Source organism: Streptomyces sp. 1331.2 (genome assembly GCF_900199205.1).
Classification (GTDB): domain Bacteria; phylum Actinomycetota; class Actinomycetes; order Streptomycetales; family Streptomycetaceae; genus Kitasatospora.
In genome coordinates this window covers 282,139-339,809 of sequence record NZ_OBMJ01000002.1, presented here as the reverse complement: position 1 = coordinate 339,809, position 57,671 = coordinate 282,139, and the positions used below count along the sequence as shown (strand labels likewise).

At 71.2% G+C, this 57,671-nt stretch carries 45 protein-coding genes and 2 pseudogenes (2 of these 47 only partly in view); 17 read left to right on the top strand and 30 right to left on the bottom strand.

The window, feature by feature from the left end; all coding sequences use genetic code 11:
• Positions 1–318, bottom strand: partial view of a beta-L-arabinofuranosidase domain-containing protein gene (locus tag CRP52_RS34570; RefSeq protein ID WP_097240788.1) — the beginning only. It extends 2,406 nt beyond the left edge of the window; 318 of the gene's 2,724 nt are visible here — the first part of the coding sequence; its start codon is at positions 316–318; its stop codon lies off the left edge, out of view.
• A 544-nt stretch (positions 319–862) separates the two neighbouring features.
• Between CRP52_RS34570 and CRP52_RS34565 the strand changes: the two genes are divergently transcribed.
• The 6 genes and pseudogenes from CRP52_RS34565 (at position 863) to rbsD (ending at position 7,765) form a co-directional block, all read left to right on the top strand.
• Positions 863–1,633: a hypothetical protein gene (locus CRP52_RS34565; protein ID WP_097240787.1), complete on the top strand. Its 771-nt coding sequence runs from the start codon at positions 863–865 to the stop codon at positions 1,631–1,633.
• A gap of 214 nt (positions 1,634–1,847) precedes the next feature.
• Positions 1,848–2,882 (top strand): LacI family DNA-binding transcriptional regulator, encoded by a 1,035-nt coding sequence (locus CRP52_RS34560; protein ID WP_097240786.1) that lies wholly within the window; start codon positions 1,848–1,850, stop codon positions 2,880–2,882.
• Positions 2,879–4,399 carry a sugar ABC transporter ATP-binding protein gene (locus CRP52_RS34555; protein WP_097240785.1) on the top strand — a complete coding sequence of 507 codons (1,521 nt, stop codon included), beginning with the start codon at positions 2,879–2,881 and terminating at the stop codon, positions 4,397–4,399. Before CRP52_RS34560 ends, CRP52_RS34555 begins: the two co-directional genes overlap by 4 nt.
• Positions 4,389–6,335, top strand: coding sequence for an ABC transporter permease/substrate-binding protein (locus CRP52_RS34550; protein ID WP_097240784.1), 1,947 nt, complete (start codon positions 4,389–4,391; stop codon positions 6,333–6,335). The genes CRP52_RS34555 and CRP52_RS34550 overlap by 11 nt, the downstream gene beginning before the upstream one ends.
• A gap of 97 nt (positions 6,336–6,432) precedes the next feature.
• A pseudogene (locus CRP52_RS34545) lies at positions 6,433–7,379 on the top strand (ribokinase).
• Positions 7,376–7,765: a D-ribose pyranase gene (gene rbsD, locus CRP52_RS34540; protein ID WP_097240783.1), complete on the top strand. Its 390-nt coding sequence runs from the start codon at positions 7,376–7,378 to the stop codon at positions 7,763–7,765. Before CRP52_RS34545 ends, rbsD begins: the two are co-directional and overlap by 4 nt.
• 265 nt (positions 7,766–8,030) lie before the next feature.
• Here the strand turns inward: rbsD and CRP52_RS34535 are convergent, their stop codons facing one another.
• Together CRP52_RS34535 and CRP52_RS34530 are read right to left on the bottom strand one after the other, a co-directional pair.
• Positions 8,031–8,519: a hypothetical protein gene (locus CRP52_RS34535; RefSeq protein ID WP_143685906.1), complete on the bottom strand. Its 489-nt coding sequence runs from the start codon at positions 8,517–8,519 to the stop codon at positions 8,031–8,033.
• Positions 8,520–8,683: 164 nt separating this feature from the next.
• Positions 8,684–9,457 (bottom strand): protein kinase domain-containing protein, encoded by a 774-nt coding sequence (locus CRP52_RS34530; protein WP_179853127.1) that lies wholly within the window; start codon positions 9,455–9,457, stop codon positions 8,684–8,686.
• A 233-nt stretch (positions 9,458–9,690) separates the two neighbouring features.
• Here CRP52_RS34530 and CRP52_RS34525 point away from each other — a divergent pair, with 233 nt between their 5' ends.
• On the top strand, positions 9,691–10,389 hold the full coding sequence (locus CRP52_RS34525) for a hypothetical protein (protein ID WP_097240780.1): 699 nt from the start codon (positions 9,691–9,693) through the stop codon (positions 10,387–10,389).
• A gap of 35 nt (positions 10,390–10,424) precedes the next feature.
• Here the strand turns inward: CRP52_RS34525 and CRP52_RS40125 are convergent, their stop codons facing one another.
• From CRP52_RS40125 to CRP52_RS34515, 3 genes are all read right to left on the bottom strand, one after another.
• On the bottom strand, positions 10,425–10,625 hold the full coding sequence (locus tag CRP52_RS40125) for an alpha/beta fold hydrolase (RefSeq protein WP_257033198.1): 201 nt from the start codon (positions 10,623–10,625) through the stop codon (positions 10,425–10,427).
• On the bottom strand, positions 10,622–11,119 hold the full coding sequence (locus CRP52_RS34520; protein ID WP_257033197.1) for an alpha/beta hydrolase: 498 nt from the start codon (positions 11,117–11,119) through the stop codon (positions 10,622–10,624). The genes CRP52_RS40125 and CRP52_RS34520 overlap by 4 nt, the downstream gene beginning before the upstream one ends.
• 131 nt (positions 11,120–11,250) lie before the next feature.
• Positions 11,251–11,832 carry a TetR/AcrR family transcriptional regulator gene (locus CRP52_RS34515; RefSeq protein WP_097240779.1) on the bottom strand — a complete coding sequence of 194 codons (582 nt, stop codon included), beginning with the start codon at positions 11,830–11,832 and terminating at the stop codon, positions 11,251–11,253.
• A 136-nt stretch (positions 11,833–11,968) separates the two neighbouring features.
• Between CRP52_RS34515 and CRP52_RS34510 the strand changes: the two genes are divergently transcribed.
• Positions 11,969–13,075: an FAD-dependent oxidoreductase gene (locus tag CRP52_RS34510; RefSeq protein WP_097240778.1), complete on the top strand. Its 1,107-nt coding sequence runs from the start codon at positions 11,969–11,971 to the stop codon at positions 13,073–13,075.
• Between the two features lie 128 nt (positions 13,076–13,203).
• On the opposite strand, the gene CRP52_RS34505 is transcribed toward CRP52_RS34510, so the two are convergent.
• The 6 genes from CRP52_RS34505 to CRP52_RS34480 all read right to left on the bottom strand — a co-directional run bounded on the left by CRP52_RS34505 (position 13,204) and on the right by CRP52_RS34480 (position 18,517).
• Positions 13,204–13,788: a DinB family protein gene (locus tag CRP52_RS34505; RefSeq protein ID WP_097240777.1), complete on the bottom strand. Its 585-nt coding sequence runs from the start codon at positions 13,786–13,788 to the stop codon at positions 13,204–13,206.
• Between the two features lie 157 nt (positions 13,789–13,945).
• Complete coding sequence (locus CRP52_RS34500; RefSeq protein ID WP_097240776.1) at positions 13,946–14,377, bottom strand: hypothetical protein; 432 nt, start codon at positions 14,375–14,377, stop codon at positions 13,946–13,948.
• 669 nt (positions 14,378–15,046) lie between these two features.
• Entirely contained in the window at positions 15,047–16,453 is a 1,407-nt protein-coding gene (locus CRP52_RS34495; protein WP_097240775.1) for an IS1380 family transposase, read from the bottom strand.
• A gap of 121 nt (positions 16,454–16,574) precedes the next feature.
• Positions 16,575–16,847: a hypothetical protein gene (locus CRP52_RS34490; protein WP_143685905.1), complete on the bottom strand. Its 273-nt coding sequence runs from the start codon at positions 16,845–16,847 to the stop codon at positions 16,575–16,577.
• Positions 16,848–17,142: 295 nt separating this feature from the next.
• Positions 17,143–18,177 (bottom strand): HEXXH motif-containing putative peptide modification protein, encoded by a 1,035-nt coding sequence (locus CRP52_RS34485; RefSeq protein WP_097240773.1) that lies wholly within the window; start codon positions 18,175–18,177, stop codon positions 17,143–17,145.
• A gap of 85 nt (positions 18,178–18,262) precedes the next feature.
• Positions 18,263–18,517 carry a hypothetical protein gene (locus tag CRP52_RS34480; protein ID WP_143685904.1) on the bottom strand — a complete coding sequence of 85 codons (255 nt, stop codon included), beginning with the start codon at positions 18,515–18,517 and terminating at the stop codon, positions 18,263–18,265.
• A gap of 653 nt (positions 18,518–19,170) precedes the next feature.
• On the opposite strand from CRP52_RS34480, the gene CRP52_RS34475 reads away from it, so the two are divergent.
• Entirely contained in the window at positions 19,171–20,133 is a 963-nt protein-coding gene (locus tag CRP52_RS34475) for a TRADD-N-associated membrane domain-containing protein (protein WP_143685903.1), read from the top strand.
• 518 nt (positions 20,134–20,651) lie between these two features.
• Here the strand turns inward: CRP52_RS34475 and CRP52_RS34470 are convergent.
• From CRP52_RS34470 to CRP52_RS34450, 5 genes are all read right to left on the bottom strand, one after another.
• The gene (locus tag CRP52_RS34470) at positions 20,652–22,367 is read right to left on the bottom strand and encodes a NaeI family type II restriction endonuclease (RefSeq protein WP_179853126.1); all 1,716 of its coding nucleotides are present in this window, start codon (positions 22,365–22,367) and stop codon (positions 20,652–20,654) included.
• A gap of 475 nt (positions 22,368–22,842) precedes the next feature.
• Entirely contained in the window at positions 22,843–23,835 is a 993-nt protein-coding gene (locus CRP52_RS34465) for a UDP-N-acetylmuramate dehydrogenase (protein ID WP_097240769.1), read from the bottom strand.
• Between the two features lie 54 nt (positions 23,836–23,889).
• Positions 23,890–24,933 carry a serine hydrolase domain-containing protein gene (locus CRP52_RS34460; RefSeq protein ID WP_257033196.1) on the bottom strand — a complete coding sequence of 348 codons (1,044 nt, stop codon included), beginning with the start codon at positions 24,931–24,933 and terminating at the stop codon, positions 23,890–23,892.
• 2 nt (positions 24,934–24,935) lie between these two features.
• A complete protein-coding gene (locus tag CRP52_RS34455) occupies positions 24,936–25,676 on the bottom strand; it encodes a hypothetical protein (protein ID WP_097240768.1) in 741 nt (246 codons plus the stop codon).
• A 261-nt stretch (positions 25,677–25,937) separates the two neighbouring features.
• A complete protein-coding gene (locus CRP52_RS34450) occupies positions 25,938–27,410 on the bottom strand; it encodes a S53 family peptidase (RefSeq protein WP_179853125.1) in 1,473 nt (490 codons plus the stop codon).
• 429 nt (positions 27,411–27,839) lie between these two features.
• Here CRP52_RS34450 and CRP52_RS34445 point away from each other — a divergent pair, with 429 nt between their 5' ends.
• Positions 27,840–28,334 carry an LppU/SCO3897 family protein gene (locus CRP52_RS34445; protein ID WP_097240766.1) on the top strand — a complete coding sequence of 165 codons (495 nt, stop codon included), beginning with the start codon at positions 27,840–27,842 and terminating at the stop codon, positions 28,332–28,334.
• Between the two features lie 77 nt (positions 28,335–28,411).
• Here CRP52_RS34445 and CRP52_RS34440 read toward each other — a convergent pair whose 3' ends face one another.
• The 3 genes from CRP52_RS34440 to CRP52_RS34430 all read right to left on the bottom strand — a co-directional run bounded on the left by CRP52_RS34440 (position 28,412) and on the right by CRP52_RS34430 (position 30,975).
• Positions 28,412–29,272, bottom strand: coding sequence for an SDR family NAD(P)-dependent oxidoreductase (locus CRP52_RS34440; RefSeq protein WP_097240765.1), 861 nt, complete (start codon positions 29,270–29,272; stop codon positions 28,412–28,414).
• A 116-nt stretch (positions 29,273–29,388) separates the two neighbouring features.
• Complete coding sequence (locus CRP52_RS34435; RefSeq protein WP_143685900.1) at positions 29,389–30,144, bottom strand: hypothetical protein; 756 nt, start codon at positions 30,142–30,144, stop codon at positions 29,389–29,391.
• Positions 30,145–30,591: 447 nt separating this feature from the next.
• Positions 30,592–30,975 (bottom strand): YybH family protein, encoded by a 384-nt coding sequence (locus CRP52_RS34430; protein ID WP_097240763.1) that lies wholly within the window; start codon positions 30,973–30,975, stop codon positions 30,592–30,594.
• A gap of 104 nt (positions 30,976–31,079) precedes the next feature.
• Here CRP52_RS34430 and CRP52_RS34425 point away from each other — a divergent pair, with 104 nt between their 5' ends.
• Entirely contained in the window at positions 31,080–31,982 is a 903-nt protein-coding gene (locus CRP52_RS34425; RefSeq protein ID WP_097240762.1) for a helix-turn-helix domain-containing protein, read from the top strand.
• 40 nt (positions 31,983–32,022) lie between these two features.
• Here CRP52_RS34425 and CRP52_RS34420 read toward each other — a convergent pair whose 3' ends face one another.
• Entirely contained in the window at positions 32,023–32,787 is a 765-nt protein-coding gene (locus CRP52_RS34420; RefSeq protein WP_097240761.1) for a class I SAM-dependent methyltransferase, read from the bottom strand.
• A gap of 239 nt (positions 32,788–33,026) precedes the next feature.
• Here CRP52_RS34420 and CRP52_RS34415 point away from each other — a divergent pair, with 239 nt between their 5' ends.
• Positions 33,027–33,806, top strand: a complete 780-nt coding sequence (locus CRP52_RS34415; protein ID WP_097240890.1) for an SDR family NAD(P)-dependent oxidoreductase — start codon at positions 33,027–33,029, stop codon at positions 33,804–33,806.
• A gap of 71 nt (positions 33,807–33,877) precedes the next feature.
• Here the strand turns inward: CRP52_RS34415 and CRP52_RS34410 are convergent, their stop codons facing one another.
• Positions 33,878–34,324, bottom strand: a complete 447-nt coding sequence (locus tag CRP52_RS34410; RefSeq protein ID WP_097240760.1) for a nitroreductase family deazaflavin-dependent oxidoreductase — start codon at positions 34,322–34,324, stop codon at positions 33,878–33,880.
• 276 nt (positions 34,325–34,600) lie between these two features.
• On the opposite strand from CRP52_RS34410, the gene CRP52_RS34405 reads away from it, so the two are divergent.
• Complete coding sequence (locus tag CRP52_RS34405) at positions 34,601–35,047, top strand: DUF1772 domain-containing protein (RefSeq protein ID WP_097240759.1); 447 nt, start codon at positions 34,601–34,603, stop codon at positions 35,045–35,047.
• A gap of 16 nt (positions 35,048–35,063) precedes the next feature.
• Here the strand turns inward: CRP52_RS34405 and CRP52_RS34400 are convergent, their stop codons facing one another.
• Positions 35,064–35,990: a LysR family transcriptional regulator gene (locus tag CRP52_RS34400; protein WP_097240758.1), complete on the bottom strand. Its 927-nt coding sequence runs from the start codon at positions 35,988–35,990 to the stop codon at positions 35,064–35,066.
• Between the two features lie 239 nt (positions 35,991–36,229).
• Between CRP52_RS34400 and CRP52_RS34395 the strand changes: the two are divergent.
• Positions 36,230–36,924: pseudogene (locus CRP52_RS34395) on the top strand (type 1 glutamine amidotransferase domain-containing protein).
• A gap of 5 nt (positions 36,925–36,929) precedes the next feature.
• On the top strand, positions 36,930–37,505 hold the full coding sequence (locus CRP52_RS34390; RefSeq protein WP_097240757.1) for a TetR/AcrR family transcriptional regulator: 576 nt from the start codon (positions 36,930–36,932) through the stop codon (positions 37,503–37,505).
• 42 nt (positions 37,506–37,547) lie between these two features.
• Here CRP52_RS34390 and CRP52_RS34385 read toward each other — a convergent pair whose 3' ends face one another.
• Complete coding sequence (locus CRP52_RS34385) at positions 37,548–38,213, bottom strand: LysE family translocator (RefSeq protein ID WP_097240756.1); 666 nt, start codon at positions 38,211–38,213, stop codon at positions 37,548–37,550.
• Between the two features lie 271 nt (positions 38,214–38,484).
• Between CRP52_RS34385 and CRP52_RS34380 the strand changes: the two genes are divergently transcribed.
• Positions 38,485–41,070: a tetratricopeptide repeat protein gene (locus CRP52_RS34380; RefSeq protein WP_179853123.1), complete on the top strand. Its 2,586-nt coding sequence runs from the start codon at positions 38,485–38,487 to the stop codon at positions 41,068–41,070.
• On the opposite strand, the gene CRP52_RS34375 is transcribed toward CRP52_RS34380, so the two are convergent.
• Positions 41,067–41,921: a LysR family transcriptional regulator gene (locus tag CRP52_RS34375; RefSeq protein WP_097240754.1), complete on the bottom strand. Its 855-nt coding sequence runs from the start codon at positions 41,919–41,921 to the stop codon at positions 41,067–41,069. The genes CRP52_RS34380 and CRP52_RS34375 overlap by 4 nt on opposite strands.
• 69 nt (positions 41,922–41,990) lie before the next feature.
• Between CRP52_RS34375 and CRP52_RS34370 the strand changes: the two genes are divergently transcribed.
• Positions 41,991–42,710, top strand: a complete 720-nt coding sequence (locus CRP52_RS34370) for an SDR family oxidoreductase (RefSeq protein ID WP_097240753.1) — start codon at positions 41,991–41,993, stop codon at positions 42,708–42,710.
• Between the two features lie 83 nt (positions 42,711–42,793).
• Here the strand turns inward: CRP52_RS34370 and CRP52_RS34365 are convergent, their stop codons facing one another.
• The 5 genes in view from CRP52_RS34365 to CRP52_RS40115 are tightly spaced (at most 43 nt apart) and all read right to left on the bottom strand, a layout consistent with a single transcriptional unit that may run on beyond the window.
• Positions 42,794–44,617 (bottom strand): hypothetical protein, encoded by a 1,824-nt coding sequence (locus tag CRP52_RS34365; RefSeq protein WP_097240752.1) that lies wholly within the window; start codon positions 44,615–44,617, stop codon positions 42,794–42,796.
• Positions 44,610–49,871, bottom strand: coding sequence for a hypothetical protein (locus CRP52_RS38730; RefSeq protein ID WP_257033194.1), 5,262 nt, complete (start codon positions 49,869–49,871; stop codon positions 44,610–44,612). The genes CRP52_RS34365 and CRP52_RS38730 overlap by 8 nt, the downstream gene beginning before the upstream one ends.
• Entirely contained in the window at positions 49,868–53,074 is a 3,207-nt protein-coding gene (locus CRP52_RS34355; protein ID WP_097240751.1) for a hypothetical protein, read from the bottom strand. The genes CRP52_RS38730 and CRP52_RS34355 overlap by 4 nt, the downstream gene beginning before the upstream one ends.
• Entirely contained in the window at positions 53,071–54,246 is a 1,176-nt protein-coding gene (locus CRP52_RS34350; RefSeq protein ID WP_097240750.1) for a Kelch repeat-containing protein, read from the bottom strand. The genes CRP52_RS34355 and CRP52_RS34350 overlap by 4 nt, the downstream gene beginning before the upstream one ends.
• A gap of 43 nt (positions 54,247–54,289) precedes the next feature.
• On the bottom strand, positions 54,290–57,671 hold the 3' portion of the coding sequence (locus CRP52_RS40115) for a DUF6603 domain-containing protein (protein ID WP_257033193.1). 1,202 nt of this gene lie beyond the right edge of the window; 3,382 of the gene's 4,584 nt are visible here — the last part of the coding sequence; its start codon lies off the right edge, out of view — the gene reads right to left on this strand; the stop codon is at positions 54,290–54,292.

Below are 57,671 nucleotides of genomic sequence, written 5' to 3'. Positions count from 1 at the left end.
CGGGTCGTCCCAACCACCGTTCGCGGCAGCGGCGTTGGTGGAGAGCCGGTGGTTGGCGCGGAAGTTGTACAGCAGGCGGTCGACGTCGACGAAGCGGAGGTAGGCCAGGGTGCGGTTCTGGTTGTCGAGCCATCGGCTGCTGGTGAGCCGGACCTGGCCCAGCTCGAACGGGACCGTCGACACTCCGACGTCGGACCTGACCGGGGGCGTATCCGCCGCGGCGGTGACCGGACCGAGGACGGGGCCGGCGGCTGCGGCCACGGCCGCGGCGCCGGTCGCCCTGAACATGGCACGGCGGCTGAAGGGGTGAGCCGGCATGGCGAACTCCATCGTGCGTAAGAGGAGAAAACGGGGAGTACAGCGGCCGCAGTCCTTCGCATGAGCGCGCGTCGCCGCCCAGGGGGCTTGGTGCGGCGCCCGCCTGTTGCAAGAGTGTTAACGCTCACAATTAGCGTGTCAATACTCTCGCCGGCAGTGCGGGCCAAGCCGTCCCTCGCCCCGTGCGCTCCTGCAGCCGTTGCCGTTCGGAAGCGGTTCGACAGTCCTTCGAGGGCGGTTCGACAGTCGACAGGTGAAAGAGCTGTGTCCTCCTGCGCACGGCCTTGCTGTGCTGAGGCTCCGTCATTACTACTGTCCACGGGCGCAAGCGCTTCGACCCTTCGCACCTGCGTCCGGCAAGCCCGGTGCTCGAAGGTCAGGGGACCGGGCGCCGTTCCCGCAGTTCTTGAGCGCGCCACCTCCGACGGGGCCGAGCCGCGCCGTCCCGAACCCGGATTCGCCGGCGGGCGACACCTCACGGCCGTCAGGTCCCGCCACCGGACCGGGAGTCCGGAACAACCCATCGCCGTCCTTGGAGGGACACATGAGATGGCACACCCGTGAATCCATCCGCGGCAAGAAGTCGGCCGGCTTCGGTCGTCCGGCCCTGATCGCCACCCTGATCGCAGCGTTCCTGAGCATCGCGTCTCCGGCGCAGGCCCAGGTGTACTCCACCTGCGACCAGTGGGGTCAGTACACCCAGGGCACCTGGACGGTCTACAACGACGTCTGGGGCCAGAACCACGGACCGCAGTGCCTGACCGTCAACAGCATCAAGTCCTGGTACGTCGACGCCGACCACTCCGGCGGCGGGGTCAAGTCCTACCCGAACACCGGGGTCCGGCCCCGGACGCCGCTGTCGCAGCTGAACTCGGCGGGCTTCTGGTACAACACGTCGTCGGCTCCCGTCGCCGGCGGTGACTGGTGGGACTGGACGAGCGACCTCTGGTCGACCGGCAACCAGGACGAGATCATGGTCTTCACCAGCTGGTCCGGCACGTCGGCAGGCGGCTGGGGACGGCAGATCGCGTCCAACGTGACCATCGGCGGCATCCGGTACGCGTCGGTCTGGCAGGCCGATCCCGGCTGGAACGTCCTGCAGCTCATCCCCGCCCAGCAGACCGACACCGGCACCATCGACGCCTCGGCGGTCTGGCGCTGGGCCGCGTCGCAGAACCTCCTGCGCAACACCACCTTCGACACGATGCAGTTCGGCATCGAGATCACCTCGACCGGCGGCGTGCAGAAGCGGTACTCGCTGAACGCCTACAGCGCCTGGTGGAACAACACCTCCGGCGGCGGATCGAGCATCTAGGGCGGTCCGGCGGTTGACGGGCAAGCCCCGGGCCGGCGGCCCGGGGCTTGCCTCTTGCGCGCCCGATTCCCGCCGCAGGTGGCTGCTTGAGCGGCCGGCGTTCATCACGATCAGGTTTCAGCCATCGGCTCAAGGCTTGCCCTACGGGCATGTAATCGATTCCAATCGGGGGAACGCGTTGATGTAATCGATTCCACGAGGAGGTGGGGCGGCTGTGACGAGCATCAAGGACGTCGCCGCCGAGGCAGGCGTGTCCGTCGCCACTGTCTCGCGTGTCCTGAATGAGCACCCGTCGGTGAGCGAGGGCGCGCGGGCGCGGGTGCTGGCCGCCGTCGCATCGCTCGGGTACCGGCCCAACGCCGTGGCGCGGTCGCTGCGTACCGACCAGACCCACACGCTCGGCCTCGTGATCAGCGACGTGCTGAACCCGTACTTCACCGAGCTCGCACGGTCCGTGGAGGAAGCGGCGCGGGCGCTGGGGTACAGCGTGATCATCGGTAACGCCGACGAGCGGCCGGAACTGCAGGACCACCACGTACGGACGCTGCTGGACCGCCGTATCGACGGGCTGCTGGTCTCGCCCACCGACGGCGGGTCGCCGCTCATGCTGGACGCCGCCCGGGCCGGGACACCGATGGTGTTCGTGGACCGGTGGATCCCCGGCGTCGACGTGCCGGTGGTGCGGGCGGACGGGCGGGGTGCCGTACGGGATCTCGTCGTGCACCTGCACCGGCTGGGGCACCGGCGGCTGGCGATCATCGCCGGGCCGGCGGCCACCACGACCGGGCAGGAGCGCGTGGAGGCGTTCCGCGAGGCGCTGGCGGAGTGCGGCCTCGACCTGCCGGACCAGTACATCGGCCAGGGTGACTTCCAGGCAGCCAGCGGCCGGCGGGAGACCGAGCGGTTCCTCGACCTCGCCGAGCCCCCGCAGGTCGTGTTCGCGGCGGACAACCTGATGGCGCTGGGCGCGCTGGACGCCGTACGCGCCCGTGGCCTGCGGGTGCCGGAGGACATCGCGCTCGCCGCGTTCGACGACATCCCCTGGTTCGTGCACACGGACCCGCCGATCACCGCGATCGCCCAGCCCACGGGCGAGCTGGGCCGGGCCGCCGTGCGCGCGCTCGTGGACCGCATCGAGGGGCGGCCGCCGCGCTCGGTGACGCTCCCCGCCCGTCTCGTCGTTCGCCGCTCGTGCGGCGAGAACCCCGTGACGAACGAGAACCCCGCAACGAACAGGAGCCAGTCGTGAGCAACGCGGACGAGTTGCTGCGCATCGAGGGCATACGGAAGACCTTCCCCGGGGTGGTCGCGCTGGACCGCGTCGACTTCGACCTGCGGCGGGGCGAGGTCCATGTGCTGCTCGGTGAGAACGGCGCGGGGAAGAGCACCCTGATCAAGATGCTCTCCGGTGCCCACGCCCCCGACGAGGGCCGCATCCTGGTCGGCGGTGAGGAGGTCCGCATCCATGGTGCGCAGGACTCCGAGCGACTCGGGATCGCCACCATCTACCAGGAGTTCAACCTCGTCCCCGATCTGACGGTCGCCGAGAACATCTTCCTGGGGCGCCAGCCGCGCCGGTTCGGGGTGATCGACCGGAAGAGGATGGAGGCGGACGCCTCGGAGCTGCTGGATCGCGTCGGCGTCAGCGTGTCGCCCCGCGCGCGGGTGCGCGAACTCGGCATCGCACGCCTGCAGATGGTCGAGATCGCCAAGGCGCTGAGCCTGGACGCGCGGGTTCTGATCATGGACGAGCCGACCGCCGTGCTGACCTCCGAGGAGGTCGAGAAGCTGTTCGTGATCGTGCGCAGGCTGCGCGAGGACGGCGTCGGGATCGTCTTCATCACGCACCACCTGGAGGAGATCGCCGCCCTCGGGGACCGGGTCACGGTCATCCGGGACGGCAGGTCGGTCGGGCAGGTGCCCGCCTCCACGCCGGAGGAGGAGCTCGTCCGGCTGATGGTCGGCCGGTCCATCGAGCAGCAGTACCCGCGCGAGCGGGCCGTCCCGGGCACCGCGCTGCTGTCCGTGGAGGGACTGTCCCGGGACGGTGCCTTCCACGACGTCAGCTTCGAGGTGCGGGCCGGCGAGGTCGTCGGCGTCGCGGGGCTGGTCGGGGCGGGGCGCACCGAGGTGGTCCGGGCCGTCTTCGGGGCCGACCCGTACGACCGCGGTACGGTCCGCGTCGCCGGGGCCGACCTGAAGCGGCACGACATCGGCGCCGCCATGACCGCGGGGATCGGGCTGGTGCCCGAGGACCGCAAGGGTCAGGGGCTGGTGCTCGACCAGTCGGTCGAGGAGAACCTCGGACTCGTCACCCTCAAGGCCGCCACCAGGGCCGGAATCGTCGACCTCAGGGGTCAGCACGACGCCGCCGAGCGGATCGCCGGGCAACTCGGCGTACGGATGGCCGGGCTCGGTCAGCAGGTGCGCACGCTGTCCGGCGGCAACCAGCAGAAGGTCGTCATCGGCAAGTGGCTCCTGGCCGACACCAAGGTGCTGATCCTCGACGAGCCCACGCGCGGCATCGACGTCGGCGCCAAGGTCGAGATCTACCAGCTCATCAACGAACTGACGGCGACCGGGGCCGCCGTCCTCATGATCTCCAGCGATCTGCCCGAGGTGCTCGGGATGAGCGACCGGGTGCTGGTGATGGCCCAGGGCCGGATCGCGGGCGAGTTGTCCGCCGACGAGGCCACGCAGGACGCGGTCATGTCGCTGGCCGTGAGCAATCCCACTACCGAACTGGAGGCCCCCCGTGGCCGCTGAAACGCTCAAGGGCGGTACGGGCGCCGGTGGCGCCGCGGCGTTGCGCCGTCTGCTGCTCGACAACGGCGCGCTGACCGCGCTGATCGCCCTCGTCATCGCCATGTCGGCGCTGTCGGGCGACTTCCTCACCACCGACAACCTGCTCAACGTCGGCGTCCAGGCGGCTGTGACCGCCGTCCTCGCCTTCGGCGTCACCTTCGTGATCGTCTCGGCGGGCATCGACCTGTCGGTCGGTTCGGTGGCCGCGCTGTCGGCGACCGTGCTGGCGTGGAGCGCCACGGCGCACGGAGTGCCGGTGGCCGTCGCGGTGCTGCTGGCGCTGGCGACGGGCGTGGCCGCCGGCCTGGTGAACGGCTTCCTGATCTCGTACGGCAAGCTGCCGCCGTTCATCGCGACGCTCGCGACGCTGTCGGTGGGGCGTGGCCTGGCACTGGTGATCTCGGACGGATCGCCGATCGCGTTCCCGGCCTCCGTCTCCCACCTGGGTGACACGCTCGGCGGGTGGCTGCCGGTGCCGGTACTGGTCATGGTGGCCATGGGGCTCGTCACGGCGTTCGTCCTCGGCCGTACGTACATCGGCCGCTCGATGTACGCCATCGGCGGCAACGAGGAGGCGGCCCGGCTCTCGGGTCTGCGGGTGCCCCGGCAGAAGCTCGCGATCTACGCGCTGTCCGGTGTGTTCGCCGCGGTCGCCGGTGTCGTCCTGGCCTCCCGGCTCTCCTCCGCGCAGCCGCAGGCGGCCACCGGGTACGAGCTGGACGCCATCGCCTCCGTCGTCATCGGCGGCGCCTCCCTCGCCGGGGGTACCGGCAAGGCGTCGGGGACGCTGATCGGCGCGCTCATCCTCGCGGTGCTGCGCAACGGGCTGAACCTGCTGAACGTCTCCGCGTTCTGGCAGCAGGTCGTCATCGGTGTCGTCATCGCCCTGGCGGTGCTGCTCGACACGGTGCGGCGCAAGGCCGGGGCCTCTCCCACGGCGATCGGGGCGCCAGGCGGCGGAAGGGGCAGGCAGGCCGCCACGTACGGGATCGCGGCTGTCGTGGCGGTGGCGATCGTGGGTGCGACGTCGTTCCTGCACGGCGATCCGAAGGCCGGCACCCGGAAGATCGGCCTCTCGCTCTCCACGCTCAACAACCCGTTCTTCGTGCAGATCCGGTCGGGTGCGCAGGCCGAGGCGAAGCTGCTGGGGGTGGACCTGACCGTCACCGACGCGCAGAACGACGCCTCGCAGCAGGCCAACCAGCTGCAGAACTTCACCAGTTCGAAGCTCGCGGCGATCGTCGTCAATCCGGTGGACTCCGACGCGGCGAGCAACTCCGTGCAGGCCGCGGGCAAGGCGAGGATCCCGGTCATCGCCGTCGACCGCGGCGTCAACAACGCCGATGTGAACGCACTGGTCGCCTCCGACAACGTCGCCGGCGGCGAGCAGGCGGCGAAGGCCATCGCCGACAAGCTCGGTGGCAGCGGGAAGATCGTGATCCTCCAGGGGCTGGCCGGTACCTCCGCCGCGCGCGAGCGGGCCGAGGGCTTCGCCAAGGGACTGGAGGCGTACCCGGGGATCGAGGTCGTCGCGCAGCAGCCGGCCGACTTCGACCGGACCAAGGGGCTCGACGTCATGTCGAACCTGCTCCAGGCGCACCCGGACGTCCAGGGTGTCATCGCCGCGAACGACGAGATGGCGCTCGGCGCGGTGAAGGCGCTCGGGTCCAAGGCCGGCGAATCCGTGCAGGTCGTCGGTTTCGACGGAACTCCCGACGGGCTGAAGGCGGTCGAGCAGGGGGCGCTGTACGCGTCGGTGGCCCAGCAGCCGTCGCAGCTCGGGAAGATCGCCGTGGACAACGCGGTCAAGGCGATCAAGGGGGAGAAGGTCGAGGAGACCATCAAGGTGCCGGTGAAGGTGGTCACGAAGGAGACCGTGGCCGGGTTCAGCGGCTGAGACGGGGAGAGGGGTGGCCGGGGTGCCCGCGGAAACGGGGCTCCGGCCGCCTCGTTTCGGATTTCCTGCTTTTCGGATTTCCTGATTGGGGAGTTTCATGGGTTTCACGTACGACTACGACGTGCTGGTCGTGGGGTCGGCCAACGTCGATCTCGTGATCGGTGTCGAGCGCAGGCCCGGGGCCGGGGAGACGGTGCTCGGGTCGGACCTCGCCGTCCATCCCGGCGGCAAGGGGGCCAACCAGGCGGTCGCCGCCGCGCGGCTCGGGGCGCGCACGGCGCTGCTCGCGCGGGTCGGGGACGATGCGAACGGGCGGCTGCTGCTGGAGTCGCAGCGCAGCGCGGGGGTCCACACGGAGGGCGTCCTGGTGGGCGGGGCCCCGACCGGCGTCGCACTGATCACCGTCGACCCCTCGGGGACAACAGCATCGTGGTGTCGCCCGGTGCGAACGGGCGGCTCACGCCGGAGGACGTCCGGGCCGCCGGGCCGCTGTTCCGCGCCTCTCGGGTGGTCTCGACGCAGTTGGAGATCCCGTTGGAGTCGGTCGTGGAGGTCGTGCGGCAACTGCCGTCCGGCACGAGGTTCGTGTTGAACCCCTCTCCGCCGCAGGCGCTGCCGGCCGAGGTGCTGGCGGCCTGCGACCCGCTGATCGTCAACGAGCACGAGGCCCGGGTGATCCTGGGCGGCGAGGCCGTCGACGACTCCCGCCCGGCCGGCGACTCCCGCGCCGCCGACGATCCCGCCGCATGGGTGCGGGAGTTGCTTGCGAGCGGGCCCCGATCGGTCGTGGTGACGCTCGGCTCGGAGGGCGCGTTGGTCGCGTCCGCCGGGGAGGAGGTCGTACGGGTCGCGTCGGTGAAGGTCGACGCCGTCGACACGACGGGTGCCGGCGACTCCTTCACGGCTGCCCTGGCCTGGAAGCTGGGCGCGGGGGCCTCGCTCGCGGAGGCCGCCGGGTACGCCGCCCGGGTGGGCGCCGTCGCCGTGACGCGGCGGGGGGCCCAGGAGTCGTTCCCCACCGACGAAGAGGTCGAGTCGCTGTGAAGAAGGGCGGGATTCTGAATCGCCATCTCGCCGGAGCCGTCGCCGCGTTGGGGCACGGCGACCAGGTGCTCGTGTGCGACGCAGGGATGCCGGTTCCGGACGGGCCCCGGGTGGTCGACCTCGCCTTCCGGGCGGGGATCCCGTCGTTCGAGGACGTACTGGCCGGGCTCCTCGACGAGTTGGTGATCGAGGGCGCACTCGCGGCGCAGGAGGTACGGGAGGCGAACCCCGCCACAGACGAGCTGCTGACCGGCTCCTTCGCCGAACTGGCCTACGTGCCGCACGAAACGCTGAAGGAGCTGAGTGCGGGGGCGCGCCTGGTGGTGCGGACCGGGGAAGCCCGGCCGTACGCGAACGTGCTGCTGCGGTGCGGGGTGTTCTTCTGATCGGCCTTCGAACTTTCGAACTTTCGAACTTTCGACGATGGGCTGCTGACCTGCTAATATCCCTCTCGTTGCGAGGGAGATGATTCCTCGCCAGGCGTCAGCGGTGCTACCAGAGCACGTCCTACTTTCAGTAGGGAGAGTCCGTGCAACCCGGGCCTGGCGCTCCACTGTCGGGCGGGGTCCGGCACCCCCACGGGTGCCGGACCCCGCCCGCTTTGCGGCAGCTCCGTCCGCCCTGCCACGCGAGCCGAACGCGCCCGGAGCCTCAACGTTGCAGAGGGCCACGCCGTTGCACCGACACGGTGCCGTGCAGGACGCGGCCCGCCCTGAGCTCCCGTTCGAACCTCCGGGTGAAGACGTCCAGACGTTCCTCGGGCTCCAGTTCGAGCAGGCCGGGCGGCCAGGTGTCGGGCGGCACGAGGATCAGCACCGCGGTGCCCCGGCCCTCGGCTGCCGCCAGCCAGCCGGGCGACGCCTCGACGCGCGTGTCCGGCTCCCACGTCTGGCGCCCGCCGACCAGCGCCAGGCGCTTCACCCGGCCCTCGCCCACCTCGACGGCTCCGCTCGTGTCCGGGGGCTCACCCGCTGCGAGCGTGAATCCGCTGTCGAGCGCGGCCTCCATCAGGTCCGGGTAGAGGTCCGACCCGACTTCCACGATCAGTTCCGCGAACGAGCGCCCCTGATCCACCTGGTGCACCGCCAGCGCCCACACCATCGGTGCCCGCGCCCCGCCGTTGTCCGTTTCGTCAGCCACACCCGCTCAACGAGCCAGGGCACCGGCCGTACCCGGGTCCGCCCGTACTTCCGACGGACAGTGCGGCGCCGGCCGACCCTAGGGTCCGAGGACGTGGCCGGTACGCCGCCCGGATTCGACGCGAGCGCCGACGCGATCGCCGACGCGCTCCGCCCGTCACGTCGTCAGGCGGTCACCGCGATCGCGAACGCCGTCACCGCGACCAGCGCGGCGCAGATCACCGCGACCAGGACCCGCCCCGCCGGCAGCCGCTCCGGGCGCTGGTAGACCCAGAACGACTGTGCCCCGACCGGGCCCCGGGGCTGCCGCGCCGGCTCCCGGTCCTCCAGCTCCTCCAGGTCCTGCGCGAGCCGGCGCAGCCGGGCGGCGAACTGCCCGGTCAGGTGTGGGTCCTGCTCGGCCGGTGAGTCGAGCAACTCCGCTACTATCACGCCGAGTTCGCCCAGCGAGCCGGGCAGCACCGGGTGTCCGAGCAGCGCGCGCATCGTGGTACCGAGCGCGGACAGGTCGGAGCTCGGCGCCGGGGGGAGCGTACCGAAGCCGAGGATCTTCACGACTCCGGTCGGGGTGAGCAGCAGCCGGGCGGGCTCGATCCCGCCGTGCGCCGTCCCGGCCCGGTGCGCGACCGCCAGGGCCTCCGCGACCTGGGCCCCGAAGTCGGCGACCTCGGCCGCCCGGTACCAGCCGTCCAGCAGGTGGTCCTCCAGCGTGTACCCGTCGAGCCGCTCCATGGCGAGGAACGGCTTGCCCTCGTGCTCGCCCGCCTCCAGCACCGTGACGATCCCCGGGTGCCGCAGCCGGACGGCCGGCCCCGGCGCCTCGGCCGGCACCTTCACCACCACCGGCTGCCCCGACCCGGTGTCCCGCGCGAACCGGACCTCCCCCACCCCGCCGGCCTCGATCCGGTACCGCCCGCCGACCACCCTGCCGATCTCCATGCCGCTCTCCATGCCGCCCCCAGCCCGTCGGCCTCTGCCGCCGGGGGATCCGGGCGGGGCCGTGGTGATCAGTGTGCCGCAGCCGGGTGGTCCCGCAGCCGGGCGGCCCCGCGGGGTGGTGGACCGGCTGCGTGTGTCTGAGAATCGGATGATCCGTGAGACGGCCGGCGAACTCCGGTGGGATGCTGTGGCCTTGGTCCGCCCCACCGCATCGACCCCCGGGAGAACCGCCCATGCCGCTGTTCGGCAGTCGCAAGAACCTACCGAAGCCGCTGTGCGACGAGCACGGCCCGTGCAAGGCGCTGGCCGGGATCTCGGTCTTCGAGGTCCGGGACCGGCTGCGGCTCCTGGTCACCCCGACCCGCGGGCTGGGCCCCGACCCGATGGCCCGGCAGATCGACGACGAGCTGTCGGTCGTCCTGTGCGTCAACGGCGGGAAGCGGGGCGGGACGACCGAGGCCCTGTCGATAGCCGAGCACGCCGCCGACCAGTGGAGCGTCAGCCGGGCCGAGCTCTGGGAGCGGGCCTTCGCCAACCTGGCCACCGAGCAACTCAACCGGCAGTCCTTCAATGCGACGAACGGCGACGTCCTCTACGCCGTCAACGGGACGGGGGTGTGGCCCGGCGCGGCCCAGGCCCTGCGGCTGGAGAACGCCCTGGGCGGGGTCGAACTCCCCCACGGCGCCCTGGTCACCCTGCCGACGAGCAACGCGTTCTGCGCGGCGCCGATCCGCAGCAGCTCGTCGCTGAACGCGATCCGCTTCATGATCGACCTGTCGAAGCAGCTCCAGGCCAACGATCCGGCCCCGCTGACCTCGTCGATCTTCTGGTACCGGGACGGCTGGCTGGAGAACCTGAACGTCGGCGACAACGGCATGATGCGACCCTCCGCCCGCTTCCGAGAGCTGGCGAACCGCCTCCCCGCCACCTGACCTCCCGGTCCCGCCGCCCGGCCTTGTCGCTGCCGTCAAAGGCTCAACAGCAGGTCCCGGACCGTGTCCGGCTGGGACAGGAACGGGTGGTGGCCGGAGTCGAGTTCGACCATGCTGCCGGCTCGGCGGGCGAAGTCCCGCTGCAGGCGTGGCGGGGTGCCGCGGTCCCGGGCACAGACGAGGTAGGTCGAGGGCACCTGCTGCCATGCGGCCGCCCCGACCGGCTGCCCGGTCACCCGCACGCTCTGCCGGGCGAGGTGGTGTGCCGCCTGCGTCTGGATCTCGGGGCGCAGTCCTGCAGGAAGACGTCCACGAGTAGCTCGGGGCGGACCCCGAAGGTTCCGGCGTCGGAGTCGATGTCGAGGAACGGGGCGGGGCTGCTGCCGCCGAAGTCGGACAGACTCTGCCCGACCTCGGGCAGGTAGCTGGAGATCATCACCAGGTGGCGGACCGACCCGACACCCGCGGCGGCTTCCGCGGTGACGACGCCGCCGTAGCTGTGGGCGACCACGACAGTGGGTTCATCGCTGTCGAGCAGCGCCTGCCGCACTGCCGCGACGTCCTCGGAGAGCCCCGGACCGTCGCGGCCCCCGGGACGGCCCGCCTCGCCGCAGCTCGGCAGCGCCGGCGCCACGCTCAGCACCCCTCGCTCCCGCAGTGACTCCGCAGTGCGGTGCCACCACCACGACCCGTCCCGCACACACGCCCCGTGCACGAACACGATCCTCATCGCCGCCTCCACGTCCGCCTCGGCTGCCTCTCGACCAACGATAGGTAGAGAGGTGGCGCCGGCCGTCAAGGATCGGTCTCCGTGCCCTTTGGCACCGCATGCGCGCGTGTCGAGACTCGTCGTTGACCGGGTCAGTTACCCGGATGGGAGGCTGCCCAGCCTTGTTCGAGCAGGGCGAATGCCTCGTCGGCAGCCCGGCGCGGTTCGGGGTGCTGCAGGATCAGGCTGCGGGCCGCCAGGGCGAACCGGGCCAGGGCGGCGCAGCTGACGTCGTCCTCGGGTGCGCCCACGGCCTGCGCGATGGCCTGCGCCAGGGCCGTTTCGTGGCGGGTCCACATCCGTTGGGAGTAGTCGCGCAGCGCGGGGGTGTCCTGTACCAGGCGGGTGAAGTCGGCGAACCGCGGGTCGGCGGCGTGGACGGCGAACCGGGTCTGGTGCAGCAGCAGGTGCTCGCGCAGGGCCTGCGGGATCGACCGGCCCGGGGGCCGCTCGCGCACGGCCGCGACGAGGGCCGCTTCCAGGTCGTCGTCCTGGTCGAAGACCAGTGCCTCCTTGCTGGTGAAGTGCTTGAACAGGGTGGTCACCGAGACGTCTGCGGCGTCGGCGACGTCCTTGACGCCGACCTGGTCGTAGCCGCGTTCGAGGAAGAGTTCGAGTGCGGCGTCGGCCAGGGATTGGCGGGTCTGGGCCTTCTTGCGCTCGCGGCGCCCCATCGCTTCGGTCACTCGACCACCATAGCCCGACGTGCATCCACTCCGAAAGTGTAGTCATTGCACTTATTTAGCGAGTGTGCTTTCTTGGAGATGCCGGGCCGCCCGGCGACCCACCCACCCTCGGAAGGACACACCCATGCCCTCTGCCCGCGACCCTCGCATCGCGATCGTCGGCGCCGGCCTCGGCGGCTTGACCTGCGCCCGGGTCCTGCAGCAACACGGCCGCGCCGTCACGGTGTTCGAACGCGAAGCCGACGCCGACGCCCGCCCGCAGGGCGGCTCCCTCGACATGCACGCCGACACCGGCCAGGCCGCCTTGCGGTCGGCGGGACTGCTCGACCGGTTCCATGCCCTCGCCCGCCCCGAGGGCGACGAGTGGCGGGTGCTCGACCCTGCCACCGGTGCCCTCCTCACGCAGCGAGGGCCGACCGCTGGCGGGGGCCGCCCGGAGATCGACCGCGGCCAACTGCGCGGCCTGCTGCTGGACTCGCTCACCCCGGGCACGGTGCGGTGGGACCGTGCCGTCACCGGGGTCACCCCGCTGGCGGGCGGCACCTGCCGGCTGGTCCTGGGTGACGGTACGGCCGAGGAGTTCGACCTGGTGGTCGGTGCCGACGGTGCCTGGTCACGGGTCCGCCCGGCCCTGTCGCCCGCCGTACCCCACTACACCGGTGTCACCTTCGTCGAAACCGGCTTCGACCAGTGCGATACCCGCCACCCCGAACTCGCCCGGCTGGTCGGCAACGGATCGCTGCTGGCGAAGGGCGTCGGCCGGACCATGGTCGCCCAGCGCAACAGCAACGGCCACATCCGCGGCTACCTCGCGCTGCGCGAGCCGCAGGACTGGCACGCGGCCGCCGGACTCGACCTCGACGACCAAGGGGCCGTGCAGGAGCACCTGTTGGAGATGTTCGACGGCTGGGACGAGGGCCTGCTGCGGATCCTGCGCGACAGCGACCACGGCTTCGTCAACCGGCCCCTGCACGTGCTGCCCGCCCCGCACACCTGGGCGCACGTGCCCGGCGTGACGCTGCTCGGCGATGCCGCGCACCTGATGCCGCCGGTCGGGCTGGGCGCCAACCTCGCCATGCTCGACGGCGCCGACCTCGCCCACGCCCTCGTCACCGAATCCGGCGTCGGCGACGCCGTCCGCGCCTACGAGCGCGTCATGCTGCCGCGCTCGACCGAGGCCGCGACGGGCAGCGCACAGGGCCTCGACCACCTGGTTCCCGCAGCCTGCTGAGCACTCACTGCTTGCGTCGCGGGCTATGAGGGCATCACCCCGTGGATGCGGGAGGATGGTGAACACCCGCTCGTCGTTGCGCAGGTGGCACCAGGCGTGGAGGAAGGGGGCGACACGCCGTGGGCGCCTTAAGCCTTGATCGGTGCCGCAGACCTGGCGGCCTGCTCGATCTTCGCGTAGTGCGCTGCACGGGCTTGCTCGTCGATCTGCTTCTCGTGTTCGGGGCGCAACCCGGTCCGGCCGTCGAGGCCCTCGCGCAGGATGTCGGCGTGCCCGGCGTGCCGGAGGGTCTCGCCGAGGACGTGGACCAGGACGGCGAACAGGTTCGTGTCGGCATGCGGCTCCGGCCACCACGGCACGAGGCCGGGGGCGTCGATGGAAAGCTCATTGATCGTCGCGTCCGCGTGTTCCCAGGTGCGCCGGTAGAACCCGACGATCTGATCGCGGGTCTCGTCCTCGGCCGCCCACTGGTCACTGCCGTCTGAGTCCTGCCACCGGCACAGCGGTTCCGGCGAAGGGCGGCCGAAGACCTCGCCGAAGTACCTGGCCTCGACTGTGGCCACGTGCTTGACCAAGCCGAGCAGGTTGGTCCCGGTCGCGGTCAGAGGTCGGCGGGCGTCGTATTCGGACAGGCCGTCGAGCTTCCAGAGCAGCGCCTCGCGGTCCCGCCGCAGCCGACCGTGCAGGGTGTCCTTCGCGAATTCGTCGATCATGCGACATGAGCCTGCCATGGGGTGCTCGGGGTCTCAAGATCCGTATGCGGTCGGCGACGACTGGCAGAATTGAGGGCTGGCCGAGCCGCCGCCCTGACCTCCTGCAAGCAGGCCGCGAAACTTGCCGCGTGAGACAACCTCTTATCCCGGCTGTCGACTACTGCTCGTCGGCGGTCAGCTGCGGCTGCACGTCGGTCGGGAAGCCCGGGTGCGGGCCGGTGACCATCTGTACCGGCCGCGGCCCCGCCGGGGTGCTGACGGCCGTTCCGCCGTCCAGCGGGTCGAGCTGGATTCCGGCGTCGGCGAACACCGACACCAGCCCGTCCGGGAACGCGGCCGGCGGGAAGCCGTCCAGGTGGACGGTGCCGCCGGTCATGGCGGCGGCCAGCGCGAGGGTGGCGGCCTCCAGCCGGTCCGGTGGGACGGTCCACACCCCGCCCCGGATGCGGTCGGTGCCGGTGACGTTCAGCGCCGTCCTGCCGCGCCACTCGATGCCGACGCCGGCTTGCGAGAGCAGGGCGGCGGTGTGGGTGACCTCGGGTTCCACACTGGGGTTGAGGATCGCGGAGGTGCCCGGGGGTAGGTCCATCACCCGCTCGGGACTGGCAGATTCGAGCGTCCGGTGCACTGCCTGCGCAGGGCTGCACCCATTTCCCCGGGGCCAGCACCGTCGTCCGGTGATGGCCCCGAAGGGGTTCCGCCAGTGGTTCCAGCACGCGCCGGATTCGGGGGTTGCCCCCAACACGCTTTCCAACTGTTCGTCCGGGTGTACGGGGGCGACCGTAGGCGTCCTGAACCTGCGGCGGAGCGGTTTACTGGCCGGGTGCTGAACGGCCCCGGACGGGGGTGAATGCAACCAGAACTGCAACCACAGCTGGTTGCCTCAGGTATCTCCCGCGCCGCGGGCTCATCTCAGCCGCCATCAATCCTGAGCACGAACCTCCCGCCACCGCGCGGCAGTGGTCTCGCTCACCGTGTAGTAGAACTCGGACTTGAAGTCGGCGCCATCGGATTCGCTGGAAGCGCCACAGTCGCTGTCCAGTCACTCCCACCGCTGTACTCGGCTGGTACCCCTGCTCTGCTCGACGGTCACAATTGACTAACCTCCGTGTTTCGGTTCGCGTCGGCTGATCTGGGGTGATCCCTGTGTCGGGGGTCGTGGGGCTGCCGTGGGACGGTGGGCATGCCGAGGGCCCGGCGCGATGGCCGGGTGCTCCTGGGTCCTCGGGTCGTGGGTGGTCAGGGGCTGCTTCGTCTGTCAGGTGGCCGGTCGGGGTAGTGCCACCAGGCGGCTGAACGCTGCGGTCAGTTCGTGGCGCCAGGGCCAGGTGGCGGCGATCCGCAGGTATAGGCGGCGGGCTCCGCGCGTGATCCGGGCGGCAGCGTGCAGGAGGCGGTAGCGGAGCTTCTTGGGCTCGGCGGTGGCCAACTCGCCGTCCAGCAGCAGGGTCCGGGCCCAGGCGAGCAGGTCGATGGCGGTCAGGGACAGCTCCAGCCAGGCCTGGTTGATGGCGAAGTGGCGGGAGGGGAAGCGGCCGAAGCCGGTGGTCTTGCCGCAGCGGATGTGGTCCTCGACTCGGGCGTGAGCGCGGTGGCGGACCTCCAGGTACTGGATCGAGCCGCCGCCGGCGACGGGGGTGTCGGTGAGGAAGACCTGGTGGCGCATGCCTTCGTCCTGGTCGAACAGGGACAGCTGGGCGCCTGGGTGGGGGCGCTCTCGTCGGACGATGATGCGGGTGCCGTCCGGGTATCCGGTGAGGTCGACCAGGCCGGTCAGCTCGGCGACTTCGGCCCCGGCACGAAGCGTGCCGTCCTGTTCCAGGGCAGGGTGCCAGACCCGGTCGGGTAGGACCCGGATGGCCTTGCGGACCTGTTCGGTGACGGCGTGTCCGACGGAGAAGGTGGTCTGGATGCCTCGCTGCCTGAGGGCGCGCAGGTGGGCGAGGAAGGCCTTGGCGCCGCCCGCGCTGTCGGTTCGGATGAGGACCGGGGTGCCGTGGCGGTGGGCGTCGGGAATCTGCGCGAGGGCCGCGTCGACGACCGTGATGTGGTCAGCTGCGGTGTTCGCTCCGGCGTTGCCGGGTCGCAAGATGCCGGCCAGGGCCTCGCCGGTGTTGTCCAGGAAGCAGAGCATCGGGTGGTAGCCGAAGCCGCGTTTGTAGGTGGCGGCCGCCTCTTCCTTCTCGGAGTGGCAGGTGACCAGGGTGGCGTCGATGTCCAGGACCAGGCCGGGCAGTTGACGTCCTCCGCCGCGGGCTGGCGGTATCCCGTCCGTGGTCTCGGCGGTCTGCAGCCAGGCGACCTCGCGGGCCTGGGCCCGGGCTGCCCGCAGCGCGTTCAGGTTGTTGGTGTCGATGCCCGCCAGGACGCGCCACGCGGTCGGGGTGGAGGCGACGGGGCCGAACACGTCACGCTGGTCACGCAGCACGGCCAGGTCCCGGATCGCCTCGCCTCCGTCGGCGAGCATCACCGCCAGGTCCACCGCGACGCGGCCGGGATCATGCCCGGTCCCGCGCGGTCGCAGCCGGTGCAGGGCGTCGCTGAAGGCGCTGGTCAGCGAGGTGGCGTCGGCCAGATCCGCCAGCAGACGCGAGCCGGCGTGGTTGACCACCCCGAGCCCGTCGGCACTGACGACGAGCTTGGGGCGTGACCGGGTAGTGTGCACGCAGAAAGTGCCTTCCTACTGGTACGACTGGGACCTTAGACAAGCCTCATCGTTGCAGCTCAGAAGGCACTTTCGCTTTTCCGATCATGATCCGGACGCGACCCCGGATGAAACACGCAGGTTAACATTCGCTACAGGTGCCGTCGCGGTAGTCGTAGCAGCCGCACCCGTCTGGCGTGCAGACAATCTCAATGTCGACGTTTCCCCTCAGCCGGGTATCACCAGCCGGCTGCCACTTGAGCGTCTTACCGCTCGTGATGTCCAGACCGAGGGTACGGCTCACGATCATGGACATTTCTTCCAGTCGCCCAGTCACCTCCTCGTGGAGTCGCTGCATTCGAGCGTGGTCATCAGGTTCCAGCCGTACTTTTTTCCTGGCCGCCGTCGTCGCCATTGCAGCTCCTCCACTTGGCATTTCCTTCCTTCGATGGACTCAACGCGGGGTTGGCCTGGCCTGCAACAGCAGGCAGCCATCCGGGGGAGCCACGACTGCAAGGCCGGAACGTGCCGTGGTCTTTCCACTGATCGAGGCCGCGGCCTGCTGACCTTGGCGTACGAGCGTGCGTCGACTGCCGCCACCACCCACACCTATGGACGGGACCACCCGCACGGCCCGCCATGCAGCCGGGCGCGAACCTCCTAGACCGGCCACGTTGAGGAGGTCATTAACTGCTGCAACTACTGGTGGATTAGACGCTGCAGCCAGGAAGCGGATTCACTCTCAGAAATTGACTGTAATCGAATACATAAGGCTGGCCGGTCAAATTCACGCCACGGAGAGCCTCGTAGTGTCGAGAAGCCAGTCTTTTGAATTCTTCCGTCAACTGTTCGATCAGTGAGAGGCCTGCATCGGACATGATATTTTGCGCTAGCAGGTCAGTTAGATCCTCTGCGTAACGCTGCAAGATATAGGCAAGGCGACCTTTAAGTTCGTACTGAGCATCGCCTTCGACTAGGCGCATTTCGAGGCAACGTCCAAAACCTTCCGCCATGACCATTTCGGTAAAGATGGCGTGGAGCACTACGTATGCGGTACGCGGCTCACCAGAGGGGGTGTTACTGCCTGGTAGAAGTGTCTGCGGATGGACACTGAAAAGTCTCTCCGGTCTAACAGTCATTGCCCCGAAGATTACGTGTCCGCACTGATGGAGGAGTTCTTCCAAGAAAAAAATGGAGCCCGCCCCTTGGGATGCATTGATGAAGACAGCTCCATGAGCAGAGAGAGCTGCGAATGAATTGGGCCTCGATGCGCGAAAAATGACAATCCGTCTTACGCACTCTTCCACAAGCCCGGCATATTCCGGATAGGCGCGCAAGATAAGCCCCCAAGAATTCTCCAGGCTGCTCAAGTCTTTGGAGGTGGCGATTCCATCCAACTCGCCCACTTGACCCGCTTCGCAAAATAGTCTGCGCAGCAGCGGATGTGAAGCGTTGGTAATTTTGAAGGGTAGACGGGCGGGGCATTCCTTTGATAGGGCGCTATCTTGCGCATCCTCATGGCGAAGGAGAAGTTCTCCAGGCGAATTTTCCCACACAGCTTTCCGCTGCGGATGCGTAAAATAGGCGAATAGCAGCGGCTCAAGGAAGATGTCACCACCCTGATCGAACGATTCGGGGATATCTGGATGACTTTTAAACAAGAGCGAGCGAATTACGCCAGCTAGCTCTTGTTGCCCCTTGTGGAAGTCTGGAGTTAGGTACTCAAGGATTGTTTTAATACCCACGAATACGCCCTTCGCCTCTGTGCGTTATTCACGAGAGCAGTGCCGCATAAGCCATTCATGACTTCGCGGCACTGCTACGCGGCGATTAGGCGGGTTGCAGTGCCGACGGGAGTGGACGCGTTACGAGGAGGGCGTCCAGCTTCTGGAAGATCGGCACTAGTTCATCGATGAAAATCCCCGTTTCCTGGGCAATGACGATGTGGCATTCGCTGAAGCTGCCGCCGCTGATGCGGCCGACCAGTTCCTGGAAGCCCTCCGGACCAGCCTCATTCAGGAACTGGTCCAGAGTCAGGTGCTTTACGTTATCGAAGTTGGACTTTCCGGCGACCATCATGCTCATGGTCATATCCTTCCTCTGTGCGAGATTTCAGGGCTGCGCTACGTGCGCCTCTCCGAACGGGTGCATCTTCCGACTATCAGGTCGAACGTGTGCGGTGAAGCTAGGTGCCGGTACTGCTGATGAGATTGACAGGCCGGCCACACCCCCTCGCGCGACAGCTGGAAGTTGCTGGAGAACAGCATGTACGTGCTCTGCAAAATAGGAGTAGCACCCAACCGGGTGATCTTCTGGGTCGCGGTCTATTGACAGCCTCGGTCGGACGATCGCCTCGCCGCCGTCGGCGAGAATCACCGCCAGGTCGACCGCGACACGGCCGGGATCGCGCCCCGTGCCGCGCGGCCGTAAACCGGCGCAGAGCGTCGGAGAAGGCGCTGGTCAGCGTCGTGGTGTCGGCCAGATCCGCGAGCAGACGCGAGCCGGCGTGGTTGACCACCCCGTGCCCGTCGGCGCTGACGACGAGCTTCGGACGTGAGCGGGTAAGGCGCACGCAGAAAGTGCCTTCCTGCTGGTACGACGGAGACCTTAGACAAGCCTCATCGTCCCTGTTCAGAAGGCACTTTCGCGTTCCCGCTCACGATCCGGTCCCAGCCCGACGTGAAACGCGCAGGCTAAAGCCACCATTTGGTGCGGAACACTTGACCCACGATCGAGTCATGACGGTACGTGAGGGCGTTGACGGTGACGTAGGCCTAGCTCAGTTGAGCGGGGCGAGCAGCGAGGAGGTTGCACCCGACAAGGTGGGCCATCTCGGTGGACGGGACCAGCCCGTCGCGGAGGAACACCAGGCCCGGTTGGCTCCGGGACGCGATGCCAAACCGGCTGTCGGCGGCTACTGGACGAGGCCACGATCAGTGCCTCCCTGGTGGATCTTCCCACTGCTCGGGGCCAGCTGCCTGGTGCCGTTGCTGTTCGCGCGGCAGACGGAATCATCCACGGCGAAGCTCATCCTGGTCGGGCTCGGCTCAACGCTTGTGGTCGTGTACGTGACCTCGATGTTTGTACTGGTGGTGGGGCAATCGCTCCGACGGAGCGCAGCCGAGACGCGCAGCCGACTTGAAGCGGCCGACTCACCCCGCATCCAGGTGCACGGTTCCGGTGCCACCCTGTACTTCCAGGGGACGGCTCCGGATCAGCAAGGCGAGTTGCAGTTCGACGGCAGAGTCGGGCATCGGCACCGGGACTATCGGGACCCGGCTCAAGACGCTCTGCTCGTGGAGAACTACGCGCTCGGCATCACCCAGGCGCGATTCAGCTTTCTGGTCAGTATCGCCTTCGCCGCAATCGGTTCGTTGATCCTTTTGGGAGGTGTAGCTCTCGCCATCTGGCACGCTCAAGGAGATGGTCAGCGCTACGCTGCGATCGTGGCGAGCACGGCTGGGACGGTGACGGACCTGACGGCAGCCATGTTCTTCGTGCAGTCCAACAGAGCTCGCAGGGATATGGCGATCCAGGGTGCACAGATGCGGGTCGATCACCAGGAAGCACGCGATATCACGGTGGCCATGGAGGTTCTCGACGGGTTGGAGGACTCGATGAAGGCTGCGGAGGTGCGCGGAGAGCTGGTCTTGAGGCTCATCACCCGCCGGTCCATCCCACAGGAGCCTTCTGAGCCGTAACAGCGGAGCATCACTGCCGACCTCGACGCAGTGCAGCTGCAGTATTAGGCCGCGGAGCGTCCACCTGAGTGCCGGCGGGCGGACGGTGGCGGATGCATCCGCTCGGGTTTCCTCGGCCCCGAACCGTGCGATGAAGGGCAACCGCAGAGCACCGACCGGTGCGAGCTCAGCGCGATGAGAGAGTGGCATGGGGCGCCCCGTTACCCAGCTGAAGTTGTCGCATGCACGTGCTGGGCTGCCCAGGGCAGGTCGGCGAGGTGCGACTGCAACCAGAACTGCAATTACGGAATGACGAAGGCCCGGACCGCCAAGCGGTCCGGGCCTTCTGCCGGCGGAGGATACGAGATTCGAACTCGTGAGGGGTTGCCCCCAACACGCTTTCCAATTCTCCCGAACGCCGTCCGCCGGGGTTCACATCTGTCCTGACCTGCGGCGGAGCGATTCTCTGAGCGGCCGCTGAACCCAGTCGGACGGTGGTGAATGAGACCAAAACTGAGACCACAGCTGAGTGCGCTGGTTCAGTAGCGGCGCATCGGTAGCTCCTCGATGGGGTCTTGGAGGCGGGCGGCACACCAGCGTTCTCCCGCCAATAGGGTCGATGGTGTGGAGCCGTGGTCAGGCTGCATTCGGACGAGACGGATGGATAGCCACTGAGAGGGGCCCAGGGCTGGGAGTTGGAGATCACTGATCAACTGATCATCACGGAGGGTTAGAACCAGAATGCCCTCGGGGACGAGTCGTGCGCGGCTCTCACGGGCTCGGCGCTCTCCATGGATAGCAGACCGAGCAAGGGCGACAATGGTTTGTCGGTCGATCGGGCGCCCCTGGATCGAGCGGAACAGGTTATCCACCCGGACCTGGGCGTTCTTATGGCAAGTGATGTTCTCTAGGGTGGCAGCTGGCAGGTCAGCCATTACGCTGATCGGCAGCATGGCCTCGCGGTGCAGCCAGCGAACAGCCGACACTCCTGTAGCACTTAGGTGGCGCTTGCCGTCGCGATTGCCGTACGAGCCCAGGTGCTCAGGAGTTGCCCGCACTATCCCCATGTTCCAGTGGCGACCTTCTTCGCCCACTTCGACCAGGAGACAGACCTGGTTCAGCGCGCTTGCCGGGATACCCCACCCTTGGAGCGTGCTGAAGCGGTAGCGGACTTGGATGCCTGCGACGAGGAAGTCGGTGGGGTGGCCGTCTGGGAAGCCGAATTCGTGCTGAATCAGGTTGGCGGTGATGGCGTGCAGAGAGGATCGCTCCAGGGCGGAGATCTGGCCGAGGTGGAAGCGGCCGGTGCGGGGCCCATCGATCACTCTGTCCATGGCTGCTACCAAGATGGAGGCCATCCGCTGGCCGACGGGGTCTTGGCGCTCGAGCTCGAGGACCACCGCCTGGAGGTCGGTATCGTCGTTGGCCTTGTAGGGGGCGGAGAAGGTGGGGGAGTTCGACGAAGCCGAGGAAGATACCGGGCCCTGCGTCCTACGCTCCAGCTCTTCCCACTCTTCATCCTCTGCTTCCTCGGCAGCCTCCAGCTGGCGCTCCAATGCGGCGCATCGTTCCTCGGCGGTCGCCGCACGGCGCTCGGCCTCAACGAGTTCGTGCTTCAGCTTGTCGAGCAAGCTCTGGAGGCGGTCGCGCTCGGAGCGCAAGCCCTCATAGTTGGTTGACCAGACCGCGAGTTCGGCCCGCTGGGTAAGGCGGTCGGCTGCCGCTGACCGTTCGATAGCCCGGATTTGGACCTCTTGCTCGTCGAGCTGTGAGTGTGCGGCCTTGAGCATGTCGCGAAGGAGGCGTGTCTCCTGCTGGAGTAGTCCGCTGTGCCGCTCTGCCTCAGCGAGCTCGTCTCGGAGGTCCTGGATATCGGCGCTTGTGGGACTTGCAGCGCGTAGGGCCTCGCGTTGCAGCCGGTGGACCAAAGTGCGAGCGTCAACGGTCAGCTCAACGCCGAGATGACGATCACCGTCGAGGATCAGCCTCTCGACGAAGTCGGCTGGTGGGACCAGGACACCGCTGAGGTATCGCGAGATCGTGGAGCGGTCCCAGTTGACGCGTCTCGCGTAGGCGTTGAGGGAAGTACCGACTCTCTGCGCGAGAGCGCGGAGCTCGATCGCGAGCGCGTAGCTCTCTGGGCTGACACTGGTGGGGTCAACGTCCTTCTGAAAGATCATTGTGCGCGCGCCGCGCGGCTGCGGCAGCCACTCGCCCTCGGAGAGATCGATCTCCGCCCCGTCTTGGTTCGCCATCTGCTCCCTCACTCCTCGTCGAGTCGCACCGTTGCATGAAGCCCGCAACGGTGTGCGTGTGCCGCAACACGCTTCCATTCGCAAGGATCGAAACGGCAGATCGCCTGCGAATCCCCGGAGGGAAAACTCTATGCCGCGACACCAGCCGTCCAAGCAGCCCCTGGCCCGCACCGCGATTGGGGTGGGGGCTATCGGCACGGCAAGCGTAGCCGCGCTGGCTGGGGCGCCGTGGTGGGCGATACTCGCAGGTGAGGCCGTGGCCGCCTCGTTGGGGGCACTTCATGCGGTGTTTCCACAGGAATCGGCAGACCGGTTGGAGTGGTGGCGGCTGCGATGGTCGCACACGTCCGAGGCGCACGAATCCCGATGCGATGCCGTCTCTGGAGAAGCCGTCCCACGCTTCGGGCGCCCTGGCCTCTTGACGTACGAGCCGGAGGCCAGGCGCGGCGGAGGCAAGGTCGAATGAGGTGGCGCCTTATGCCCAGGCGCCGACCAACGTCGGCTCGGGCCGGAGCTTGATGCCGGTCGCGATCTCGACCTGGACCGAGAGTTCGCTTAGGGCCAGGGCGAAGCCCGTCGCGGTCGCCCCGTCGTGGGCGGTGAGCGTGAGGGTGCGGCGTTCCGAGCAGCGAATGCCGTCTGCGATCTTGTAGCCGGGGCGGTAGCCGGTGTGCTCCAGCAGCCAGCCGGCGCTGGCTCGCAGCTGCCCGTCGCTGTCGGTGTGGACCGGGCAGCCGGCAGCCGACCAGCGGGCGGCCTGGGCGGCGGAGACGGGCGGGTTGAGGAAGACCGATCCGGCCTGGCGGGCGTCGGAGCCGTGTGGGTCGAGGAGGAGTCCACACCGGTGGCGGTTGGCGAGGACGGCGGCGGTCACCTCGGCGACGGGCAGTCGGGCGCCGACGTGGACGCCGAGTTCGTCGGCGAGCGGCTGGTAGGTGATCGGGGCAGCCGGTGAGCGAGTGAGGTGGAACGTCGCGGTGAGGATGGTCCAGCGGCAAGGGTCGTTCTTGAAGCGGCTGTCGCGGTGGCGGAGGCGGCAGGCTTGGGCGGGCAGGGTCCGCAGGCGGCCCATGTCCCAGTCCCAGGCGGTGAGGTGGTCGAGGGCGTCAGAGACCTGCTGGCCATAGGCTCCGGCGTTCTGGACGGGGGCGGCGCCGACAGTGCCGGGTATGCCGGCCAGGCACTCGATTCCGGCGAGGTGTTCGGCTGTGGCCCACTGGACGAGGTCGGCGAGCGGGTGGCCGGCCTGGACAGTCGCGGCCACCGTGTCGTCGTTCACCCGCTTCACGGTGATGCCCCGGGTGTTCATCACGGCGACGGTGCCCTCGTGGCCGGTGTCGGAGGCGATGACATTGCTGCCGTGGCCGAGGGTGAGGGGTGAGGTCCTCCTGCCGGTCGCCGATCGTCCGGACCAGTTCGAACCAGTCGTCGGGGTCGGCGACCTGCAGGACGTTGCTGGCGGGGCCACCGAGCCGCAGGGTGGTGAGGGACGCGAGCGTGGTGCGGGGCACGGGTGGCCCTCCTAGGGTTCGTCGGTGATCGCCTTGAGGGCGAGGGCCCGCAGCGGGGCAAGGCGGGTGCGGTTGTCCCGGTGGTGGTAGACGGCGTTGGTGCAGATGGCCAGGTAGCGGCCGGTGGTCGGGGCGAGGTAGAGGCTGGTGCCGGTGAAGCCGTGGTGGTAGGCGACTCGGCCCTCGTCGGCGAGAATCCAGGCCAGGCCCCGGTCGAGGCCGGGCTCGATCGCGGCCTGCGGTCGCATGCTGTAGGCGAGCCAGCGACCCAGGGGCTCGTCGGTGGCGTGCGAGGCCAGCAGGTGGGTGGCGAAGGTGGCGAGGTCTGCGGGGGTGGTGAACACCCCGGCGTGTCCGGCGACGCCGCCGAGCAGGGCGGCGTTGTCGTCGTGCGGCATCCCCCACAGCCGGGGCCCGCCGTTCAACCGCTGCTCGGTCGGGGCGACCTGAGCGGAGCGGGGCACCGGTCCGTAGGTCGTTCCTGTCATGCCGAGGTCCTGCCAGAGCTCGGCTGCCAGCTCGTCCAGGCGCTGGCAGCGGTAGTGGGCCAGGGCCAGGCCGAGGAGGATGAAACCGCGGTTGATGTAGCGGTGACCGGCTCCGGGCTCGGCGATCAGGTCTTCGCCGCAGATGAGTTCGGCCAGCGGCTCGGTGCGGCCCCGGTACTGGTCGAGGCGAGTGTCGGCCCGCAGGCCGGAGGTGTGGGCCAGAATCTGGCCGACCGTCACCCGGCCGCCGGGGGCCTCGGCCGGGATGCCGGTCAACAGTTCGCGGATCGGGGTGTCCAGGGTGAAGCCGTCCGTGAGAGAGGTGCCGACCAGCGGCCAGGTGGCCAGGACCTTCGTCAGCGAGGCCACGTCGTACACCGTGTCCGGCCCCGGCCGGGCGTCGCCGCACTCGGGGGCGACGACGCCGGAGGCCAGGTAGCCGGGCTCGGTGTCGAAGGTGCCGTGGGCGATGACCCCGCCGGGCACGGTGCCGTCAGCGGTCATCAGGTCCAGGCACTCGCGCAGGTCGGCGAGCGTGTTCGGGGTCCACGGCACGGTGTTGGTCACGGCTACTCCTGGTCGATCGTCAGGTGGGTACCGAGCGCGGCCAACTTCGGCAGCAGGCTGCCGTATCCGCGCCGCAGGTGATACATCCCTCGGATCGTAGAGGTGCCTTCGGCTGCCAGGGCGGCGATCACGAGAGCGGTCACCGCCCGGATGTCTTCCCCGGTCACGTCGGCGCCGGTGAGGGCGGACCGGCCCCGGACGGTGATCACCGAGCCGGTTGCGTTGACGGCGGCGCCGAACGCGGCCAGGGCGGGCAGGTGGGTGTCGCGCTGGGTGTAGATCCGTTCGTCGATGCGGGAGGTGCCCTCGGCCTGGGTGAGGAAGGCGGTCAGCTGCGGCTGCACGTCGGTCGGGAAGCCCGGGTGCGGGCCGGTGGCCATCTGTACAGGCCGCGGCCCCGCCGGGGTACTGACGGCCGTTCCGCCGTCCAGCGGGTCGAGCTGGATTCCGGCGTCGGCGAACACCGACACCAGCCCGTCCGGGAACGCGGCCGGCGGGAAGCCGTCCAGGTGGACGGTGCCGCCGGTGATGGCGGCGGCCAGCGCGAGGGTGGCGGCCTCCAGCCGGTCCGGTGGGACGGTGAACACCCCGCCCCGGATGCGGTCGGTGCCGGTGACGTTCAGCGCCGTCCTGCCGCGCCACTCGATGCCGACGCCGGCTTGCGAGAGCAGGGCGGCGGTGTGGGTGACCTCGGGTTCCACACTGGGGTTGAGGATCGCGGAGGTGCCCGGGGGTAGGTCCATCACCCGCTCGGGACTGGCAGATTCGAGCGTCCGGTGCACTGCCTGCGCAGGGCTGCACCCATTTCCTCGGGGCCAGCACCGTCGTCCGGTGATGGCCCCGAAGGGGTTCCGCCAGTGGTTCCAGCACGCGCCGGATTCGGAGGTTGCCCCCAACACGCTTTCCAAGCCTGCGCGTACCACCTCGCCCCGTCGGGCCGCGGCTCGACGGGGCGAGGTGGTCAGGCGCCCGGGAGGGTCGGGGTCACCCGGTGTTGGTCGGGGTCATCCGGTGTGGGCGGCGCGGACCAGGTCGGGCAGGAGCTTCGCCGCGTCGGGGGTGCCGAGACCGGTGATCGGGTCCCAGCCGGCGGTGGCGGGGTAGCCGGGTACCGCCGGGTCGGCGGTGTTGTTGCCGAGCGTGACGTCGTGGAAGTCGGCCGCGTACTTCGCCGGGTCGGCGCCCAGCTTGTACAGGGCCGGGTTGATCTGGCCGAGGCCGCCGCCGTTGATCTGGTCCGCGATCGAGACCAGGCCGGCCCACTGCGGGCAGGACAGCGAGGTGCCGCCGATGTCGTACCAGCCCGCGCTGCACGGAGTGCCACCGCAGTTGAGGCCGGCGGAGCCGTCCGGAGGCAGGGAGAGGTAGACCAGCGCGCCGGTGGCGGAGGCGGCCTGCAGGGACACGTCCGGCACGCCGCGCTTGGCGCCGATCGGGGTGGAGCCGGCGGGCAGCGCCGACTGGTAGGCGGGCTTGTCGAAGACCTGGCTGAAGCCGCCGCCCGCGAAGGTCCAACCGACCTCGGCCGCACCGGGGTTGGCCTGGCACTTGGACGGGTTGTCGGTGCTGTCCGCGGTCCGGCTGCCGGTCGCGGTGGGGTCGGTGCACAGGTACGTGCCGCCGACGCCGGTCACCAGCGGGTCGGAGGCCGGCCACTCGACCGCCGGGTCCGGGAGGGTGGTACCGCCCTGCTTCACCGGCGTCTTCTTCGAGCCGGTCGAGCCGTCGTCGCCGGAGGAGCCGAGCACCGTGACGCCGTTCAGCGCCGCCGACTTGAAGGCGTGCCGAAGGGGCTCGATCGACTGGGCGCTGCCGAACGCGCCCTCGGCGGAGGCGAAGGACTGCGAGATGACGTTCGCCAGGTGGTGGTCGACCACGTACTGCTCGGCGTCCATCATGACGGGGAAGCCCTGGACGCCGAGCGTCTCCGCGGTGGGAGTGGCGACCAGCAGGATGTTGGCGCCGGGCGCGATCGCGTGCGCGGTCTCGACGTCGAGCGCGACCTCCAGCGCCCAGGCGGCCTTGTCCTCCTGGCCGGTGCCATGGCTGGTGGACGGCGGCGCGGTGGTGCCCGGCGCGCCCTGGACGTGCAGGGTGCTGAAGGTCGGCATGCCCGGCTGGCAGGTCACGCCCTCCTCGCCGCACATCGCCTGGATGCCGAAGGCCTGGTCGAAAACGTGCAGGTCGTGCGCCATGGTGTCGCTGCCGTACGAGTCGACGATGGCGATCGTCTGTCCGCGGCCGTCATGGCCGTCGGCGTACAGCGGGCCGAGGTTGTAGGCGGCCCGGATCGCCTGCGGGGTGAAGCAGCGGCGTCCCGCCGTCGCGCACTGTGCCTGGGTGGGGGGCGTCGTGCCGGTCGACACCTGGGTGTAGTCGGCCACCGCGGGGTGCACCACCGGGTATCCGGCGGCCACGGCACTGCCGACGGTGGGGACGGCGAACGCGCCGGAGGCCGCGAGGGCCAGGGTGCTCACGCCGGTCAGGAGCATCCGGCGTATGGATGGTGCCTTCAAATCGTCCTCCATGAGGGTTGGTTGGGGGACATCGGCCGGTGCCCCGGGTCGGATCGGACGACACCGGGCACGTGGGGCCACCGGGACACGCGGTCACGGACGGGCGCGAGTGTAGGGGCGCGAGCAGCCCGCCCTCAATGGCCCGTCGGGCAAAAGTTCCCCCACCCGTCCCCTTCCCTCCCCCGCGCGATCCGGCGCCCGTTCCGGCGCTCGGTCCGGCGCTGTCGACCGTGCCGACCGTGGAGGTCAAGGCCAGGCAAAGTGCGGGAATTGTGCGGGGATCCTCCGTTGTGCCGATCCGCGGATCGAGGGGGTTCGTCGCCTGACTATTCTTCGGTGATCACCGTTCAGGTGGTCATTCGCATTCGCCAGCCACGGGGGTCACCGCTCATGTCCGCACCGCCGCCCTACCCGCACCAGCCCTACGGTCAGCCGCCGGCCCCGCAGCCCTACGCCGGCCAGCCGCCCGCGCCCGGGCCGCGCCCGCCGGCCGGGCCGTCGGGACCGCGGCGGCGCAGTCCGCTGCACTCGCTGCTGTCCGTCGGCATCGTGCTGGCGGTCTTCGGTGGCGGCGCCTGGTACGTGTGGGACTACAACACCAGCCCCACCGGCGGCAAGGCCAAGGCGGAGGCGACGCGGTCCGCGCAGGCCGCGGAGGCCAAGACGCACGACCCGAACATCGGTGACTGCGTCAAGATCGCCGACCCGGAGGGGGATCCGCAGCCGACCATCGTGGACTGCACCTCCCCCGAGGCCCAGTACAAGACGGCGGACCGGCTGATCGGCGCGGACAAGCACTGCGGCAAGGAGTTCGACTACGGCATCCGGTACTCCTCCCGCCGCAGCACCGACTTCACGCTCTGCTTCACCAAGGTCCGCCGCTGAGCCTGCTCCTGAGGGTCGACCGGGTGGCGTTCCCGGCCGCCGGCGGGCGCCGGCGGCCGGGAGCAGGGGCCGTGGGGTCAGCCCGCGGAGTCACGCGGGTCGATGCGGTAGGCGAAGGGCAGGGTTCCCGGGTCCAGGGCGGTGGCGCCGCCGTCGACGGTGAGGGTCGCGCCGTTGACGAAGGAGGCGGCCGGGGACAGCAGCCAGGCGATGGCCTCGGCGACCTCGCGCGGGTCGGCGGGGCGGCCCGCCGGGATCAGCCGGGTGGCTTCGGCGTAGGCCGCGTCCGTGCCGCTGCCCGTGCCGCCGTCGCGGCCACCGTCGCCGTCGCCGTCGCCGCCGCCCAGCTGCGCCTCCTCGGCGAAGCGGGCCATCCGGCGGTCGGCCATCTCGGTGCGCACCCAGCTGGGGCACACCGTGTTGGCCCGCAGCCCGCTCGCGCCGTAGTCGACCGCGAGTGAGCTGCACAGCTGCAGCAGGGCCGCCTTGGACGCGGCGTAGGCGGCGTTGCGCATGCCGTTGCGCAACGCCGAGACGGAGGCGACGGCGACGACGGCTCCGCGGGCCCGCAGCAGGTGCGGCAGGGCCGCGCGCATCGTGAGGAACGGGCCGGTGAGATTGGTGCGCAGCACCAGGTCCCAGTCCTCGTCGGAGGTCTCGCCGACGCCGCCGCCGCGGCCGACCCCCGCGTTGACCACCAGTCCGTCGATGCGCCCGTAGCGGGCGACGGTGCTCTGCACGAGGTCGCGCACGGCGTCGGGGTCGGTCGTGTCGGCCGGGTGCGCCACTGCGCCGGTCTGCCGGGCGATGCGCTCCAGCGGCTCGCTCCGCCGCCCGGAGACGACGACCTGGTGGCCGCTCTCCCGCAACAACCCGGCGGTGGCCGCGCCGATGCCCGTGCCACCCCCGGTCACGATCACAACTCGCTGCTCCGTCATGCGACTTCCCCTCCGATCGACCACCAACTGTCCGTGCTGCCCCAGCTGTACCACAGGCGGTACGACGGCGGGCGAGCGGGCCGTGCGGGTGATCGCGAAATCGGCCTGCCAGCGGGCTACTGCGGACGGTGGCCGGTGAGCTGTTCCCACCTGTCGAATGCCGCGTCCAGTTCCTGACGGGCACGAGGGATGCGCTTGTCCGACTTCTGACCGGCCTCCACCTCGGCCATCCGGTCCCGTGCCCGGTCCTGGCCGGCCGTGTCGGCTTCCGCCGCACGCAGCTCGGCCTCGGCCTGCGGCACGCGCGCCTGCCGCTCGGCCCTGGCGATCTTCTCGTCGGCGGAGGCGTTGAACACCTCGACGACGAACCTGCGCACCTCGGCCTCCGGCACCTCCTCCAGGGAGACGGACACCATCTCCCGGCGGCCGTCCGGAAGCGCCACATACACGTGACCGATTCCGTCCGAGTACTCGTCACGGACCGAGACCTCGGGCAGCGGGCACTCGATCTCGCGGCCGTCCACCTCCACCACCAGCACGTGCTCGTACAGCCACAGCACACGTCCGACCGACGACCGAAGCATGCCCCGTCCGGGTGACCGGAGCCGGGCCAGGTGCGTCTCGGCCTGGGCAATACGGCTCCGGCGGGCGCGCTCGGCGGCGTCGACTCCTGCGCGGGCCGCAGCGAGGGCGCGTTCCGCTTCGCGGCGCAGCTCCCGCAGCCTGCCTCGGGCCGCGTCCAGGTCGCGCCGCTGCCCGGCGTACTCCGTGCTCAGGGCATAGCGCCAGCCGCCGGGGTAGCGCTGCCGCAGCCAGACCGCCACGCCGCCGACCACCAACGCGGCCAGCACCATCCAGCCCACGGACGCCATCGGCCCGCTCCCTTGCTCCAGTGGCCGGCCGTTCGGCCGGTCCCGGACCGGATCGTACGAACCGTCGCCGGCCCGCACACGAGAATCCGCGAATCCCGCTCAGGACCAGCGCGGATACCCGCACAGTGGTACGAACGCGCCACTCGGATTCGGCGAGCCGTCGTGGTGGAGACGGCAGGGATAGCCCGTACGACGGTGCCGGCCGGTTCCCCAGGCGGCACCTGCGCCAAGGCAGCTCCTTCGCCGGCCGGGTGCGAGCGTGGTGTCAGCGAGGTCAGCAGGGCCAGCGGGGTCAATGGTGCCGGTGGTGCCTGTGGTGCCCGTGGTGTCAGTCGAGGTCCGGCGGCCCGCCGGGTGGTCGGCAAACCGGCCGCCTGTGCCCACCCGCCCCGGCGCGGGTGGGCACAGGCGGCCCTGGGACCCCGGCGGGGCCGGGGGTGTGGCCGGTCAGGCGGTGCCGAGGGGGTTCAGGAGGGCGAAGTGCCAGTGGCCGTCGGTGTTCTGGCGGGCGATGTTGGCGGTGGTGCCGGTCGGGGCGATCCGGTCGCCGGACGGGGTGTCGATCTCCAGGGTCCAGTCGGTGACCAGCAGTGCGGTGCCCGCGCCGACGAGGGTGTGCCGCTGGACGTTCGTCAGCCTGCCGCGCGCGGCGACGGTGCCGCCGATCTCCGCGCGCAGCGCCTCGGTGCCGGTGATGTGCTCGCCGGTCACCGTGCGCATGGCCGCGCCCGGCGCGAACAGGGCCAGGACGGCGTCGACGTCGCCGGCGTTCAGGGCCTCCTCGAAAGCCTTGGGCAGCTGCACGGGGTCGGTGATGACGGGGGACGACATGGTGGAAGGTCCTCGCTTCTCGATGGGGTCGGCGGCCCTCGGCTGCCGTGCCTCCACGATCCCGCCCAGGCTGCCCGGGCGGCGAGGTAGGGTCGGGACTCACCATGGTCGAAAATGGACAGCGCGACGTCGTCGACATCGCCTACGACAACCCGGACCGACGGCACACCGGCATCGAGGTCCTGAGCTTCGATGCGCTGAAGGCGCGTCTGAAAAGCTCGGTGGCCCGGCGGCCCAGCCGTCTCGACTTCCACCAGCTCGTGCTCGTGCGCGACGGCGAGGGCACGGTGATGGTCGATTTCGTCCGGTACCCGTGCGCCCGCGGCACGCTGCTGCACCTGCGCCCGGGCCAGGTGCAGCGCCTGCCGTCCGACGCGAGCGGCCGACCGGCGGACCTCGACGCCTCGCTGCTCCTGTTCACACCGGACTTCCCGCCGCCCCTGCCCGCGGCCCACCGGGTGCTCGACGGCTTCGGGCCCGTCGCGTGGCAGCTGCCGCCCACCGACTTCGGCGCGTTCGACCGGGCCACGGCCGAGCTGGAAGCGGAGTACGCCGCGCTCCAGGCCGCGCAGGCCACGGAGGCCGCCACCGACCTGACGGGTGTTCTCCTGCGCCAGCTCCTCGGCGCGTTCCTCATCCGCATCGCACGGATCCCGGGGCCGGACCCGGCCGCAGGCCCGGCAGCCGGCCCCGACGTCCACCTCGCCTTCCGGCGCGAGCTGGAACGATCCTTCGCCGCCACCCGCTCGGTCGAGGACTACGCCGCCCGTCTCGGCTACTCCCCCCGCACCCTCACCCGCGTCTGCCTGGCCGCCACCGGCCGCACCGCCAAGCAGCTCGCCGACGCCCGCGTGGCCCTCCAGGCGCAGCGCCTCCTCGCCCACACCGATCTGCCGGTCGCCGCGATCGGCCGCACCCTCGGCTTCAGCGAGCCGACCAACTTCGGCAAGTTCTTCCTCCGCGAAACCGGCCTCACCCCGGGCGACTTCCGCCGCGCCCAGCGCTGACTGCGCGCCTCACGCGTCTCGACTCGCGGGAATGCCACCCCTATGCGGGGCGCCGGCGTGCGAGGTGGACGGTGATGTCGGCGGCGATCTCGACCGTCCCCGGCAGGACGCGGGTGATCGCGTCGAACGCCTGCAGGCGTGTCGGTAGGGGCAGTTGGAGGTACGCGGAGATGGTCGACAGGTGGCCGACGTAGTCGGGGGCGCTCATCGTCAGGCGCCGCTCGATGACGTGCTGCCGGACGTCGTGGAACAGCGGGGACCGTTGCAGTTCCGTACCCGGCCACTGCATCTGCTCGTCCGGTGCCGTCCCGTCGGGGGACGGGATCTCGTCGCTGTCCAGGAACGGCGCCCGCGCGGCGCGTACGGACTCCTCGACGGCCGGGTCGGCGAGCTGCACCGGGCCGCCGAACGAGGCGAACACGCCCTCCGGCTCCAGCAGCGCTGCCACCTTCGACCACCGGCCCTCGGGGCGTGTCCAGTGCAGGGCCGCCGCCGCGTAGACCAATCCGTGGGTTCCGCCCGGCCGCAGGTCCTCGAAGGAGGCCCGCACGGGCGTCACGTTCGCGGGCACGGCCCGGTTCAGCTCGGCGAGCATGGCGGCGTCGGGCTCCGTCGCCGTGACCGCGACCCCGTGCCCGGCGAACAGGCGGGTCGCCTTGCCCGTCCCCGCGCCGATCTCCAGGGCCGTCCGAACCGGCCGACCCGCGTACGTCATCACCACCTCGAAGAGCTCCTCGGGATACCCCGGCCGGAACCTTTCGTAGGCTTCCGCGACCGCGCCGAAGCTCAGAGCACGAGCAGACATGCCGAGCATCCTGGCACGAACGGCCGGACGGCGCGGGGCCTTTTCCGGCAGCCCGAAGGGGCGGCGACCTTGGCTTCACCGTTCCTCGGGGCGGCGGTGGTTCCGCGCTTCGTCTCCGGGCATGGATGAGTGGGTGTCCGGCATCGGGCCGTGACGGGAATCGGATCCGGATCCGCTTCGGCAAAGGCAACGGCAAAGGCCGAGGCCGAGGCCGGGACGGCGGGAGGGGAGCGGTGATCGTGGGGGAACTGGACGGCAGGACGGCGCTGGTGACCGGCGGCTCGCGCGGGATCGGGCGGGCGATCGCGCTGCGGCTGGCCGCCGACGGGGCGCTGGTCGCGGTGCACTACGGCAGCAACGGGGAATCGGCCGCGGAGACCGTGGAGCTGATCGCGAAGGCCGGCGGCCGGGCGTTCGCGGTGCGGGCGCGGTTCGGCGAGAACGGCGCGCCGGAGGAGTTGTCGGAGGGGCTGACGGCCGGGCTGGCCGAACACGGCGAGGACGGCCTGGACGTCCTGGTCAACAACGCCGGTATCCACCTGACCGGTTCGATCGGGCAGATCACCGAGGAGGAGTTCGACCGGGTGATGGCGATCAACGTGCGCACGCCCGTCTTCGTGATCCAGCGGGTGCTGCCGCTGCTGCGCGACGGCGGGCGGATCGTGAACGTGGCCTCGGCGGCGACCCGGATCGGCTCGCCCCTCCAGGTCGGCTACACCGTGAGCAAGGCCGCGCTGGCGGCTCTCGCGGCACCGCTCGCCAACGACCTCGGCCGGCGCGGGATCACCGTGAACACCGTCAACCCGGGGGTGGTCCTCACCGACATGACGTCCGCATGGACGAGCGCCCCCGCGGCGATGGCCGGGCTGGAGGCGATCACCGCTCTGGGCCGGATCGGCCGGCCCGAGGACGTCGCGGACGTCGTGGGCTTCCTGGCGGGACCGCAGGGCCGCTGGGTGACCGGCCAGACCATCGACGCCTCCGGCGGCACGTACCTCGGGCCGATCCCGCCGGCGTGACGGCGTGACGGCGTGACGGCATGACAGGAACGCCGGGGGGTGCCCGCCGATGGCGGGCACCCTTCACCGCCCTACCCGCGCACGGGCTCCAGCACGAAGACGGGGATCACCCGGTCCGTCTTCTCCTGGTACTCGGCGTACGGCGGGTACGCGGCGACCGCGCGCTCCCACCACTCGGCTTTCTCGTCCCCGGTGACCTCACGGGCCGTCATGTCCTGCCGTACGGGCCCGTCCTGGAGCTCCACGTGCGGGTCGGACGTGACGTTGAAGTACCAGACCGGGTGGCGCGGGAAGCCGCCCTTCGAGGCCACGGCCGCGTACCGCCCCTCGTGCTCCACGCGCATCAACGGGGTCTTGCGGATCTTGCCGCTCTTCGCGCCGCGCGTCGTGAGGATGATGACCGGCAGGCCCGTGTCCCGGAGCGTCGTTCCCCGGGTGCCGCCCGAACTCTCGTACAGCTCGACCTGATCGCGCACCCACTGTGCCGGACTCGGCTCGTACTCGCCCTCAAGAGGCATCGCATGCACCCCGTCGTCGCGTCATGAAGTGTGGTGTCCGGCAGGTGTCCGAGCCCGCTTCGGCCGGAAGCACCTCCCAGGCGGGGAAGCATATCGGGTGCCGCCTTCGTGTTCCCGGCAAACGCGGTGGTCGTTCGACGGGCACAAGGCAGGCATCGGGCATCAGCCGGACACGATTCGACCCTAGCGCCGCTAGACAATCAAGCGGCAGCAGTACTAGCGTTGCCTCATCGCCTAGCGGCACTAGATCTGCACTGGATTCCAGGAGGGGCAGCCATGCTCGACGCACTCGAAATCCTCACCACCGTGCTCGTCGGCCTGATGGTGGGCGTGGAGTTCTCCGTCGCCTTCGTCATGAACCCGATCTTCAACGCCCTCCCCGACGACAGCAACCAGCGCGCCCGCAGCCACGGCGGCCGGATGCTCGGCGCCGTCATGCCGGTCTGGTACATCGGCTCACTCCTCCTCGTCGTGATCTGGGCCGTCGCCGGCTGGCACCGCCCCGGCGCCGGACTCGTCGTCACCTCCGGCGCGCTGCTGGTCCTCAGCGTGGTCATGTCGCTCCTGCTGCTCGTCCCGATCAACAACCGGGGCAAGACGTGGACCGCCGAGAACCGGCCCGACGACTGGAAGGAGCAGATGAACCGCTGGGACCGCTACCACTACGCCCGCGTCGCCGTCATCGTCGCCGCCTTCACCCTGATCGTCACCGCCCTCACCTGAGACTGCGGGCCCACGATCACCGGTGTGATGACCCCTGGACGGAGCGCAGCAGGTGGTCGCGAACCAGCGCGACGTGGGGATTCGTGGACGACCCCGGGCGCTGGACCAGGAAGCCGGTGTTGATCGGTGGGTCGTCCGGATCGTTGAGGAGGGCCAGGGCGCCTGAGGCCAGGTCGTCGGCGCACAGGTAGCGCGGCAGCACGCTGAACCCGGCGCCGCCGACGACGGCTGCCCTGACGGCCCTCAGGTCGGGCACGGTGACGGTCGGACTGCAGGTCAACCGCCTGCCGAAGACATGGCGCCAGTAGCGGCGGACGATCGGCAGGTCCTCGGCGTACGACACGAGCGGCACTCCGTGCAGCGCTGCCGGTCCCTCGGTGGCAAGGCGCGAGCCGATCCGTTCGGCCCATGAAGGTGCGGCGACCAGGACGAATTCCTCGTCGGCCAGCGGTACGGAGGCGAGCGCGCGGCCGCGTGGGCGCAGGGTGGCCACCACCAGGTCGTGCCGGCCGGCGCGCAGTCCGTCGAGCAGATCGTCGGTGAGGCCGAAGGCGACGCGCAGGCGCACCCCCTTGTCGACGAGCGGGGCGAGCGTCGGCATGACGCAGTGCGTGAGGTACTCGGCGGGCCCCGCCAGGTGCACGGGCTCCGCGTCGCTCTCGCCGAAGAGGGCGCCGCCGCCGACCGGGCCGAGGGCGTCCAGCGGCTCCATGACCCGCGCGGCCAGCTCGTCGGCGAACGGGGTCGGGGCGACACCGCGGGACAGCCGCTCGAACAGCTCCCGGCCCAGCTGGCTCTCCAGCGAGCGGATCTGCGTCGTCACCGTCGGTTGTGAAAGGCCCAGCACGCGGGCGCCCGCGGTGAAGGTGCCGGCGCGGTACACGGCGAGGAACGTGCGCAGCAGGTTCAGATCGAGAAGGCCGCTGCCTTGCGGCGACGGCATTCCCGACTGCCCATTGGAATCCCTATCTCTCACATGCACGAGCCTATTGGATTCCGATGGGGTAGACGTTCTACCTTCGAGGACGTCGCCACACTGACGAACCGAGTGCGAAGTGTCAGTGCTTCGGAAACGTCAGCAGCGGCGGCGACGCACCGTCCCCGATCCCTACGGATCGGCGACGCACCGCGTTCCCGATCCCTACGGCCCGTACGGGCTCCGCACCCTCGGAGAACCACCTCATGTCGAAGATCCTCTTCGTCGTCACCGGCGCCGACCACTGGACGCTGGCCGATGGCACCAAGTACCCCACCGGCTTCTGGGCCGAGGAGGCCGTCGCTCCGTACGAGGCCTTCAAGGCGGCCGGTCACGAGATCGTGGTCGCCACGCCCGGCGGTGTCGTTCCCGCCGTCGACAAGGGCAGCCTCGCCCCTGAGGTCAACGGTGGCCAGGAGAACGCCGACCGCATCGCCGACGCCCTGGCCGGCTTCGGCGAGCTGCAGTCGCCGATCAAGGTCGCGGACGTGGACCTCGACGACTACGCGGCCGTCTTCTACCCCGGCGGCCACGGCCCCATGGAGGACCTTGCGGTCAACGCCGACTCCGGCCGCCTCCTCACCGTCGCCCTGGAGTCCGGCAAGCCGCTCGGGTGGTCTGCCACGCCCCGGCCGCGCTGCTGGCGGCCGTCAGGGCCGACGGCACCAACGTCTTCGCCGGCTACGACGTCGCCGCCTTCACCAACGCCGAGGAGACCCAGGCGGGCTTCGCGGACAAGGCGAAGTGGCTGCTCCAGGACCGCCTCACCGAGGCCGGCGTGAACGTCCGGGTCGGCGAGCCGTGGGCGCCGAACGTGATCGTCGACCGCAACCTGGTCACCGGCCAGAACCCGGCCTCCTCCGCCCCGCTCGCTGCCGAGCTGCTCAAGAAGCTGGCCTGACCCCGATGGGCACCGACCGGCTCGACGAGGTCCTCGACGCCACGTACGACTGCCTGACCAGGTACGGCGTGCGGCGCACCACGATGGACGACATCGCCACCACCATGGGCGTGTCCCGGTCCGCGGTCTACCAGTACGTCCGCAGCAAGGACGACGCCTTCCGGCGGCTCGCCGAGCGCCTGCACGCGCAGGCGCTCGCGCGGGCCCGCCGGGCAGCGGCCGACAGCGCGGTACCGTACGCCGCCCGTGTCCGGGGCGTCCTCGCCGCCAAGCTCGAACTCGTCCTCGCCCTGTCCGAGGACTCCCCGCACACGGCCGAACTCCTCGACGACAAGGCCCGCCTCTTCGGCGGGATATGTTCCGCCTTCACCGCCGAGCTGCGCCACCTGCTCACCGGCCTCTTCGCCGTGGCGGGCACCGTCGAAGGGGTCGGGCCCGCCGAGGCGGCGGACGTCTGCATCGCGCTCGTGGTCGGCCTGGAGAACGCGACGGACGCGCACCGCCTGCTGCCCGTGGGATCCGATGCCCTCGTGGCCGGCCTGCTGGGCCAGCCCGTCTCCACCGTGACCGCGGGCAGCTGAGGCTCGGCCGGAGGATCGTAGGGTGGCCGCAGGCCGTTGTGGTCAGTCCGCCGCGAGGGCCAGCTTGATGCCGAAGGCGACGAGGACCGTGCCGGTGATCGCGTCGATGGCGCGCTGGACCGAGGCGCGGTTGAGCCAGCGGCGGACGAGGTGGGTGCCGAAGATCAGGGCGCTGAACCAGACCAGCCCCTCCAGGTCGTGGACGGTCGCCAGGACGACGCCCATCGGCAGGTGCGGGGCACCGCTGGGGATGAACTGGGGCAGCATCGCCATGTAGAAGACGCCGTTCTTGGGGTTCAGCAGGCTGGTGCCCAGGCCGCGGGCCCAGGACCGCGCCCAGGTCGCCTCCGCGGTCGTGGCCTCCTGCGCTCCGTCCGCCGTGCCGGCCGTCTCCCCCGACACGGGGCGGCCGCGCTGCTTGAGCGTCCGGCGGAGCATGCCGATGCCCAGCCACGCCAGGTACCCGGCGCCGGCCACGCGCAGCGCGTCGTACAGCAGGTGGGAGGCGGTGAGCACCGCGGTGGCGCCGACCGCGGCGGCCACGCCCCAGACGAGGACGCCGCAGAGGATCCCCAGCGCCGTCGCGAAGGCCCGGCGCCGGCCCAGGGTGATGGCGGAGCGCAGCACCAGGGCGGTGTCCAGTCCCGGCATGATGGTCAGCATGCCGGCGACCACGGCGAAGGAGGCGATGGCAGAGGTAACGGTCATTCGGCCATCCTGGGGCCGCGGTCGCGATCCCGTCCAACGCGCTCTGCTTCAGCGCGCATCAGAAGGGCTGATGCCGCCGCTCGCGGTCCGGCATGATGGGGCGGTCCCTGGGGTGTTTCGTCCTCAGGGAGTTCCGGGAGGGCTTGTGGCCGGCGTCGACGGTCGGGTGACCAATGTGATCAACGGTGGCACGTTCACCGGGCCCGTGGTCCAGGGGGGTCGGGTCACGGTGTCCGCGGCGGAGCCGCCCTGGCCGTTACAGGTCGGGGTGATGCCCGCCATCGCGGATGCGTTCCAGGACCGGGGCCTGACGGAGACGGTGGCGGACGCCGCGGGTGGCGGTGGGCCGGTGGTGCTGTGCCAGGTGCTCGCGGGGATGGGCGGGGTGGGGAAGACGCAGCTGGCCGCCCATCATGCGCACTCCCTGCTGGAGGCCGGCTCGCTGGATCTGCTGCTGTGGGTGACCGCGAGCAGCCGCCAGGCGGTGCGGCAGGCGTACACGCAGGCGGCGGCGCAGGTGGCCGGCGGCGATCCGGCGGACTTCGACGCGGCGCCGGAGCTGTTCCTGGCCTGGTTGAGCACCACGTCGAAGCGATGGCTGGTCGTGTTGGACGACGTCCAGGACGCCGGCGACCTGGCCCGGCTGTGGCCGCCGAGACGGGCGTCGGGGCAGGTGGTCGTGACGACCCGGCGGCGGGATCCGCTGTGGTTCGCCGACGGGAGGACCCAGATCGAGGTCGGGCTGTTCAGCCCGGCCGAGACCCTGGCGTACCTGCGGCGGCGCCTCCGACGGTGGTGCCCGGCCGAGGGGGACGACGAGCTGGCGGCGTTGGGGGAGGACCTCGGCCGGCTGCCGCTGGCTCTCGCCCAGGCCGCGTCGTACCTGATCGACTCGGCCCGTTCCGGGATGACGAGCAGCCACTACCGGGAGATGGTGCGCTCCCGGCGGCCGCTCGCCGAGCTGGCGCCGAACCAGCTGCCGGACGACCAGACGTCGACGCTCGCCGCCGTCCTCGCGCTGAGCCTGGAGCGCGCGGACCTGCACTCGCTCGGCCAGGCGACGCCGGTCCTGCAGTTGGCGTCGTGGCTCGACCCGCACGGCATACCGGACAGGATTCTCACGGCTCCCTCCGCTCGGGCCTTCATCGCACGGCAGGCCCGGCGGGCGGAGGCCGCGGAGGCTGCCGACGCCGCGGGGGCATCCGCGCCCGGGGCTACCGGGAGGCGACTCCTCCGGTTCCGCAAAGCCCGTAAAACCCGCGGTGCCCGCAGCGCCCGCAGCGCCCGCAGCGCCCGCAAAGCCCCTCCCCTGCCGACCCCGGACGTCAGCGCCCACCGGGTGGCGCTCGTGCTGGAGATCCTCCACCGGCTCAGCCTCGCCGATCACCTCCCGGCCGGCCCGGACCGGTCGTTCGGGCTGCTGCGCGTCCACGCCCTGGTCCAGCACGCAGCCCATGACACGCTCGGCCCGGGCCTGCTCACCTCCCTCGCACGCACCACCGCCTTCGCCGTCCGGGAGGCGTGGCCTGCCGTCGAAACCAGCCAGGCGCTCGCCCAGGCCCTGCGCGCCTGCACGGCCGCACTGCACCGCAAGGCGGGCCCGCACCTGTGGGCGGACCCCACCGGCAAGGCCGCCGGTGCGCTTCTGCGCGCCGGTGTCAGTCTCGCCGACAGCGGCCAGAGCGCAGCCGCCCTCCAGTACTTCGAACAGCTGGGCTCGGAGGCCGGTACGCACATCGGCTTCCAGCACCCCACGCTGCTGACCATCCGCCTGGAACTGGCCCGCTGCCTCGGTTCGATGGGCGACGACCCGGCGGCGATCCGGGGCCTCGAAGACGTCCTGACGGACATGCGCCGGGTCCACGGGCCGGACCACCCTTCCACCCTGGCCGCGCAGGCGGCCCTGGCGGAGCAGTACGGCAAGGCCGGCGACTTCGCCACGGCGACCCGGGTCTACGACGTCGTGGCGAGCCACCTGTCCCACACCAGCCCGAGTGGGCACGACACCATCACCTCGCTGGCGAAGCTGGCGCACTGGCAGGGCGAGTCGGGACGGCCCGAGGCAGCCGCACGGGCGCTGCGCAGGCTGGCCGGGTTCAGTACGGCCGCCCTCGGCGAGGACGCTCCGCAGACCCTCGCCGTCTCCGCGCGGGCAGCCCACTGGCTGGGCCACGCCGGCAACCCGCTGTCCGCCGTGCACACCTTGGGCTCGCTGCTCGTCACCAGCCGCCTGAGACTGGGCGAGCAGCACCCGTACACCCTGGCCCTCCGCCTCGACCATGCGCACTGGATGGGGGTCGTCGGTGAGGTCGGCTGGGCGATCACGGAGCTTGAGGCCCTGCTCCCGGACATGCGGCGGGTGCTGGGAGACGATCACCCCGACACCGTCCGCGTCCAGTTCGAGCACGCGCACTGGCTGCTGGGTTCGGGCCATGACGCCGACGGAGCGCGGATGCTGAGCGTGCTCGCGACCGAGCTGACCGCCGCGCTGGGTGCGCGGCATCCGCATGCCTTCGAGGCTCGCCGGCACAGTGCGCACGCCGTCGGCGTGAGCGGTGACCCGCGCGGTGCTGCCGCCGCGTTCCGGGAGCTCCACCTGGAGTGGTCGACCGCGCTGGGTGAGGACCATCCGCGGGCACTCGCCCTGTGGCAGCAGTTCCTGAGGTGGCAGGGAGAGGAGAGCGGCCTGGTCGATGCGGTCGCCGACCACCTGGCGCACTACGCGAGGGTCCGCCGAGTGCTCGGCATGGGCCACCCTCTGACCACGGCCGCGCACACGGCGCTGAGGGACTGCCAGGCCCGGCTCAACGACGAGACGAAGTTCGTCGTCCTCGTCGTCGGCCGGAAGGCGGACTAACGTGCCGGTCCCGGTGCCCGTCCCGGTCCCGGTCCCGGTGCCGGGCTGCGCAGGGCCGTCGTGGCGGTGGCGAGGAACTGCCGTACGGGGTCGGCGCATTCGCCCTCGGGGACGGCCAGGCAGGTCTCGACGGGCCGGGAGTCGGTGACGGGCAGGTAGCGCAGGTCGGGGCGGGAGTAGGAGCGGGTGATGCTCAGCGGGACCAGGGCGATGCCCTGGCCGGAGGCGACGAGTTCGAACTTCTCGTCGAGCGAGGAGGTTCGCCGTGCGCGGGCGGCGTCGAGGACCGGCTCGCCGTCGAGGTCGGCGGTGGTGAGGCTGGGGCGGTCGGCCAGCGGGTGGGTCATCGGCAGGCAGGCGACCTTGGTCTCGCGGCCGATGGGCACGGTGCGCAGGCCCGTGGTGTCGAAGGGGTGGCGCAGGTAGCCGACGTGGGCGCGGCCGTCGCGCAGTGGTGCGTCCTGTTCCCACCAGCGCAGCGGGAGGACGTCGATGGCGACGTCCGGGCGGTCGGCGCTGAACGCCCGGATCGCGTGGGACACGTGCAGGCCCGGGGAGAAGGCGACGACGAGCCGCTGTTCGCCCCGTGCGGCCTCCCGGACGCGGTCCAGGGCACTGTCCACGACCGCGGTGATGCGCCGGGCCTCCTCGTACAACTTCCGGCCCGCTGCGGTGAGTTCGACACTGCGGGTGGTACGGGTGAACAGCTCGCAGCCCAACTCCTGCTCGAACGCCCGGATCTGTCGGCTGAGGACCGGCTGGGTGATGAACAACTCCTGTGCCGCCCGGCCGAATTGCCCGTGCTCGGCCACCGCGGTGAAGTACCGGAGTTTGCGCAGGTCCAGATCCATGCCCGCACGGTATCAATGCGGCCGCAAGAGCATTGGACCGCCGCCGTCGCCGCCCCGCAGACTCGGGCCATGACCGACAACCGCAACACCGCCCTCGTCATCGGCGCCTCCCGCACCCTGGGCCTCGGGCTCGCCACCGAGCTCCTGCGCCGCGGCTGGGACGTCATCGGCACCGTCCGCGGACACCGGCGCACCGGCCTGCACGAGCTGGCCGACGCACACCCGGGGCGGCTGACCGTCGAGTCCCTGGAGATGACCGACCCGGAGCAGCTGACGGCGCTGCGCGACCGGCTGGCCGGCACAGGCAACGGGAACGGGAACGGCCGCACCCTCGACCTGCTCTTCGTCAACGCCGCGATCACCCGTGGCGACCTTCCCATCGGGGAGGTCCCGACGGACATGTTCACCGAGGTCATGGTGACCAACGCGCTCAGCCCGATGCGCGCCGTGGAGACCCTCGGCCCGCTGGTCGCCCCGGCCGGGACGATCGGCGTGATGTCCTCCTCCCAGGGCAGCATCACCCTCAACACCTTCGGCGGCCAGGACCTGTACCGGGCCAGCAAGTCCGCCCTCAACCAGCTGATGCGCTGCTACGCGGCCCGCGACACCGCCGGAGACCGGACCCTGCTCCTGCTGGACCCGGGCTGGGTCCGTACCGAACTCGGCGGCCCCGGTGCCGAGTTGAGCGTCGAGGAGAGCGTCCCCGGCGTTGCCGACACGATCGAGCGCCACCGGGGCAAGCCGGGCCTGCACTTCGTCGACCACCAGGGGCAGGTCGTGCCCTGGTAGCCGCGCAGGTCGTGCCCTGGTAGCCGCCCTGGCAGCCGCCCGCTCGCAGGACGGTCCACCCGGGGTCGACGCCGACCGACGTCTCAGGGGTGGGCGGTGTCGACCAGGGTGTCGAAGACCAGCCCGCTGGAGCCCTCGCCCCGGCCGACACCGCGCTGGGCGCCGAGCCAGACGGAGACGCGCCCGTTGTACCAGCGGGTGCGACGGTAGGCGAGGGCGAGGGTGGTTCCGGTCGGAGGCACTTCCTCCTCGTTGACGAAGTAGGGGTTTCCGGCGTCGATGCCCTCCCTGAGCAGGCTCGTGTGCGGCCGTACCGGTTTGCCGTCGATCACGCTGAGCATGGCGGCGCGCTGCAACCGGATGGCCCGGTCACTGTCGGGGACGTGGACCGCGACGAAGGGCACCCAGTTCTCCGGGACGACGCTCATCGCCTGGTACGCGATCGGCGCGCGGGGAGCGTCGGGTGCCGGGGTGGGCACGAAGCGCCGGCGGTGCGCGAGGATCTCCGCCACCACCTCGCTGCCCCGTCGGCCCTCGCCGGTGGGCAGCGGGACGGTCTTCTCCACGCCCCAGACCATGTTGGCGTTCTCGTCGCGGATCAGCGCGATCTCCTCCAGCGGCGCGCCCTCGGCCACCTTCGGCACGGTCGGGGGGAGGAAGAAGCTCAGGTCGGCGGGGACGTCGGCGGTGCCGATCGTGTCCAGGGTGTACATCGACCAGCGCTGCCAGTCCTCGTCCTGGCCGGACCCCGCCGGGCTGATCCACTGCCGCTGCCCGAACACGTCGGTGACCGCGAGTCCCTGGATCGACGCGAGCACTCCGGCCGGAAGATCACAGGGCAGCTGGTACCAGTCGTTGCTGTAGACGAGCGCGAATTCGAGGAAGACGAGCTTCGCCAGGTCGGTGCTGTCCGGTCGGACCCCGGCGAAGTTGGTGCGTCCGTCCTCCACCGCCCACCAACGGGGCAGGGGCATGCCCGAGTACCGCACCGGTGCCGGGAACACGGTCCGGTTGATGGGCGCGGGAGGCGGAGTGGTCCCGCCGAGCGGGGTGCCCGGGTCGACGGAGAACGCGTGCCAGTCCAGGTGGCCTCCGGGGAACTCCTGTGCGGTCAGGACCTTCTCGGTACCGGTCGGGGCGGCAGCGATCGAGAACCGGTGTTCGAGCCGGGTGGCGTCCCAGGTCGCGTCCCCGCCGGGCTGGTCGAACAGGTCGTCGAACCAGGCGACGAGACGGGCACCCAGGCCGTCGAGCTGCGCACGCGCCGGCCCCGAGACGGAGATGCCGTCCGAGGCCTTGCCGTTGTCCGCCTTGATGTGCCGGTAGAGCGCGTACCCGTCCATCCGGCGGTCGGCGAACGCCTGCAGGGTGGACCAGACCTGCTGGTCGGCCGTGCGCGGGGTGTCGGCGTCCACGGCCGGCTCGGGCAGGGCGATCCGGTACTTTTCGATGAACGTCGGGCGCAGGTGCTTCAGGCCGAGTTGCGGGCCGAGGAGCTTCAGCCACCGCCGTCCGATGATCAGCCGCAGGTCGTAGGAGACCGGATCCGGGCCGAACGCGAACGGCAGGGCCCGTCGCTCGGCCACCGCCTCCAGCGGCCTGTCGGCCGGCAGGGCTTCGGTCGGCAGGGTTCCGGCCGCACCGGATCCCGGCCGGAACCTGGAGGGCACGGAGGTGGCCACCGAGTAGGTCGCGGTGACGGGCGAACCCGCGTCGGTGCCCCGGAACTCGCCGAGCTGCCACTGGCGGGTGAGCATCCAGAGCGGGTCGCGGACCTCGGCACGCAGCGCACGCTCGAACGACGTGGTGCGCGGGCGGCCCTCCAGCCGGTTCCAGAGTCCCACGGTGGGGAACAGCCGCTGGTCGAGCGCGGCACGGAGGTCCTCGATACGGGTCGGCTCAGGCATCGGCTTTTCCTCGCAGGTTGGCGGTTGCGAGATCGGTGCTGATGGTGATCGGGCGCCGGGTCGCCGACATCACCGTCGCGGGCAGGAGTTGGGCGTAGGGGGTGGTGTCCAGGTGCGCGGGCTCGACGGCGCGGATCTTCGCCAGATCGAGCGTTTCGCCGACGGCGTGGAGCAGGTCGTCGGCGCTCCAGTTGCCGGTCTGCTGCGGCGGGACGACGAGGAGCATGGCCTGCGGCGGCTCCGCGTCCGGGCCGTTGTAGTGGAACGCAATCCCGGTGGTCTCCTGCCGTGCGGGGACGACTTCCGTCCATTCGTCGAGCAGGAGCCCGCAGTGCCGGTTGACGCCCAGCATCGGCTCGGGAGCGTAGTGCGCCGTGAAGAGCACCCGGTCCTCCTTGATCTCGGTGCCCGCCGCGAACTCCATGCCCAGCCAGTGGTCGTTCGGGCGGTACGGCAGTTGGACGGGCACCAGCTCCGGCTCCTCCCATCCGGGGAGGTCGCCGAGCAGGCCGCCCGGACCGCGCAGGGCGTCGGCGACGAGGACGGCCTGTTCCCACAGCCGTGGCTTCTCGCGCACGCGGGCGATGCCGTGCACCCAGTCGTCGACCGGGAAGTCGCGGTGGAAGTCGTGGACCAGATGGCTCAGCAGCTGGTCCTTGTCGATACGGGCCTTCTTCCAGTCCGTCTGGAGCTGGTCCGGCACGGTGAATTCGGGCACGACGAGGAAGTCGGGGCCGAGCATCGCCTGCAGCGCGTCGGTCGCGGCCTGCACCTGGTCGGCGGCGGTCAGGGCCTGGTCGTACGCGGCCAGGGCCTTGTCGGCGGCGGCGAGCCGGCCGGTCACCTCGGTGAGCAGGGAGCGGGCCCGATCGAGCAGGTCCCGGGCGAAGGCGACGACCCGGTCCCGGAAGGGGGTCAGGTCGAGCCCGGCCGGGTCGAAGGTGCTCAGCGGCAGGAGCGCGGCCACGTCCGCGAGCAGCGCGCTGAGCGTGGTGTCCGCGGTTCTGGCGATGGCGCGCAGGGCCAGCAGACGCGTGTTGAAGGCCGAGCGCTCCGAGCCGACGATCGTGCGCAGCTGCGCGGGCTGGGCCGGGCGGGGGCTGGTGGGTTTGGTGGTGAGCCGCCATTCCGCCTGTTGGAGCAGCCGGAACCGATCGTCCGCCGTGGCCGAGGAGGGAAGCCGGTCGTAGGCGGCGATCAGGGCGTCGGCGGCCGAGAGCGATGCGGCCATCCGGTCGGCGGTGGCGGCGACGGCCGTCAGCACGTCGCCGAAGACGGCTCCGCGCCACAGGGCCGCCTCGCCCCAGCCGCTGCGCGCCATGCCGAAGCCTCCTGCCGTCCGGGCCAGGTCGGCGTAGCCGGCCAGGAAGGTGTCGATGCCGGTGACGAGGGCGGCCCGGTCGGGCTGGGCGGGCGGGTCGGGGAGGAGGGGGGTCAGCGAGGCGAGGTAGGCGGCGGTGTCCTGGCGCAGTCGGTCGAGGGAGGTGCGGACCGCCGCCGGCCGGCGGCGGTCCACGGTGACGGCGTCGTCCATGGTCCGGTCGACCGGCTGGCCGCTGCCGCCCGGGACCAGGTCCGTCGGTCGCAGCGGACGTGAGCGGATCAGGAGCGAGCGCAGCGCGCGGACGAGGGGCAGCGTCTCGAAGAAGGTCAGCTTGTCGTGAATCCTCAGGGTGTGACTGATCGTCAGTTTCGTGTCGGGCCGCGGTTTCTCCTGGGCGACGACGAAGGCGACGATCCGGTCGTCCAGGTCGGTGAGCGTCGCGTCGTCCGACGGTACGCCCCACAGCATGTCGAGGGGTTGGAGCTGGAGATCGGCCTGGGTGACCACCCGGCTCCGAGGGGCCCCGGTGACCGGGTCCTGCCACTCCACGGTGGTGGCCACGTTCGCCGGGGGCGGCAGCAGCGTGGGCAGCCAGGCGTTGACCGCCGGCTCTCCCTGGGCTCGTGGACCGCTGCCGGGGTTCGCCGCCGCGCCGAACCCGGGGCCCAGGCCGGGGGTGAACATCAGGCCCAGCCGGTGGGTGAGCGTGACCCCGCTGCGGGGGGTGCGGACCACGTCCGGATCGGGCGGGAAGCCCTCCTTGGCGTACGCGTCGAGGGTCGCCGACGCCCGTTCGGGGTTCCCGCGCAGGGTCTGGTGGGTGGCTTCGGCGACGGCGAGGTCGGACAGCGCGTCATGGAGGGCGAGCAGGTGCTGCACTTCCGCGTTCATCGCCTTCTGCTCGGCGTCGGTCGCGGTGGGCAGGTCGGCGACGCCGAAGGGGTATTCGGGGTGGGCGGGTTCCCGGGTCGCCTTGCGGACGAGTGCCAGTCCGTCGACGACGTTGCGGGCCTCGACCAGTTCGACCGGGGTGCCCGGTGCGGCGTTGGAGAGCTTTCCGGAGCGCAGCGGGAACGCCCCGCGCAGCGCCGGCAGGAACTTGTCCAGTTCGACCCCGGGGTGCCCCTCGTGCAGGCCGCGTTCGAACCGGTAGCCCAGCATGGCGCCCAGCGACTGGCCCTGCCGGAGTCCGTCCAGCAGGGTGAGGGCGGTCCGGACGCGGTCGGAGCTGAGGTTGACGGCGAAGCTGCCGGGGTTCTCGCGGGAGCCGTTGGCGAGGTATCCGGCCCTCAGGACGGCCGCGGTGGTGGCCTGGGCGGGCGACGGGGCGTGGATGTAGCCGCCGTTCCCGGGGTCCTTCAGCAGCGGCTGGGAACCGCTCGGGGTGAACAGCGCCCCGAGGCTGCCCGTCAGGTGGACGGGGGTGTGTGTTCCGGGGCCGGGCCTGACGTCCTCCAGCCATCCGTAGGCGCCGAGGTGCAGCCCGCGGCGGGCCGGGGACGTGCCGTCGGCGCCGTAGCGCAGGACGGCCAGGCGTTCGTTGGCCAGGCCGAGCCGCCAGGCGTCCAGGCGGTAGGTCGCGCAGTCCAGGTGCTCGGCCAGGACGCGTTCCAGCCGGGCGGTGGGCAGGTCGGCGAGCAGCCGGAGGGCGGCGATCTGCTCGGCGAGTTGCCGGGCGGCGGGATGGGTGGACAGCACGTCCGGGATGAAGTCGACGACGAGCCGCGACGGGTCGTGGGTGATGGCGGGGTCGGGGGCGTAGAGCTTCCGGTACCGGCTCTCGCTGGGCAGCGGCGGCTGGGTGGTGCGGATGTGGATGAACAGCGGGTCCGCGGCCGATACCGTCTCGCCCGCCGCGGCGGCCAGTGCGCGCGCGGTCTGCTCCCAGCCGAGCAGCACCGCGTGCCGCAGGAGCAGGTAGAGCACGGCCGCCGGGGGACGGTCGTCGGTGAAGCCCTTCTCCAGACGGACGGTCTCCAGGTCGCGGGCCGCGTTGTCGGCGAGCCACTGCAGGTAGTTGCGTCCGTCGGGGAGGTAGGACCGGACCTTCCTGCTCTCCGAGAGCGGTTGGTCGTCGACGAGGGGGCCGAGCAGCGGGTACTGCTCCTCGGTGAACAGACGGCGGATGATGGCCGGGTCGACGGTGGGCTGTCCTGGCGGGGCGAGCCGGTGCAGCAGGGCGCGGATCGGCTGCGGCATGCCGAGCAGGTCCTCCAGCGCCGGCAGCACCTTCGGGCCGTTGCTGCTGAAGTTCTCGCGGTTGTAGATGTCCTCGACGCTCTGTGCGTAGCGCTGGTGGTACTCGGCCGAGGTGGGGTGCAGGGCGAGGATGTCCAGCAGCTGCTGGTGCGGATCGGCCGGCGCCGTCCCGGACGGGGTGGGCTTGCCCAGGTACGTCACCTGGCCGGCGGCGGTCCTCCAGTCCTCGGCGGCTGCCGACAGCAGGGCCCCCAGGGCCCGCCGGCGGGTGGCGGTGTCGGGCCAGGCGAGGCGGGAGAAGGCCGTCGTCGGCAGGATGCCGTACGGCTGACGTCCGATCCTGACCGCGGGGACCGGGCCGCGTCCGGAGACGTACCGGACGAAGAAGTCCCGGGTGTCGCTGACGGTCCCGTCCGGGACCGTCGGGTGCAGCATGGTCTGCAGGTAGGAACCCCAGGTGGCGGGCCACAGCGCGAGGTTCGCGGCCCGGGCCTCGCGCTGGTCGGTGCCGTCGGCGCCCGCCACCCCCGTCATGGTGGCGGGGTCGATGCCGAGGAGGTCGGCGAACCACTGGCCGTCCGTCCTGGTCGTCCAGTCGTCGGCCGCCGCCGTGGCCGTGGGGGCGGACGCGGACCGCAGCACCGCGGCGGACACGGCGCGCTGGTCCTGTCCTGCGGGTGTCTCCTCGCTGTTGTTGGTCGGGGTGCCCTGCGGCAGCAGGGTGAGGCCGGCCTGGCTGCGCAGCTGGCGGGTGAGCAGGTCGGCGAGGTCGGCGGCCGTCCGGTCGGCGGTGCTGTTCTGCCGCAGGCCGAGGACGACGATCCGGTCGACGCCGCTTCGGAAGCTGTCCTGCAGCGGCACCCGCACCGCCATGCCGACCGCGACCGCCGCGTCGAACTCGGTCAGCCAGCGCAGCGCGGCGGGGACGAACAGCTCCCCGGTCTGCTCGTTGACCTTGGGCTTCTCGGCGGAGCCGGGGTCCGGTCCGACGTCCAGCGCGGCGGGCACGGGCGCACCGGGGACGGAGAACACCTGGGCGGTGCCGACGTACCCGGTCACGGTGAACCGGTCGGGCAGCAGCCGGGCCCGGGGTGCCTGTGTCCAGGACCGCGACGACACGTCCGTGGCAGCGGGCGGCGGAAGCACGAGGAACGCCACCAGGACGCTGTTCCCGGTCACCGTCGCCGCACTGTCGATCCCGACCGGTCGGCTCCTGCGGATGGCGTCGGCTCGGGCGGCTCCCACCGCCGCCAGCAGGGCCGCGTCGGCCGCGGCGAGTTTCGCCCGGTCTCCGTGGGCCTGCCACACGGCGGTCCAGTACGTGACGGTGGGCTGGCGGTCGGCCGCTGCCACGGCCTGCGGGGTGACGACCACGAGGACGGTGGTGCCGGGGTCCACGCCGGAGGGCTGGTCCGTCGGGTCGGCGGGGCGCCGGTTCTGCACCAGCCAGCTCGCCCGCCCCGCCGGCACCCTCGCCGTCAGCTCCTGCCACGCGGACTGTTCGGCGGGCGCGTTGCCCCCGGCTCGCCACAGCGCGGTCCAGTAGGCGTCGACCGCGCCGATCTCCGCCTGGCTGGGAAGGGGCTCGAACGACTCCACCGACCATTCGTCGGGGAAGATCCGCACGAGCAGTTCGTCGGCGGTGAAGCGGGTCTCGACGCGGACCGGTCCGAGCAGGACCGGGAAGTCGTCGCTGAGCGGCAGGGCCGCGGTCGAGTGAGGGATGGTCACGGCAGCATCTCCTGTGCGTGGACGGCCATCAGCACCGGTGCCCGGAAGAGGATGTAGGCGACGTCGGCGGAGCTCAGTCCCGCGTGCCACAGCGGCAGGGACAGGTCCTCGATGTGCTGGTCGTGTTTCTCGACGTCGTCCTCCGGCTGGTCGAACTCGCGCAGGACGACGGGTGTGGTGTTCTCGTCGAGCTTGACGAACCCGGTCTTTGCGGGGTCGATGTCCGGCCAGGAGAGGTCGTTCCAGACCTCGACCCGGGGCGGGTTCGCGTCGGGTTCGACGTCCGCGCCGAACCGGGGCTCCCCCGGTCGTTCCTTGATGACGAAGAACCAGCCCGCGCTGCCCGGCGGTTCCGTTCCCTTGGCCTCCGGGGACGTGAGGTCGAAGCCGAGCAGGTAGATGTCCGGCTCGACCTTCGCCTCGTAGAGCGGAAGCCGGATCTCGTCGTGCGAGGGGTTCGCCTCGTCGACGAGGTCGACGGGTACGCGTTCCTTGTCGGGGTCGGGCTGTCCGTCGGTGAGCTGCCAGGCGGCCCGGTGGGCGTAGATCGCCGCGTTGGGGTACTTCTTCAGCAGCTCGCCGCGGATGACCAGCACCAGCTCGTTCTTCTGGACGCTCTCGCGGTTGTTGTGCCCGCCCAGCTTGGACTGCCGGGTCCAGGTGGCGATCGGCGGGATGTCGTACAGCCGTTCGCGCCGTTCCCCGGCGCTCTCGCCGGGCAGGGCGGGCACCGAGCGGACGTCCCAGAACTGGCGGAAGGGGGTGCCCCGCTGGTCGGTGGGGTATTCGCGCCACAGCAGCTCACAGGCCATCTCGTGGTTGAGCCCGACCAGGTAGGCCTCGATGAACTCCTGGTCCGTCTCCAGCAGGCTGATCGAGTTGGGCGGGACGCGGTTGATGTTCGGCATGAACAGGTCCACCGACAGGTCGAGCAGCGCCTGGTACACGGGCAGGTCCAGGACCGGGTAGGCCATGGCTTCGAGGAACTGCTCGGCGAAGGGTGCCAGTCGCTCGGGCAGCCGCAGGGAGCTGAGCAGGCTCCGGGGCACGGTGCCGTCCGGTCGCAGTCCGGCCAGCGTCGCCGCCGTGGTGCCGGGGACGTCCAGGGGGCGGCGTCCGTCGCTGCGGCCGCCCAGTGCGGCGTCCGCGTAACCCTGGTAGATCTCGTGCAGCGCCTGCTTGAAGGACTGCGCCTCGGCGCTGTCCGCACCGCCCGGAGAGGGGACGAAGGTGTCCCCGGGGAGCGTCAGGACGAAGTCGTGGCTGGTGGGCAGCTGGTCGACCGGGTCGGTCCCGGTGGCCGGGGCCGGGGCCGTGGCGGTGGCGGCCGGAGTCGGGTGGAGCACCTGGTCGAGCCGGGTGGGCGTGATCACGGAAGCCGGTCGCACCTTGGGGGGTGCGGCCGTGACCCCTGCGGTGTCCGCGTCCATCTTGGGGATCAGGGCCTCCGGCGGCTGGTCCGCGGTGAACTTCAGTCCGCGCATGAGCCGTGAACCGGGCCGGGTGAGGCGGCGCATCGGCGCGGACGCCGGGGCGGCGGCGACCCTGCTCCCCGACAGGTGGAAGCCGACGGCGACCTGTTCGGCGCTTCCCGCCGACCGTCCGTTCGCCGTCCCCGGGTCCTGCGTGGTCGTGACGACGCGGGAATGGGACGGCGCGGTCAGGGTGAGCGCCCGCCCCGACGCGGGGGTCCGCGCCAGGGCCGCGGCCGGCGGTTCCAGATGCTTGTTCTGCAGGACGGTGCCCACTTCGCGGGCCAGCTGCGCGGCCCGGATGCGCGCGTTGGCGGCCAGCACCTCGCCGACCTGGGCCCAGGCGGCCTGCATGAACTCCTCCTGCCGCTTCTGCACCACCTGGGCCCCGAGGCCGGCCGCCACCCGGAACCTCGGGTCGAGGTTGAGCCGGTGCACCCAGTTGCGCTGGTCGGCGACGGGGCTGCCGTCGCGTTCGGTCAGCAGGCGCGAGGCCGGTGCGTGCCAGCGTCCGTACAGCGGCGGGCTGATCACCGGGTCGCCGGCGCCGACGCTTGCGGCGGCGAGCGTGGTCGCCAGGTTGTGGTGGGCGGTGGCCGGAGTCTGGGTGAGGTAGTCGTCGGCCAGGTTGATCAGACCGGCCAGAGCCTGCTGGAACGGGTGCGGGTAGTGGAATCCGAGCCGCTGGAGGTCGTCCCAGTTGTCGTAGTCGTCGCTCGGACGCTCCGGCTGCTGCAGCGCCCCACCGAGCTTGAGGATGCCTGCGAGCGCCGTGGGCACGGTGATGCCGGGCAGTCCGGGCCCCGCCTGCCGGTGCACGTCGAGGTCCCGTCGGCCGACGCTGGGGTCCAGTTTGGGCACCGGGTCCAGCAGCCGGACCAGGTACTCGAAGTCGCCCGCACTGCCGGTGGAGAAGAACCAGCGGTGGTAGTACGGCAGTTGTCCCACGGCCTGCTGGCCGTTGTACGCCTTCCCCCAGCTGGGGTGGAGGGCGCCCGGCGCGGCGGCCGGGTCCAGCCCGAGGCCGGCGAGGCGCCCGGTCTCGAAGGCGGGTACGAGGAAGGCGTGGTAGGCGGTGTCCGGGTTCAGTCGACGCGGGCACAGCAGCCGGGCGCACGCGTGGTCGGCGTTGCTGCGCAGCACCTGGGCGAGTGCGGGCAGCACGCTGCCCATGTCCTCGGAGACCACGGGTGAGTCGAGCGCTCCGTTGACGTGGACGTGTGACCAGGCGCCCAGCTGCTCGGGCGGCGGCAGCACGCTCTGGTTGCTCACGGCGATGTACGGCAGTGGCCGGCCGGCGGCCCTGCCGTCGGTGAACTCGGCGCCGTCGGTGGAGCGGGAGTCGGGCCCTGCCGCGAGCACGACCAGTGCCAGCCAGGGCTTGAGCCGGCGGGTGGTGGCGTCGGGGGCGGCGGGGCTGTAGCGCCAGGGGAAGTCCTCGTCCTGGAACTCGATGTGGGCGAGGTAGTTGGGTTCCATGTTGGTGATCCAGGACCGCGGCTCGGTGCGCGAGACGGCGCGCGGATCGATGCCGATGACGTCGCCGGGGCCGTAGATCTGCACGGTGCGTTGCACGTCGCGGCTGAGCGGCCCCGCACCGGCGCCGTCCTCCGCGGTGACCCGCAGCGCGACCGGGACGCTCGCCCGTACGGCGGTCCCCGGGTCGGTGGTGATCCTGGTGGCGATGCCCGACCGGAGCCAGGGCAGGAACGTGTAGCCGTTGGCCGTCACGCGGTGGCCGCCGCGGCCAGGTCGAAGAACTCCGCCTTGACGGTCAGTTCCTGGGGGTCGGGGCCGGCCGCGGCCTGGCCGGAGCGTACGACGCCGCCGGCGACCAGCACCAGTTTGTCCGTCAGGGGTGCGGCGGCGAAGGCGAACCGGCCGGTGGTGAGCCCTGCCGCCGTGCTCCAGCTGCGGGTCGTGGCGTCGAAGAGGGCCGCGCTCGCGAAGCCGACGTCGTCTCCCCCGCCGTCGCCGCCTCCCACGACCAGGACCTGCGTCGCGCCGAGGGGGACGGCGCGGTGCAGGGCGCGACCGCCGGGCATGTCCGGTACGGCCGTCCACGTCCCGGTGTCCTGGCTGTACAGCTCCGCCCCGGCCCGGCTGAACGGGTCGAAGGTGCCGTCGCCGGGGCCGCCCGGCGCTCGTCCGCCGGTGACGAGCACCGCGGCTCCGGCGGAGAGCGCGGTGGCCTGGTGGTCGGCGCGGGGGGCGAGGAGGGCGCCGGTCGGGCTCCAGGTGCCGGCGGTGGGGTCGAAGAGTTCGCAGTACGCCAGTGCGGTGTCCTCGTCGCGGGCCGTGGGCAGGGTGCCGCCGACGACCAGCACCCGGCCGTTGGCCAGCACGACCGCCGGGTGCCCGCTGCGGGCGTCGGTCATCGGTGCCGCGTCCGTCCAGGTGCCGGTGGCCGGGTCGAACAGCTCGGCGGAGTTCAGGGCCTTGACCGACTGGGCGGACCGGATCGTCGTCCCGCCCGCGACGAGGACCTTGGTGCCGACGAGGACGGCGCTGTGTCCCCACCGCGCGGTGCGCATGCTCCCGGTGCTGGTCCAGGTGCCCGTCGTCGGGTCGTAGATCTCCGCCGCGGCCAGGCCGGGGGCCGGGAACTGGGCGGTTCCGCTGATGCCGCCGGCGACCAGGACCCTGCCGTCGGACAGCCGGGTCGCGCTGTGCAGCCGGCGGGGTGTCTGCAGGCTGCCGGTGGCGGTCCAGGCCTTGGTGGTGTGGTCGTAGACGGCGGCGCGGGCGAGGGCTGCGGCCGATCCGTCGGAGCCGCCCACGACGAGGACCTTGGTGCCGGTCAGCACGATCGCGTTGTCGTGCCGGCCGTACCAGCCGGCGCCTGCGGGCAGGTCGCCGGTTGCCGTCCACTTCCCGGCCGCCGCCACGAGGGTACTGGTCATGGGCGCGGAACCCTTCGTCGTCGATGCATACCTGTCGATGCGTTCACGGGGTGAAGATCTCGGCGGTGTCCGTCAGGACGTCCACGCCTGCGGGTGCCGCCGTGCCGGCCGTGACGCGGCCGCCGGTGGCAATGACCCGTCCGTCGGAGAGCACCAGGGCGGTGAAGTCCCAGCGGCCGGTGGCCAGTCCGCCGCTCGGGGACCAGGTGTCCGCGGCGGGGTCGTAGCCGACCGTGCTGCGGTACCCCGCGTGGTCGCCCGGTGCGCCGGTCCCTCCGAGGACGAGGACCTTGCCGGTGGACAGCAGCACGGCCCGGTGCCGGCTGCGCCCGCCGGGCAGCGCGGCGGCCGGGGTCCACTGACCGGTGGTGGGGTCGTAGAGTTCGGCGGTGGCCAGGCTGCCGGCGCGGTACCTGCCGCGGGGACGGCCGGTGGCAGCGTCACCGCCGGTGACCAGGACGCGGCCGTCGGGCAGGAGGGTCGCCTGGTGGCCGGCGCGTGCCGTGGTGAGACTGCCGGTGGGCGTCCAGGTGTCGGTGCCGGGGTCGTACAGCTCGCAGTAGGCGAGGGCCGCGGGGCCGCGGCCGGTGGACACCGTGCCTCCGACGACCAGGACGGAGCCGTTCTTCAGCGCCACCGCCTGGTGCCCCGTGCGGGCGTCCGTCATCGGCCTGGCGGCGCTCCAGGTGCCGGTGGCGGGGTCGAACAGCTCGGCGGAGGCCAGGGCGACGGGGTCCTGTCCGCGGGTGCCGGTGCCGCCCGCGACGAGGACGTGCCGGGAGGCGAGGAGCGTGACGGAGTGCCCGTACCGGGCGGTCTTCATGGCCCCGGGGAGCGTCGACCAGGTCCCGGCGACGGGGTCGTAGGTCTCGGCGGACTTCAGGGCCGTGCCGTCCGCGCCGAGCCCGCCGACGGCCAGGACGGCGCCGCTGCCGAGCCTGACCAGGCCGTGCCGGCGGCGGCCGGTGCGCAGCCGGTCCGCCTGGGTCCAGGTGCCGGTGACCGGGTCGAACAGGAGGCTGTCGGTCCGTGCGCCTCCGGTCCCGTCGGTGCCGCCGGCCAGCAGGACCCGGCCCGTGGTCAGCAGGACGGCGGTGTCGGTGGCCGTGTCGGCCGCGAGGGCTGCCGGGAGGTTCGCCGCGCCCGTCCATCCGCCGGAAGCGGCCGGTGTGCCCACCGTCTCCGACTCGGGGATGACGTGCAGGGTGCCCTGCCGGCGCGGGTCGGCGTCCTCCATCGCGGCGAGCGCGTCGGCCGCGGCGGCCTGGCTGAGGTACCCGGCCGGGGCGTCGGCGAAGGCGAGTGTGCCGGAGGAGAACGCCCTCCGGTTGTTGCGCCGGTACGCGACGACGTAGCGCGGCCCGGTCACCCGCAGGGTGTCGTCGGCGAACGGCCGGCGCAGGGTCGCCTCGTGCTGGGAGAGCGAGGACCGGCCGGTGCTGCTGCCGCCGAGCAGCTGCTGGAACACGGCCGGGCTGACGGCGTACAGCCGCTTGGCCGCCGCCGGCGCGGGCGGGTCCGGGATGCGTGCCCGGCCTTCGGCCCTGAGGGTTGCGGGGCGGCGCCTGCTGTCGATCACGATCATCTCGTACCGGGCGCTGCGCCGGGCGGCGCGGGCGGAGGCGAGCGCCCCCTGGACGGGAGCCAGCTCCAGCCCGACGTCCTGGTCCTCGTAGGCGGGGCGGCTCAGTTTCGCCGCGTCGTCCATGTCCTGGAACTGGGCCATGGCGAACCGCTCGGTGGTGAGCGAGGCCTGCACCAGGCCGCTGTCCGGGGCCGGGGCGACGGCGAAGCGGTGTCCGGCGAGCGGCCGCTGGGCGCCGACCCGGTCCAGGCGCACGTTCAGCGGGATCACCCGCTGGCGGATGAACAGCGTGCCGAGCGGGTGCAGGACCAGGGTGTCCGTGGCGGGCAGGGTGCGCAGGTTGACCAGGGCCTGGGTGCCGCCGGTGGGCAGCTCGGTCCGCCAGCCCTCCACCTTGCCGAGCTCGTCGCCGAGCAGGGCGAGGGCATCGACCGGAGGCAGCGTGGGGTTGTGGCTGTCGCCCCAGGTCAGGTCGAAGTTCGCGGAGATCTCGAAGAAGAGCAGCGAGATCGATCCGCGGCCGTGGGCCCGCCAGGGCGCGGGGCCCTCCAGCTGGAGCTGGAGGTGGACGCCGAAGACGCCGACGCCGAAGGCCTTCAGGGTGAAGTCGGCGGCGATGGCGATGGTGAAGGCGAACGGGGAGAACCGGAACAGGGCGTCGAAGGCCAGGTGTCCCTGGAGGCCGAAGTCGTCGAAGCCCAGGACGAGTTCGGCCTGGGCGCCGAACTGCACGGTGTTGCTGGTGACCGCGAAGTAGCCGCTGACCCGGATGCGGGCGAAGGGCTGGTTGATGATGTCGACCGAGATCCGCGGCGGGACCGGGAAGGGCAGCGGCGGCGGGCGGAACGACGGATGGAAGCCGCCGACGGACAGGACGAGGTCTCCCCCGCCCCAGCCGACGAGCAGGCCCATCCCGCCCTCGATGGTCATCATCAGGATCCGCGACTCGAACAACTGGGCGTAGAACCAGAGCCGTTGCTTGTCGAACTCGATCGCGCCGACGAACTCGACCTGGAGGACCAGCAGGGGCAGCTCCTCGGCGGGCAGGACGCACCGCAGGACGCCGAGGATGGCGATGTTCCCGGGGATCTCGACGATGACGCCGAGGGAGACGCTGATCAGGGTGGGGGTGCCCCAGCCGATCTTCGCCATCGGACCGACCAGGAACGTCCCCTCGCGCGGGGGGAAGAAGGCGCGCAGGTCGCTGAGGATGCGCGGCGCGTTGGCCACCACGTCCTTGGGGAACATCACCGACTCGATGGCGCCGGTGCGGACGCCTTCCGTCAGGGCGGTCAGGTTCATGGCCCGGTTGAGGCCGAGCAGCCCGCCGACCGCGAGCAGGGTGAACCCGTATCCGAGTTGCAGGCCGATCCCGCCGAACTCGGCCGTCAGCACCAGTAGCAGGGAGAAGCCCGTGGTTCCGTCGGGCATCCGGGTCGAGATGAGTCCGATCGCCTTGACGTCGATGAATCCGGCCAGGCGCAGGGCCAGGGCCCCGGCGTACTCGCCGCGGGCCGGGTCGTAGCTCAGGAAGCCGCCGCCGCTGACGAACTGGAGGTCGAGGGCGAGGCCGGCGCCGGTCGGGGGCCGGAAGTCCGGGCGGACGTCGACCGGCCCGAGATTGCCCTTGCCCAGCGGGGCGAGGACGAGGGGGATGTCGGTGCCCAGGCCCTGGACGACCGCCGTGACGGGGCCGAGGCTCCCCTTGACGTCGGCGGTCAGGCCGAGGGCGAAGGTGCTGTCCTTGATGCCCACGGTCAGGGTGAGCGCGCTGAGGTCGACGGGGCCAAGCCCGACGTGGGAGGCCAGTTGCACCTCCAGGCCGCCGCTGCCCTCGAAG

Coding starts and splice junctions, on each gene's coding strand:
- CRP52_RS34565 (WP_097240787.1), top strand. CDS start 863: ATGAGATGGCACACCCGTGAATCCATCCGCGGCAAGAAGTCGGCCGGC.
- CRP52_RS34530 (WP_179853127.1), bottom strand. CDS start 9,457: ATGGAGATCGGCAGGGTGGTCGGCGGGCGGTACCGGATCGAGGCCGGC.
- CRP52_RS34525 (WP_097240780.1), top strand. CDS start 9,691: ATGCCGCTGTTCGGCAGTCGCAAGAACCTACCGAAGCCGCTGTGCGAC.
- CRP52_RS34520 (WP_257033197.1), bottom strand. CDS start 11,119: ATGAGGATCGTGTTCGTGCACGGGGCGTGTGTGCGGGACGGGTCGTGG.
- CRP52_RS34515 (WP_097240779.1), bottom strand. CDS start 11,832: ATGGGGCGCCGCGAGCGCAAGAAGGCCCAGACCCGCCAATCCCTGGCC.
- CRP52_RS34510 (WP_097240778.1), top strand. CDS start 11,969: ATGCCCTCTGCCCGCGACCCTCGCATCGCGATCGTCGGCGCCGGCCTC.
- CRP52_RS34505 (WP_097240777.1), bottom strand. CDS start 13,788: ATGATCGACGAATTCGCGAAGGACACCCTGCACGGTCGGCTGCGGCGG.
- CRP52_RS34500 (WP_097240776.1), bottom strand. CDS start 14,377: ATGGACCTACCCCCGGGCACCTCCGCGATCCTCAACCCCAGTGTGGAA.
- CRP52_RS34490 (WP_143685905.1), bottom strand. CDS start 16,847: ATGGCGACGACGGCGGCCAGGAAAAAAGTACGGCTGGAACCTGATGAC.
- CRP52_RS34480 (WP_143685904.1), bottom strand. CDS start 18,517: ATGAGCATGATGGTCGCCGGAAAGTCCAACTTCGATAACGTAAAGCAC.
- CRP52_RS34475 (WP_143685903.1), top strand. CDS start 19,171: ATGACGGTACGTGAGGGCGTTGACGGTGACGTAGGCCTAGCTCAGTTG.
- CRP52_RS34470 (WP_179853126.1), bottom strand. CDS start 22,367: ATGGCGAACCAAGACGGGGCGGAGATCGATCTCTCCGAGGGCGAGTGG.
- CRP52_RS34455 (WP_097240768.1), bottom strand. CDS start 25,676: ATGGACCTACCCCCGGGCACCTCCGCGATCCTCAACCCCAGTGTGGAA.
- CRP52_RS34445 (WP_097240766.1), top strand. CDS start 27,840: ATGTCCGCACCGCCGCCCTACCCGCACCAGCCCTACGGTCAGCCGCCG.
- CRP52_RS34440 (WP_097240765.1), bottom strand. CDS start 29,272: ATGACGGAGCAGCGAGTTGTGATCGTGACCGGGGGTGGCACGGGCATC.
- CRP52_RS34435 (WP_143685900.1), bottom strand. CDS start 30,144: ATGGCGTCCGTGGGCTGGATGGTGCTGGCCGCGTTGGTGGTCGGCGGC.
- CRP52_RS34430 (WP_097240763.1), bottom strand. CDS start 30,975: ATGTCGTCCCCCGTCATCACCGACCCCGTGCAGCTGCCCAAGGCTTTC.
- CRP52_RS34425 (WP_097240762.1), top strand. CDS start 31,080: ATGGTCGAAAATGGACAGCGCGACGTCGTCGACATCGCCTACGACAAC.
- CRP52_RS34420 (WP_097240761.1), bottom strand. CDS start 32,787: ATGTCTGCTCGTGCTCTGAGCTTCGGCGCGGTCGCGGAAGCCTACGAA.
- CRP52_RS34410 (WP_097240760.1), bottom strand. CDS start 34,324: ATGCCTCTTGAGGGCGAGTACGAGCCGAGTCCGGCACAGTGGGTGCGC.
- CRP52_RS34405 (WP_097240759.1), top strand. CDS start 34,601: ATGCTCGACGCACTCGAAATCCTCACCACCGTGCTCGTCGGCCTGATG.
- CRP52_RS34400 (WP_097240758.1), bottom strand. CDS start 35,990: ATGCCGTCGCCGCAAGGCAGCGGCCTTCTCGATCTGAACCTGCTGCGC.
- CRP52_RS34390 (WP_097240757.1), top strand. CDS start 36,930: ATGGGCACCGACCGGCTCGACGAGGTCCTCGACGCCACGTACGACTGC.
- CRP52_RS34385 (WP_097240756.1), bottom strand. CDS start 38,213: ATGACCGTTACCTCTGCCATCGCCTCCTTCGCCGTGGTCGCCGGCATG.
- CRP52_RS34380 (WP_179853123.1), top strand. CDS start 38,485: ATGCCCGCCATCGCGGATGCGTTCCAGGACCGGGGCCTGACGGAGACG.
- CRP52_RS34375 (WP_097240754.1), bottom strand. CDS start 41,921: ATGGATCTGGACCTGCGCAAACTCCGGTACTTCACCGCGGTGGCCGAG.
- CRP52_RS34370 (WP_097240753.1), top strand. CDS start 41,991: ATGACCGACAACCGCAACACCGCCCTCGTCATCGGCGCCTCCCGCACC.
- CRP52_RS34365 (WP_097240752.1), bottom strand. CDS start 44,617: ATGCCTGAGCCGACCCGTATCGAGGACCTCCGTGCCGCGCTCGACCAG.
- CRP52_RS34350 (WP_097240750.1), bottom strand. CDS start 54,246: ATGACCAGTACCCTCGTGGCGGCGGCCGGGAAGTGGACGGCAACCGGC.